The 43,487-nt window shown below is 41.3% G+C and carries 40 protein-coding genes and 3 pseudogenes; 25 read left to right on the top strand and 18 right to left on the bottom strand.

The genetic code is table 11. From position 1 onward, the window contains the following. The 7 genes and pseudogenes from CV014_RS19480 to CV014_RS19450 form a co-directional block, all read left to right on the top strand. Window positions 1-347 (top strand): annotated as a pseudogene (locus CV014_RS19480) (phycocyanobilin:ferredoxin oxidoreductase); the annotation flags it as partial. Between the two features lie 119 nt (window positions 348-466). After that, window positions 467-679, top strand: a complete 213-nt coding sequence (locus CV014_RS19475) for a hypothetical protein (RefSeq protein ID WP_236143535.1) — start codon at window positions 467-469, stop codon at window positions 677-679. 847 nt (window positions 680-1,526) lie between these two features. After that, window positions 1,527-2,045, top strand: a complete 519-nt coding sequence (locus CV014_RS19470; RefSeq protein WP_236143534.1) for a phycocyanin subunit beta — start codon at window positions 1,527-1,529, stop codon at window positions 2,043-2,045. A gap of 143 nt (window positions 2,046-2,188) precedes the next feature. After that, entirely contained in the window at window positions 2,189-2,677 is a 489-nt protein-coding gene (gene cpcA / locus CV014_RS19465) for a phycocyanin subunit alpha (RefSeq protein ID WP_236143533.1), read from the top strand. A gap of 115 nt (window positions 2,678-2,792) precedes the next feature. Continuing rightward, the gene (locus tag CV014_RS19460) at window positions 2,793-3,602 is read left to right on the top strand and encodes a phycobilisome linker polypeptide (protein WP_236143532.1); all 810 of its coding nucleotides are present in this window, start codon (window positions 2,793-2,795) and stop codon (window positions 3,600-3,602) included. Between the two features lie 138 nt (window positions 3,603-3,740). Continuing rightward, window positions 3,741-4,613, top strand: coding sequence for a phycobilisome linker polypeptide (locus tag CV014_RS19455; protein WP_236143531.1), 873 nt, complete (start codon window positions 3,741-3,743; stop codon window positions 4,611-4,613). Between the two features lie 13 nt (window positions 4,614-4,626). Continuing rightward, window positions 4,627-4,884, top strand: a complete 258-nt coding sequence (locus CV014_RS19450; RefSeq protein WP_236143530.1) for a phycobilisome linker polypeptide — start codon at window positions 4,627-4,629, stop codon at window positions 4,882-4,884. A gap of 185 nt (window positions 4,885-5,069) precedes the next feature. Here the strand turns inward: CV014_RS19450 and CV014_RS19445 are convergent. After that, window positions 5,070-5,642 (bottom strand): annotated as a pseudogene (locus CV014_RS19445) (Uma2 family endonuclease). Window positions 5,643-5,720: 78 nt separating this feature from the next. Between CV014_RS19445 and CV014_RS19440 the strand changes: the two are divergent. Next, window positions 5,721-6,398, top strand: a complete 678-nt coding sequence (locus tag CV014_RS19440) for a HEAT repeat domain-containing protein (RefSeq protein WP_236143529.1) — start codon at window positions 5,721-5,723, stop codon at window positions 6,396-6,398. Here CV014_RS19440 and CV014_RS19435 read toward each other — a convergent pair. Beyond that, on the bottom strand, window positions 6,381-6,962 hold the full coding sequence (locus tag CV014_RS19435; RefSeq protein ID WP_236143528.1) for a phycobilisome protein: 582 nt from the start codon (window positions 6,960-6,962) through the stop codon (window positions 6,381-6,383). The two genes, CV014_RS19440 and CV014_RS19435, sit on opposite strands and share 18 nt — an antisense overlap. 119 nt (window positions 6,963-7,081) lie before the next feature. Here CV014_RS19435 and CV014_RS19430 point away from each other — a divergent pair, with 119 nt between their 5' ends. The 3 genes from CV014_RS19430 (at window position 7,082) to CV014_RS19420 (ending at window position 9,241) form a co-directional block, all read left to right on the top strand. Continuing rightward, entirely contained in the window at window positions 7,082-7,873 is a 792-nt protein-coding gene (locus CV014_RS19430) for a DUF1838 family protein (protein ID WP_236143527.1), read from the top strand. A gap of 115 nt (window positions 7,874-7,988) precedes the next feature. Continuing rightward, entirely contained in the window at window positions 7,989-8,648 is a 660-nt protein-coding gene (locus tag CV014_RS19425) for a HEAT repeat domain-containing protein (protein WP_236143526.1), read from the top strand. Window positions 8,649-9,034: 386 nt separating this feature from the next. Continuing rightward, entirely contained in the window at window positions 9,035-9,241 is a 207-nt protein-coding gene (locus CV014_RS19420) for a hypothetical protein (protein ID WP_103138121.1), read from the top strand. 4 nt (window positions 9,242-9,245) lie between these two features. On the opposite strand, the gene CV014_RS19415 is transcribed toward CV014_RS19420, so the two are convergent. After that, entirely contained in the window at window positions 9,246-10,049 is an 804-nt protein-coding gene (locus tag CV014_RS19415; RefSeq protein WP_236143525.1) for a pentapeptide repeat-containing protein, read from the bottom strand. Between the two features lie 354 nt (window positions 10,050-10,403). Here CV014_RS19415 and CV014_RS19410 point away from each other — a divergent pair, with 354 nt between their 5' ends. Continuing rightward, a complete protein-coding gene (locus CV014_RS19410; RefSeq protein WP_236143524.1) occupies window positions 10,404-14,120 on the top strand; it encodes a HEAT repeat domain-containing protein in 3,717 nt (1,238 codons plus the stop codon). A 194-nt stretch (window positions 14,121-14,314) separates the two neighbouring features. Here the strand turns inward: CV014_RS19410 and CV014_RS19405 are convergent, their stop codons facing one another. The 5 genes from CV014_RS19405 to sufB all read right to left on the bottom strand — a co-directional run bounded on the left by CV014_RS19405 (window position 14,315) and on the right by sufB (window position 20,019). Beyond that, window positions 14,315-14,818, bottom strand: coding sequence for a hypothetical protein (locus CV014_RS19405; protein WP_236143523.1), 504 nt, complete (start codon window positions 14,816-14,818; stop codon window positions 14,315-14,317). A gap of 148 nt (window positions 14,819-14,966) precedes the next feature. Continuing rightward, window positions 14,967-16,229: a cysteine desulfurase gene (locus CV014_RS19400; protein ID WP_236143522.1), complete on the bottom strand. Its 1,263-nt coding sequence runs from the start codon at window positions 16,227-16,229 to the stop codon at window positions 14,967-14,969. Window positions 16,230-16,375: 146 nt separating this feature from the next. Continuing rightward, complete coding sequence (gene sufD / locus CV014_RS19395) at window positions 16,376-17,725, bottom strand: Fe-S cluster assembly protein SufD (RefSeq protein WP_236143521.1); 1,350 nt, start codon at window positions 17,723-17,725, stop codon at window positions 16,376-16,378. Beyond that, window positions 17,725-18,513 (bottom strand): Fe-S cluster assembly ATPase SufC, encoded by a 789-nt coding sequence (gene sufC, locus CV014_RS19390; RefSeq protein WP_236143520.1) that lies wholly within the window; start codon window positions 18,511-18,513, stop codon window positions 17,725-17,727. The genes sufD and sufC overlap by 1 nt, the downstream gene beginning before the upstream one ends. Window positions 18,514-18,579: 66 nt before the next feature. Beyond that, window positions 18,580-20,019 (bottom strand): Fe-S cluster assembly protein SufB, encoded by a 1,440-nt coding sequence (gene sufB / locus CV014_RS19385; protein WP_236143519.1) that lies wholly within the window; start codon window positions 20,017-20,019, stop codon window positions 18,580-18,582. A 226-nt stretch (window positions 20,020-20,245) separates the two neighbouring features. On the opposite strand from sufB, the gene sufR reads away from it, so the two are divergent. Both sufR and CV014_RS19375 read left to right on the top strand, forming a co-directional pair. After that, window positions 20,246-20,914: an iron-sulfur cluster biosynthesis transcriptional regulator SufR gene (sufR, locus tag CV014_RS19380; RefSeq protein ID WP_236143518.1), complete on the top strand. Its 669-nt coding sequence runs from the start codon at window positions 20,246-20,248 to the stop codon at window positions 20,912-20,914. A 246-nt stretch (window positions 20,915-21,160) separates the two neighbouring features. Next, window positions 21,161-21,421: a hypothetical protein gene (locus CV014_RS19375; protein ID WP_236143517.1), complete on the top strand. Its 261-nt coding sequence runs from the start codon at window positions 21,161-21,163 to the stop codon at window positions 21,419-21,421. 184 nt (window positions 21,422-21,605) lie between these two features. Here the strand turns inward: CV014_RS19375 and CV014_RS19370 are convergent. Next, a pseudogene (locus CV014_RS19370) lies at window positions 21,606-22,249 on the bottom strand (hypothetical protein). A gap of 768 nt (window positions 22,250-23,017) precedes the next feature. After that, the gene (locus CV014_RS19365; protein WP_103140736.1) at window positions 23,018-23,344 is read right to left on the bottom strand and encodes a YbjQ family protein; all 327 of its coding nucleotides are present in this window, start codon (window positions 23,342-23,344) and stop codon (window positions 23,018-23,020) included. 512 nt (window positions 23,345-23,856) lie between these two features. Between CV014_RS19365 and CV014_RS19360 the strand changes: the two genes are divergently transcribed. After that, on the top strand, window positions 23,857-24,537 hold the full coding sequence (locus CV014_RS19360; protein ID WP_236143516.1) for a tetratricopeptide repeat protein: 681 nt from the start codon (window positions 23,857-23,859) through the stop codon (window positions 24,535-24,537). 1 nt (window position 24,538) lies between these two features. On the opposite strand, the gene CV014_RS19355 is transcribed toward CV014_RS19360, so the two are convergent. Next, a complete protein-coding gene (locus CV014_RS19355; protein ID WP_236143515.1) occupies window positions 24,539-25,441 on the bottom strand; it encodes an ABC transporter ATP-binding protein in 903 nt (300 codons plus the stop codon). Between the two features lie 116 nt (window positions 25,442-25,557). Between CV014_RS19355 and CV014_RS19350 the strand changes: the two genes are divergently transcribed. Both CV014_RS19350 and CV014_RS19345 read left to right on the top strand, forming a co-directional pair. After that, window positions 25,558-26,310 carry a hypothetical protein gene (locus CV014_RS19350; protein ID WP_236143514.1) on the top strand — a complete coding sequence of 251 codons (753 nt, stop codon included), beginning with the start codon at window positions 25,558-25,560 and terminating at the stop codon, window positions 26,308-26,310. 3 nt (window positions 26,311-26,313) lie between these two features. After that, a complete protein-coding gene (locus CV014_RS19345; RefSeq protein ID WP_236143513.1) occupies window positions 26,314-26,982 on the top strand; it encodes a DUF4231 domain-containing protein in 669 nt (222 codons plus the stop codon). A 117-nt stretch (window positions 26,983-27,099) separates the two neighbouring features. Here CV014_RS19345 and CV014_RS19340 read toward each other — a convergent pair whose 3' ends face one another. After that, window positions 27,100-28,143: a DUF6709 family protein gene (locus CV014_RS19340; RefSeq protein ID WP_236143512.1), complete on the bottom strand. Its 1,044-nt coding sequence runs from the start codon at window positions 28,141-28,143 to the stop codon at window positions 27,100-27,102. A 137-nt stretch (window positions 28,144-28,280) separates the two neighbouring features. Further along, window positions 28,281-28,934: a tRNA (adenosine(37)-N6)-threonylcarbamoyltransferase complex dimerization subunit type 1 TsaB gene (tsaB, locus tag CV014_RS19335; protein ID WP_236143537.1), complete on the bottom strand. Its 654-nt coding sequence runs from the start codon at window positions 28,932-28,934 to the stop codon at window positions 28,281-28,283. A gap of 266 nt (window positions 28,935-29,200) precedes the next feature. On the opposite strand from tsaB, the gene CV014_RS30690 reads away from it, so the two are divergent. The 8 genes from CV014_RS30690 to CV014_RS19300 all read left to right on the top strand — a co-directional run bounded on the left by CV014_RS30690 (window position 29,201) and on the right by CV014_RS19300 (window position 36,382). Then, window positions 29,201-29,341, top strand: coding sequence for a protein kinase domain-containing protein (locus tag CV014_RS30690; protein WP_442946925.1), 141 nt, complete (start codon window positions 29,201-29,203; stop codon window positions 29,339-29,341). A 452-nt stretch (window positions 29,342-29,793) separates the two neighbouring features. Continuing rightward, complete coding sequence (locus tag CV014_RS19330; protein ID WP_236143511.1) at window positions 29,794-31,794, top strand: ATP-binding response regulator; 2,001 nt, start codon at window positions 29,794-29,796, stop codon at window positions 31,792-31,794. 152 nt (window positions 31,795-31,946) lie between these two features. Continuing rightward, complete coding sequence (locus tag CV014_RS19325) at window positions 31,947-32,243, top strand: hypothetical protein (RefSeq protein WP_236143510.1); 297 nt, start codon at window positions 31,947-31,949, stop codon at window positions 32,241-32,243. A 123-nt stretch (window positions 32,244-32,366) separates the two neighbouring features. Continuing rightward, complete coding sequence (locus CV014_RS19320) at window positions 32,367-33,389, top strand: S66 peptidase family protein (RefSeq protein ID WP_236143509.1); 1,023 nt, start codon at window positions 32,367-32,369, stop codon at window positions 33,387-33,389. A gap of 300 nt (window positions 33,390-33,689) precedes the next feature. Beyond that, a complete protein-coding gene (locus tag CV014_RS19315; RefSeq protein WP_236143508.1) occupies window positions 33,690-34,628 on the top strand; it encodes a M23 family metallopeptidase in 939 nt (312 codons plus the stop codon). A gap of 123 nt (window positions 34,629-34,751) precedes the next feature. Continuing rightward, complete coding sequence (locus CV014_RS19310) at window positions 34,752-35,294, top strand: late competence development ComFB family protein (RefSeq protein WP_236143507.1); 543 nt, start codon at window positions 34,752-34,754, stop codon at window positions 35,292-35,294. Window positions 35,295-35,858: 564 nt separating this feature from the next. Then, window positions 35,859-36,206, top strand: a complete 348-nt coding sequence (locus CV014_RS19305; protein ID WP_236143506.1) for a hypothetical protein — start codon at window positions 35,859-35,861, stop codon at window positions 36,204-36,206. Between the two features lie 26 nt (window positions 36,207-36,232). Beyond that, entirely contained in the window at window positions 36,233-36,382 is a 150-nt protein-coding gene (locus CV014_RS19300; RefSeq protein ID WP_236143505.1) for a hypothetical protein, read from the top strand. Window positions 36,383-36,404: 22 nt separating this feature from the next. Here the strand turns inward: CV014_RS19300 and CV014_RS19295 are convergent, their stop codons facing one another. The 5 genes from CV014_RS19295 to CV014_RS19275 form a co-directional block, all read right to left on the bottom strand. Next, window positions 36,405-36,908, bottom strand: a complete 504-nt coding sequence (locus CV014_RS19295) for an FHA domain-containing protein (protein WP_236143504.1) — start codon at window positions 36,906-36,908, stop codon at window positions 36,405-36,407. 182 nt (window positions 36,909-37,090) lie between these two features. Beyond that, window positions 37,091-39,679, bottom strand: coding sequence for a heavy metal translocating P-type ATPase (locus CV014_RS19290; RefSeq protein ID WP_236143503.1), 2,589 nt, complete (start codon window positions 39,677-39,679; stop codon window positions 37,091-37,093). 449 nt (window positions 39,680-40,128) lie between these two features. Next, complete coding sequence (locus CV014_RS19285; RefSeq protein ID WP_236143502.1) at window positions 40,129-40,461, bottom strand: hypothetical protein; 333 nt, start codon at window positions 40,459-40,461, stop codon at window positions 40,129-40,131. A 12-nt stretch (window positions 40,462-40,473) separates the two neighbouring features. Further along, entirely contained in the window at window positions 40,474-40,752 is a 279-nt protein-coding gene (locus CV014_RS19280; protein WP_103137881.1) for a TM2 domain-containing protein, read from the bottom strand. A 1,095-nt stretch (window positions 40,753-41,847) separates the two neighbouring features. Beyond that, window positions 41,848-43,479, bottom strand: coding sequence for a CPBP family intramembrane glutamic endopeptidase (locus CV014_RS19275; protein WP_236143536.1), 1,632 nt, complete (start codon window positions 43,477-43,479; stop codon window positions 41,848-41,850). Between the last annotated feature and the right edge of the window lie 8 nt (window positions 43,480-43,487).

Genomic DNA, 43,487 nt, shown 5'->3' with positions numbered 1-43,487 from the left:
TCACAATTGTCGGTTTTGTCGGAACTCCCGTTTTCCCAACGCGAGATTTACCAGCTTGGGGCGATATTTTTTCAGAATTTTGTCTGTTTGTCCGTCCAGGAACCCCTGATGAAGAAGATATGTTTCTTAATCGGGTGCGGGATTTTCTCACTATCCATTGTCAAATTGCTAGTACAGAAACACCCCTAACCTCAAATCTCGACATCTCTAAGGTGTTAGCAGGACAACGCCACTACTGTACAAAGCAGCAACAAAATGATAAAACTCGGCGCGTACTAGAGAAATCTTTTGGTACAGAGTGGGCAGATCGCTACATGACTACTATGCTTTTCGATTATGTAGCCTGAGATTATCCCCAATGAATTTTTTTCATACCAGGGTGGCTATCACGTTTGAGGATAGCTCATCGCCATCCTGGTAATTTTGCTTGGTGAGATTAATAAAATAGTTGTATATGAGTAGTAACTTGAATGACACTCTAGTAGAAAAAACAGTAACCTACACACTTGAGATGAATGGTAAATTTTACCTAATCGAAAATGTCCCTGCACGCATAAATCCAGAAACAGGGGAACAATTTTTTTCCCCATCTACGGTAGAGAGATTACAGCAGATTATTTACGACCAACAAGAACCTATCCGCATTGTGGAAACGCCAGTGTATAATTTTGCAGCTTAATATCAGGCAACAGGTCGTAACCCTATATTGAAATCAAATTACATTTAAATTAAATAGACATAACACAGCCATATACCCAAATACTCACAGCATTTTTTAATCGAGTCAGATAAAAATCATCACAAGGGTGCAAGATATTGCGTCCCTATTTGTGTATCTCATTACCACGAGAACTGCTTATTGAGCATTTCAGTCAGTCAAAACTCTGTACTTTTTAGACACAGAGTGAAATTGACATGATTTTACAAATTCATATATAAATATGACTAAATGTAACGATATTTTAAGTCTAAAAACTCCTTTAAAAATAGCAACTCTAAGCATCAAATCAAAATTGTGTCTAAATATTGCCAATTGTAACGATAATTAAAGTCTGAAGACAAAATGAAAATAAAAACAATCCTTGAAATATAAGGCTTTCAGACTTTACTTAATATTTTTTAACCTATTCTCTGGCGATACTTTAGAAATTGCACAAAATTTGCACAAATGTATTGCTTTAATCAAATTCAGGTTCAAACGACTTCTGAACTCGTTGCCCCTGATGGAAAAAGTTCAGTGTCTTGAAACTTGATGAACAACTATTTCATTATCTGGGATTGTGAGTCTTAGGGAAATAGTTGTGAAAAAGCTTCGCAATATTGATTTATAGCTGTGCTGTAAGTTAATGGGAATAGCTAAAAGTTAAATGGTGAATTCTGCCCTAATTCGCCGACTGTTTAACTTGCTAATAACTTTTGGCCTGCTGATTTTCGACGAATGACGAAGCTGAAGTACCATCAAGAACTCAGACTTTGAACCGACATGGAATAAACAGCATACTAAATAGTGATTAGGAGAAGCTGGAATGCTTGACGCTTTTACCAAGGTAGTTTCCCAAGCTGATACTAGAGGCTCATACGTTAGCGATGCAGAAATCGATGCTCTCAAAGATATGGTAGCTGCTGGTGCTAAACGCATGGACGTAGTAAACCGGATTACAGGCAATGCCTCTACAATCGTTGCCAATGCTGCACGGACATTGTTTGAAGAGCAACCCCAGTTGATTCAACCAGGTGGTAATGCTTACACAAACCGCCGTATGGCTGCTTGCTTACGCGACATGGAAATCATCTTACGCTATGTAACCTACGCTGTATTCACAGGTGATGCTAGCGTTCTAGACGATCGCTGTTTGAACGGTCTGCGGGAAACATATCAAGCATTGGGTGTTCCTGGCCCCTCTGTAGCGACCGGTGTAGTCAAGATGAAAGAAGCTGCGATCGCAATTGCAAATGACCCCAGTGGCGTTACCCGTGGTGACTGTAGCTCCTTAATGGCTGAATTGAGCAGCTACTTCGATCGCGCTGCTGCCGCAGTTGGCTAAATACCAATTCAAAATACCCTTACGGGAAGCAAGCTACAAAATTCAAAATGATTGCTGAATTTTGAAGAATTGGGAAACAACGCCGACCACTCAATCTTTTGTCTGACGCATAACTTTACATATTTGTTGAAAGGATCATCAGCATGAAAACACCTTTAACCGAAGCAGTCGCTACCGCAGATTCTCAAGGACGCTTTCTCAGCTCCACAGAACTTCAAGTTGCCTTTGGTCGTTTCCGTCAAGCATCCGCTAGCTTAGATGCCGCTAAAGCATTGAGTAGCAAAGCTAGTAGTTTGGCTTCTGGTGCTGCTAACGCAGTTTACCAAAAGTTCCCCTACACCACCCAAATGCAAGGTAAAAACTTCGCTGCTGATCAGCGTGGTAAAGACAAGTGTGTACGTGACATCGGTTACTACATTCGCATCATCACCTACTGTCTAATTGCTGGTGGTACAGGCCCATTAGATGACTACTTAATTGGTGGTTTGACAGAAATCAACCGCACCTTTGATTTGTCTCCTAGCTGGTACGTTGAAGCTCTCAAATACATCAAAGCTAATCATGGTTTGAGTGGCGACCCTGCTGTAGAAGCTAACTCCTACATTGACTACGCTATCAACGCTCTGAGCTAGATTTTTCTTTCTGCCCAGAACAACTTAAAGCTGTGAATGCTGATTTGCTAGCAAGGGCAGTTTTTTGGGGTTCTGGGTATGTTTTTTTCCTTGCAAAAATTAAGGAGATTGACTCATGACTAGTTCTACCGCAGCCAGTCAGCTAGGATTTGAGCCATTTGCCAGCACACCCCCCACAGAGTTGCGGTCAAATGAAGATGTCAAAGCAGTAATTCATGCTGCTTATCGCCAGGTGTTTGGTAATGAACACTTGATGCAAAGCGAACGTCTCACCAGTGCAGAATCGTTATTGCAGCAAGGTAATATTAGCGTTCGAGATTTTGTCCGATTGCTGGCACAGTCTGAACTGTATCGCAATAAGTTTTTTTACTCCACGCCCCAAGTTCGCTTCATTGAATTGAACTATAAGCATTTACTTGGTCGTGCGCCCTACGATGAATCAGAGATTACCTACCACGTTAATCTCTATATAGAAAAAGGGTACGAAGCCGAAATTGATTCTTATATAGATTCATTGGAATATCAAGAAAACTTTGGAGAATCAATAGTTCCCCATTATCGCGGTTTTGCTACTCAAGCAGGACAAAAGACTGTAGGCTTTAACCGGATGTTTCAGATTTATCGGGGATATGCCAACAGCGATCGCTCCCAAGGTAAAAATAAATCTGCGTGGTTAACAAAGGATTTAGCTCAGAATTTAGCTAATCCCGTGCAGACTCCTAACTTTGGTCGGGGACTGACAGGTACAATTGCAGGCGATCGCGGCCAGCTTTACCGCATCAGATTTACCCAAGCAGATAGAGGAAGAAACCCCCAAATTCGTCGCAGTATTCAAGAGTCTTTAGTCAGCTATGACCAACTCTCACCTACTCTGCAAAGACTAAATCAGAGAGGTAGTCGAGTGGTCAATATTTCTCCCGCCTGATTGAAAGAGGCAGGGGGCATAGGAGGCAGGGGGGCAGGGTGCAGGTTGCAGGGGGAGAATGATTTTGATTTAATCCCCAGTCCCCAGTCCCCAGTCCCCAGTCTCCAATAATTTTGCAACATTCAAGGAGTCCTATTCGTGCCAATTACAACCGCCGCATCTCGTTTGGGAACGACAGCTTTTGACCAAACACGCCCTGTGGAACTGCGTCCTAATTGGACAGCAGAAGATGCCAAAGCTGTTATTTGGGCTGTTTATCGTCAGGTTTTAGGTAATGACCACCTGATGCAATCAGAACGCCTCACCAGCTTAGAATCCTTGCTGACCAATGGACAAATCAGTGTCCGGGATTTTGTGCGTGGAGTAGCTAAGTCTGAACTATACAAAACCAAGTTTTTGTATCCCCATTTTCAAACTAGGGTAATCGAATTAAACTTTAAACACCTGTTGGGGCGCGCTCCCTACGATGAAGCTGAGGTGATTGAGCATCTTGATCGCTACCAAAATCAGGGCTTTGATGCAGACATCGATTCTTATATCGATTCTGTGGAATATGATAGCTATTTCGGAGATGCGATTGTTCCTTATTATCGGGACTTTGTCACCACAGGAATAGGTCAAAAAACCGTTGGCTTTACGCGGATGTTCCGTTTGTACCGTGGCTATGCAAATAGCGATCGCTCTCAGTTAGCTGGTTCAAGTTCTCGCCTAGCCACCGACTTAGCTAGAAATAGTGCTTCTGCGATCATTGCACCTTCCGGTGGGACTGACGGTTGGGCTTACCAAGCTGCGAAAAAAGGTACTGCACCCACTCGCACCTTTGGCAGATCCTCTCAAGGCTCTACTCCCCGACTTTACCGTATTGAAGTTGCCGGAATTAGTCTGCCTAGATATCCCAAAGTACGTCGCAGCAATAAAGAGTTTATCGTCCCCTACGAACAACTATCCAGCACTTTACAGCAAATCAATAAACTAGGCGGTAAGGTTGCTAGCATCACCATCGCACAATAGGAGGTCAAGCATCATGTTGGTACAGCCACGGATGAAAGCATCAACTTCCACTTCAGATAGTCGTGTTTTTATCTATGAAGTAGAAGGGTTAAAACAGAACGAGCAAACCGAAAACAATAAATATCAAGTTCGCAACAGCAGCACTGTTTTAATTCAAGTCCCCTACAGTCGCATGAATGATGAAATGCGACGCATTACCCGCTTGGGTGGCAAGATTGTCAACATTCGTCCCCTAAGTGAAAGTGAAACAGCAGCTGAATCAGAAAATTAACGGCTAAACGGCAAGATTAGCCACAAAGTTTAGCCGTATATCATGCTCCTTTGATATTTGCGATTTTTATAGGTGCCGGTGCAGAAAAGTAAAATTTTCTGCACCTTTTTTATTTGACGAAAGCAAGTATTAGAAGTCCCTTACCCATGCCCAATGCCCAATGCCCAATGCCCCATTCCCTCCCATTAAGGAATTTTTGCTTGTTGGAAGATTTGTTGAGGCGTAAGTTCTAGTCCTTCGAGGAGGGAATCTGCCAAACTATCATTACCGCGTTTAGTTTCAGGAAGTGCGTCTGGATAAAAAATAGTGATTGTTTTCGCTTTAGTATCAATAATCAACACTCGTTGAACTTGAGCCTTTAAATAATCAGTGGCTTTTTCGGTCATTTCTCCAAAAGTTTGCCCAGGAGAAATAATTTCAATGACTAATTCTGGTGCGACTGGAAAAGCTGTATCTTCCATCCAATCGGCCGGAAGACGGTCATAGGAAATATAAGTTAGATCAGCTACAGGAATCCAGTCTTGTTGATTGCGTGTGAGCTTCATAGCTCATTCAATTACGACTCTTCCCTTGGCTTGCGACCATGTAGACAGTAGTAAAAATAACGCACCTGTTACTGAGCTATGAAAAAATTTTGGCGACATTTCATCGTTTTTAAATTTAGGAATTGCTTCACCGTCAATTAATTCGTAGATGATATCTCCTTGGGGAAGTGCGAGAAATTCTTCCCAGGTAAGCGGCGTTTTTAACTGGGTCATAGTTGCTTTGGCAGCAGGGGGATAACTCTATGTTAAATTTTTAAGAATGAATAGGGCTAACACCCGATTTTTGCCGAAATGAATCAACACAGTTTAGAACAAATTGCCGCACAGTTAAATAGCTCAAATGTGAGCGATCGCATTTTAGCGATGATTGAACTGCAAAAAGAGACTATGCCAGCACAAGATGCCTATCCATTAATTAAACAGGCGATTTATGATGAGAATGTGCAGGTTCGTGGTATGGCTGCTTTCTCGTTAGGTGTGAAACAAACTCCTGAAAATCGCGCAATTTTGGTGAATGTGCTGGAATCTGACCCTGACTATAATGTGAGAGCAATGGCAGCCGGGGCTTTAGGATATTTAGAGGATCAGCAAGCTTTAGCTCCTCTAACTCATGCTTTCTATGAAGATACTAGTTGGTTAGTTCAATTTAGTGCGGCTGTGGCTTTGGGTAACTTAAAGGATATCCAAGCTCAAGCAGTTTTACTAGAAGCCCTGAATAGTAAAAATCCCCTATTGCAAGAAGCTGCAATTATGGCTCTAGGTGAGATTGGTGCTATCAGTGTGATTGATCGTCTGTTGCAATATGTAAATGCCGACGATTGGATGCTACGGAAACGGTTAGCAGAAGCTTTGGGTAATCTTCCCGTTCCCCAAAGCCAAGCCGCATTGAACGACTTACAGCAAGATAGTAATCCCTTAGTGGTCGAAGCTGCTGTGCGATCGCAGCAAAAGTTAGCGAAATTGCTTTAATTGCTCAATCAAATGCTCAAAATAAGGCGCAAGGGTTGCTTGCTGCGCTGGTTCTGTGCGCTTGAGGCTAGCGGCTTTAATTCCTTCTAATCCGACAACCATTGCATCTAAAGGTACTTGCAATTCTTTATACAGTAACTGCATATAATGTAAACCTTCGGGGCTTGTGTAGTCGGTATGTTGCCCCGTAATACCATAAGTAATACAGCGTAGAAAGTGCCAAAAATCACGCCAACAGGCATCTGCCCTAACTGCTGGGTAGAGTCCACCACCTGGTTGAGTAATATCGGGAAATTTAGCTAAGACATCATTTCTGGCTTCATCAACGATTTCCGTGACGCGATCGCGCAGATTTTGAGTAACTGTGATCAATGGTGTAGTTGCAGGTGCTAGCTGTTGTATTTGCTGCAAATCTTCATCAGTGAGGTAACGTCCCTCATTATCTGCGGTCTGAAAAAGCTCAATCGCCTCTGGTGGATGGGTAGTTGTCCAAGTAGCAAAACTGACAATCCGCGACTTCTGGATGAGTTCGCGTACTTTGTCACTCAATTGTGGCTGAGTCATAGAATATAAATCGACTTACTAAAAGTTGAAACCCCTGGCAAATTTGAGGAGTATGGAAATAGTTCTGTTGGTTTAAGTAACCTATTATTAACACTGTAGCGGTAGTTTCTTGAGAAACGATGAGCAATTCAGAAGACTACACATTTAATAATCTAGATTTTTATAGAAAAAATCATGGTCAACAACTTTACTATCGATGGGAAGGGAAAGTCTGGTGGCAACAATCGAGCCAGAGCGAATGGCAGAAGTTATTTTCTATCATCGGGATGAATGCAACCAAGGTTTTCATTCGTCCTGATTCTGAGTTTGCACAAGTAGGTTATCGGATTAATCGAGAATTGGGTTTATTTTGTCATCCACAGACACAAGAAATCCTGCACACATGGCAACCCGACGCAACCCGTCCGGCTGTACCCATCGTACATATAGCCAACCGCATAGTACAAGGTTCTGTCAAACCAAGGCTGACGGTAATTCCTCAAGGGCAAGACTATGTTACCTCTGTTGTAGAAATCCCCTTAACTTATCCTCATCCATTAGCAGGAGATCCCCAATACCGAGACTATTGTCCTGGTGAAACCTTTAATGGTACAGAATATTTCACCAGCCACATTAGTCGTCCAGAAGTCAAGGATCTTCCTCCCGCCACCTGGGCGCGAAACTGTCCTTGGCTACCGTGGATGAAACTAGGGTACGGTCATCCAGCACGCTTAAGATTTGAGACGACAACAGCTCGCGTTGACTCCTTTGAACAATTACATCCGAATTTAATACAACTAATTCGTCAAAAAGTGCCGATTTATGAATTTACTCCCGACCACAGTGATGAAGCAAATATGACAAGTACGTTATATTTTAAGCAACACTTTGACGCTTACTTACGAGGAGAAAGTTTTCCAGTTGCAGAATAGTCAATGGTCAATAGTCATTAGTCAATAGTCATTAGTCATTAGTTTTTGTCCCTTACACCCCTATACCCCTAAACCCTTACACCCCTATACCCTTACACCCCTATTTCTTACTCTTATGGATCTCAGCCAAATTGAAACTAATCTGCAAAACGCTGATTTTCAATATCGTCTCAAGGCTATCTCTGCTCTTCAAGATTATCCTACTGATGTTGCTGTACCTTTACTCAGTCGCCATGTCCAAGACCCTGAGTTTTTGGTGCGAACTTTTGTTGCTAGGGAGTTGGGTAAGCAGAAAACGTCTGAATCTTTTGCGGCTTTGTTGCAAATCATGAAGTTAGATAACACGCCTAATGTCAGGGCAGAGGCGGCTAATTCTCTCTCGTTGTTTGGGCGGATTTCTGTGTCTCATCTAGTGCAGACGTTTGCCCGTGATGACCATTGGTTGGTACGGCGCAGTATTTTGGCTGCTTTGGTAGAAATGGATTGTCCTGAAGAGGTTTTAGAGACTTGTGTGATTGGATTAGCAGGGGATGATGCAGCAGTACAAGAAGCCTCTGTGGATGCGTTAGGAGCATTAGTAAATTCCCGTCAGTCAGAGGCTGCTTTATCTCAACTCCTGATTCTCAAAAATTCTGAGTTTGAATATATTCGGGTTAGGGTTGCCTATGCTCTGAAAAATTTTGAGGACTCTACGGCTAAGGCGGCTCTTGCAGAACTGAGAAATGATCCAGACTACCGTGTAGTAGGGGCTGCAATGGAAGATTTAATCCATTAGGGGTGTAAGGGTATGAGGGTATGAGGGTATAGGGGTGGAAAATGTTGGGCGAGGATAGAAAAAGAACCCAACACGGTTGCCCCAATGGGCAAGGCTTTTAACCCTTGGATTGTTGGCTGTTCTTTCTTCCCCTACACCCTTACACCCGCCCCAACGGGCTTGGTAATAGGTTTTTCTCCTCTGCTTCCTCTGCTTCTCCCGTCACTCCGTAATTGCGCGCCATCGCAAAAAATACGCCTCTTAGTCATGTCTAGCTGAGTTAGATGTCTCTATAATGTATCTAGGCTTGACAACAAAAAACACAAAGGTCTAGATATACAGGCTGACAGAATTGGACAATACCTAATTTATACCGAGTAGTTATATTTGCTCGACAGGAGAAAAATATGGCGGAAATTCCCAGTGGTGGTCAGATGCTCTGGAAATTGGAAGGATCTGATCGGGTTCTGCACCTGCGACATGATTCGTCAGAGCCGTGGCTTCCCTATGAAGAGTTCCCACAGTATGTACTACCCGATCCTCCTGGATTTTCTAAAGGAATTGCCACTTTTCTAGCGTTGCTCAAAAAAGAGTGGACGGTAATTAAATCTTAAGCAGTTAACTTTCTAGGCTGGCTCTTGTAGTTTTGCGAGTTAAGGCGTGGGGTGTATCTAATTCTTGTGCAGGCTGACTGAGAAGACGCGATCGCATTTCATCACTCAACCCTTGAACATGACTAAAATCAGCACCAGCAACGCTTTCTAACTGCTCAAATTCCACACCAGTCATATCTGCGGCACGCAAATCTGCTCCCGCTAAGTTAGCCCCATTGATCCGCGCATGACGTAAATAAGCCCCTGTCAACCAAGCTTTCCGCAAATCTGCTTGACTGAGGCGCGCGCCTTGGAGATTTACTAAAGTTAAATCAGCACCCCCCAAATAAGCACCTAATAAACTAGCACCCTGTAAATCCGCGTGGCGTAGGTTGGCTGTATTCAACTGCGCCCCATTTAAATTGGCCTTTGGGCCAATCGCGCCCGAAGATTTATAAGCGAAGTCTTCAGGAAATAGCGTTTGACTATCGTATCTTGCCCCTAGCAACTTAATCTCAGTTAAATTAGCTCCTCGTAAATCTGCACCACTTAAATCAGCTCGATACAAACAAGCTGCTTGTAAATTAGCATTACGTAAAATAGCTTGACTCAGATCGGCTCCTCTTAAATCGGCTTGGCTCAGATCCGCTTCCGATAGATTGGCTTGACTGAGATTGGCTCGAATCAAAGTGGCTCGATGTAGTTGCGCCTTCGATAAATCAAACCCACTGAGATTGAATTGATACAAATCTTCTTGAGCCAAAGCCAGTCCCGCTTTCAGGATAGCCAAAACGTCTTGAGGTGTCTTGTAAGTCTCCTTGCTGATCATAGATTGAAATTTAGAGATTATTTTAGGGGTATTCTACCGCGACACATCTACCGAAAATTTAGGAATTAAGTAGAACTGGGTAAATAATTAAAGGTTTGTAGTAAGAACTAAAGTTCTCTCTCCGTTCGCGTAGCGTGTCGTAGACAGATGCCCCGCCAACAGAAAAGGACTAAAGTCCTTACTACGAACTGAATCCTAAGTATTTTTATTTATGAAGACTTTTCAAAATATTTACTCAGAACAATTTCTCTAATTTTTATTAATACCTAATTTCTACAAATATCTTAAAATCCACGGCAATTTTCTCAACTCTTAGATATACTCAAAATCACAACCTCAACAGACATAAACATTATGTTAGATTGGTTAGCTGTTTGGGGCATAACTCAAGCTGTCGGGTTTGCTTTTAAGTCGATTTTTGAAGACTTAGCCAAAGACGCGGCAAAAGACTGGGCAAAAGATTTATTAAAAAGTGTTCCTGGTAACATTTTACAGCAACTCCAACCAGAAGACATTGACATTGCTGCTGGCAAAGCCTTAAAAGAATTTTTGCAACTCATGCAGCAAGAATTAGAAGATGCGGAGTTAGAAGAAACGGAACTACAAACCTATAATCAGACTTTAAAACAATTTCTCAGTCATAAATCTGTTAGACAGATTTTAGGGAAACCTTTCCTACCAGACTGTCACACACTAGATTTTCAAATCTTGACCAAAATCTGGTATGAAATGAAATTACCTAATCTTCCGCAAGAATTTGATTGGGAAAGATTAGCTAAACGTTATCTCAAAAAGGTGAAAGCGATTATTCGAGAATCTGATCAACTACGACCTATTTTAGATTCTCAGCATTTAGAATCAATCAATCATAACTTACTAGAAATTCAAGGCATTACCCCTGATTTTGACTTAAAAAAATACCAAGAAGGAATACGTGAAAGATACGGAAACCTGAAATTAGATAGTCTGGATACTACGGGTTACGCCTATAATGAATTAAGACTATGGCGGATGTTTATTCCTCAACACGTCCGGGAAGTTCATCAAGTGTTAGCACAGGTGCATGAACTACCTAAAGAACATCTCAAACAGCTACGAGAAAGTCAACAGCTAGATGAAGAAATTACTCCAGAAGCTCTAGAATACTACAAACAAATTTACTTTGAACAGCCTACTATTTCTGTTTTAGATATTATTAACGATACGCAATGTCATAAATATGTAGTTATTTTAGGAGATCCAGGTTCGGGGAAATCGACTTTGCTGCAATTTTTAGCTTTAAACTGGGCAGAAACTCCCTTAAATAATGTCATCTCTTCGCAAATTCCATTATTAATTGAACTGCGGACATATATCCGGCGCAGAGAAAATAATGAATGTCATAATTTCTTAGAATTTTTTCATAAATGTAGTGGTATAGTTCATCATCTCAACCAAAATAAGCTCCATGAACAACTCAAAGCTGGCAATGCTTTAGTTATGTTTGATGGTTTGGATGAAGTGTTTGATATTGGGAAAAGAGATGATGTGATCACCGATATTCATCGTTTTACTAATGAATATCCTGATGTGAGGGTAATTGTTACCTCTCGCGTGATTGGCTATAAACCACAAAGATTGAGAGACGCAGAATTTCGCCATTTCATGCTGCAAGATTTAGAGCTAGAACAAATTCAAGACTTTGTGCATCGTTGGCATGAGTTAAACTTTAAAGAACTGGGAGATAGACTGCGGAAAAAGGAGAGATTGCAAAGAGCAATTGACACATCAAAAGCGATTTCTGAATTGGCAGGGAATCCCCTTTTATTAACCATGATGGCAATTCTCAATCGTAACCAAGAATTACCTAGAGATAGAGCAACTTTGTACGAACAAGCATCACGAGTATTGTTACATCAATGGGATGTGGAAAGGGCTTTAGTAGAAGATTATCGGCTAGATCCTAAAATTATTGACTATAAAGATAAGCAGGCGATGTTGCGACAAGTCGCTTATCATATGCAAACTAGTGATAAGGGTTTAGTAGGTAATTTAATTAGTGCCAAGGATTTAGAAAAGATTTTAACCCGTTATCTGAAAAATCTGGAGTTTGAACAACCAACTAAAGTTGCTAGGGTGATGATGAATCAACTACGGATTCGCAATTTTATGTTGTGTTTTGTAGGTGCAGATTACTATGCGTTTGTACATCGGACTTTTTTGGAATATTTTTGTGCTTGGGAATTTGTCTGGCAATTTAAAGAAATGCAGACTTTATCAATTCAGTCACTAGATTGTGAAGTTTTTGGTAAACACTGGCAAGATGAAACTTGGCATGAGGTGTTACGTTTAATTATTGGGATGATTGAGCCAAGATTTGTCTGTGAAATTCTCGATTACTTAATGAATGAAAATGGTGAATCAGAAAAATTTATTAACTTGTTTTTAGCTGCTAAATGTCTAGCAGAGGTGAGAAATCGTCTGTTAGTCGCTTCTGTATCAACTAAATTATTAGAGAAAATTAAAGCTTTAACTAAATATGACCTCTCCTATTATTACAAACCTTATTTAGATGCAGAAGAAACTCAACTAGTACAAGAAATTCGCACAAAAGCAGTCATTTGTGTGGGAACAACTTGGAAGGATGATCCTGATACTCTCCCTTGGCTACAACAACTAGCCACAGCTGATAATAGCGATTATGTGCGCCGTGCGGCTTTACAAGAGTTAGCTAGAGGGTTTAAAGATGATCCTGATACTCTCCCTTGGCTCAAGCAACGTGCTACTAGTGATAATGATTGGACTGTCAGACAAGCCGCAGTACAAGAATTAGCTAGGGGTTTTAAGGATGATTCTGACACTTTAATTATTCTCCAAAAAAGTGCGATCGCTGATCATAGTGAATATGTCAGACAAGTCGCAATTCAGGAATTAGCCAGAAGTTTTAAAGATAATCCCAATACATTGTTTTGGCTGAAAAAACGTGCCACAGTTGATCAATATGGGACTGTGCGTCAGGTAGCGATTCAAGAATTGGCCAGGGGGTTTAAAGATGACTGCAATATTTTGCAATGGTTGAAAAATTTCGCCACCAGTGAAGACTGGATGGTACGCCAAGCTGTGATTCAGGAATTAGCTAGAGGGTTTAAAGATGACTCTGATACCTTAAGTATTCTCCAACAAGCTATCACTAGCGATGAAAATGAATATGTGCGTCAAGCCGCAGTGCAGGAGTTAGCTAGAGGGTTTAAAGATGAGCCTCATACTCTCCCCATTTTAAAACAAAGTGCGATCGCTGACCCCTATTCCGATGTCCGCCAAACTGCTGTGCAAGAATTAGCTAGGGTATTCAAAGATGATCCTCATACACTTCCCTGGCTCAAACAACACGCCAGTGCTAGCGAGGATAAATATTTGCGTCGTGCTGTCGTCCAAGAATTAGCTAGAGTATTCAAAGATGATCCCGATACCCCCATCATCCTCAAACAGCGTGCTGTCATCGATACCTATTCTGATGTGCGTCGCGCAGTTATCCAAGAATTAGCCAGACATTTCCAAGATGACCCAGATACATTAAGTATTCTCAAACAAAGTGCGATCGCTGACAATAATGAATCTGTGAGACGTACAGCTTTACAAGAATTAGCTAGGGGTTTTCACAATCACCCTGATACTCTCCCTATCCTGAAAAAATGTGCTAAATCGGAAAAATATGCAGATGTCCGCCAAGCAGCGTTACAGGAATTAGCCACAGGGTTTGCTGATGATCCTGAAACTTTCACCATTTTAAAAAAACGTGCCATTTCTGATAAATATGCAGATGTCCGTCAAGTCGCACTGCAACAATTAGCACAAGGGTTTGTAGATCACCCAGAAATATTGGAAGTGTTCTACCATTGTGCAGTGCATGACCCCTTTACGCGAGAGTACAATTTTCAACAAAATCCGCGACAGGTAGCACTAGAAATTATCATCGAAAATTATCTTAATCATCCCCAAACGCTACCATTATTACGCGATAGAGCCGAACTTGATCCAGATGAGCAATTGCGTGAGTTTTTGCAGAAAAAGTTGCTAGATTTTACTTCGTGAAAAACAAGAGAGTAATGCAGGAGATTCGATTTCTGGAATAGATGCAAATATATCTATAGGAATCCGCTTTGATTCGGTGAAATTATTTGCGTAGGGAGGGAACAGGGAACAGGAAAGAAGGAATCAAAGTGTACCCAGCTTCGCAAAAATCAAATAGGAATCCTATAATTTATCGACGATGCTTAAATCGAAGTTTAAAGTAATTTATTGAGCCACATAAAAGAAGAAATTTGAACACTCTTAATAAGGCTAAATAGGATCATGATAGGAATATACAGCATTTTGTTGACTAGGATGTTCTTGACGCACATCAAGTCCCGACTTTCAAAAACACAAGATTTATTATTTACTTTCTTCAAACCAGTACCGATCTCACCAAATCGAGTTGGTTTTTTCTGTTTAAATGCTTCTTCAAGTACATTGAGAGATTGATTTTGTGTTCTTCGAGAAACGAATTTACTCCAAGTATTTCGCCAGAATGCTTCAGGAAGATATTGGGCGCGTACTAGAATTTCTTTGCACTCTTTTCTAGGATAATTCTGTTCTCGTCTTGTGGGACGTAGAGAAAATTCTGCTGAGGTTTGGGATGTTCTCCTGAACTTAACAATGTGATATTCCCAACTTGCACCTCCTGCGATCGCAGCATGAGGCATAAACACCCAAAGCCAGCATAGCAGAGTGAAAGTAACCTTTTTCATAAAACCGTTTTAAATAATTAAAAAAGTAAAGCACTAGAATCAGGACTTTTGAATAAAGTCTATTGTTCCCCTTTTCAAGTACCTGGAAACTCCTTTATGGCTGCGTATAAAAAATAAAAATCAAAAGGTGGGCAATGCCCACCCTAAATTAACCGAAGATACCAGCAAAAAAGTCGATGGTTTCCTTAAGTGCTTTGATGAACACATCAATTTCCTCACGGGTATTGTAGAAAGATAAACTGACTCGTGCGGTGGCTGGTAAACCTAAATGACGGTGTAATGGTTGTGTACAATGGTGTCCAGAACGAATAGCTACGCCTTCTTGATCTAATAATGTAGATAAGTCGTTGGCGTGGATACCTTCAACGGTAAATGCTGCTAAAGCGGCTCTACCTTCACCTTTCGCATCAGGTTTTGTCCCGTAGATTCTAACTTGGGGAATTTTAGCTAATTCTTGGAACAAATAAGCGGTTAATTCTGCTTCATAGGCGTGGATTTTATCCATACCTATGTTAGTAAGATAATCTATGGCTGCACCGAGAGCGATCGCTTCTCCAATTGCAGGCGTTCCTGCTTCAAATTTATGGGGTAATTCGGCATAGGTGGAATGATCTAAATAGACTTCCGCAATCATTTCACCACCACCGAAAAACGGTGGCATTGCTTCTAGTAATTCCAACTTACCATACAAGAAACCTATGCCTGTGGTAGCACACATTTTATGCCCAGATGCTACCAACCAATCACAGTCGATTTCTTGGACATCGACAGGCATATGGGGAACACTTTGACAAGCATCAACTAAGAATTTCGCGCCGTATCTGTGAGCAATTTTCGCAATCTCTGCCACTGGGTTTATACAACCCAATGTATTAGAAACATGAACTATAGAAACTAATTTAGTTTTTTCGGAAATCAGTTGTTTAAACTGTTCTAAATCAAAGGTTTCTTCTGGTGTTAATTCTACAAATTTGAGAACTGCACCAGTTTTTTGCGCCACAAATTGCCAAGGCACAATGTTACTGTGGTGTTCCATTACCGACAGAATAATTTCGTCCCCAGCTTGTAAATTGTTCATTCCCCAGCTATAAGCTACCAAGTTAATGGCTTCGCTGGCGTTGCGGGTGTAGACAATTTCTTGACGGGAAGCTGCATTAATAAATTTCGCTATTTTATCCCGTGCGCCTTCATAAGCATCGGTAGCTTTTGCACTGAGGGTATGCGCTCCCCGATGCACGTTGGCGTTATATTGTTCGTAATAATCCCTGAGTGCATTTAAAACGAACAAGGGTTTTTGCGATGTCGCCGCATTGTCTAAATAAACCAGGGGTTTATCGTTGATTTCCTGATGCAATATCGGGAAATCAGCGCGGACTTTATCAGCTAGGGTTTTGGTAGGAGTATAAGTCATTGGTTGTTAGTCAATAGTCATTAGTCAATAGTCATTAGTCAACAGTCATTAGTCATTAGTCATTAGTCATTAGTCATTAGCTAAGAACTCATTACTTTCTCTTCTCACTCAGCACTCAGCACTCAGCACTCAGCACTCATCACTCATCACTCAGCACTACTTCTGACTGTGTTTAACAATGAGTCTCTTAAGGAGGCGACTGGAATTTGATTGATGATTTCGGCGGCGAAGGCGTTAACTAATAACTTGCGCGAGTCGTTGGCATCAATACCCCGACTTTGCAGATAGAATATTTCATCATCTTCTAGTTGGCTAACTGTTGCACCGTGGGCGCATTTGACGTTATCGGCGGTGATTTCTAGTTGGGGTTTGGTGTCAACTCTAGCTTTCGATGATAGCAGCAAGTTGCGGTTTAACTGGGCTGCGTCGGTTAGCTGTGCTGGTTTGGGTACGAAAACTTTACCGTTGAAGACTGCGTGAGCGCGATCGCCGACAATACATTTATGTAATTGTTTACTTGTACCATAGGGATGATTGAGTGCGATCGCGCTGTGGGTATCCGCTACTTGATTGCCTGCTATCATGGTCAAACCGTTGAGAGTAGTTTCGGTTTGCTCACCAGTTTGCAAAATTTCTAAATTATGTCGGGATAACTTTGCACCTAAACTAATGGCGTGACAAGTATAACGGCTATAACGGGCTTGAGTCACAGCAGTTTTCCCGATGTGGAAAGCCTGTTGACTATCTCTTTCTACTCTAGTGTGAGTTACATGAGCGTTATCTGCAATGACAATTTCCGTAACAGCGTTGGTGAGGTAAACCCCAGTTTCCCCTGTGGTATTCACAAAATCTTCAATGAAGTTCACCTGTGAACCACTTTCGGCTACTACCAAACATCGGGGTTGAGCAATAGTTGCTGTTTCCCCAGCCACGGAGACAAATAATAGATGTATTGGCGTTTCCACGATGACGTTTTTCGCCACCAACACAACGGCGACATCAGATATACCCGCAGTATTGAGTGCAGTAAATACCTCTAACGCGCCCTCAGCTTGGGCTAAATGTTTTTGTACCCGTTCCTGTTCAGTTACAGGTAACGCATTTAAATTACCAACCACTACACCAGTCGGTAAATCTATAACTGCTGATAACTCTGGTGCGTAAATACCATTGACAAACACCAAGCGGCTATTGCTAGATTCTGATAGCGTGAATGCGCTGATGTCAGGAGAGGTTGCTTGCAATGTTTGGAATTTGACTCGGCGTAACTCCGACAAATCAGTAAACCGCCATTCTTCCTCACGGGTAGTAGGAATAGTAGAATGACGTACCCAATTTGCAGCACGTTCTCTGATTTCCTGTAACCACCCTGTAGAAGCTGGTACAGTCACCTGATTTAACAAAGCCACTAACTCAGCGTCTCTATCCAACAAAGTAGATGTCAAACTCGCCACATCCGAGTTAGGAACTGCACTAGGAGAAACTTGATTTGTCATTACACACCCACCCCAACCGCAGTTTCTTCCAATAGCCAATCATAACCACGGGATTCTAATTCCAGGGCTAATTCCTTACCGCCACTGGTGATAATTTGTCCCCGCGCCATCACATGGACAAAGTCAGGCACAATATAATCAAGTAATCTTTGGTAGTGGGTAATCATAATCGTGGCATTTTCTGGGCTAGTGAGTTGATTCACCCCATGTGCCACAATTTTCAGCGCGTCAATATCTAAACCCGAATCTGTCTCATCCAAAATCGCCAATTTCGGCTCTAACAAAGCCATCTGCAAAATTTCGTTACGCTTTTTCTCCCCACCAGAGAAACCTTCATTCACACTACGTTCGAGGAAAGCGGGATTCATCTTCACCACTTCCAACTTTTCCTCAATCAAATCATCAAAATCGAAAGCGTCTAACTCTTCCAAACCTTGAGCCTTGCGCCGAGAGTTATAAGCTACCCGCAAGAAATCCAAATTACTTACACCAGGAATTTCCAAAGGATATTGGAACGCCAAAAATACACCAGCCCTCGCCCGTTCCTCTGGCTCTAACTCCAGCAAATTCTGTCCTTGGAAAATCACCTCACCACCAGTCACGGTATAAGCCGGATGTCCCGACAACACCTTAGAGAAGGTACTCTTACCAGAACCATTCGGCCCCATAATCGCGTGAATTTCGCCAGCGCGCACTTCCAAATTCACACCCTTGAGGATCGGCGTACCATCAACCTCAGCCGTTAAATCCTTAACCGACAAAATCACATCACTATTTTCAACAATCATGTTCTCTCTCTCTTAATTTTTTGGTTCGTAGTAGGTGCGTCAGCACCTTTTGGTATACTACAAGCCTTAACCCACGCTACCTTCTAGTTTCAGGCTCAACAACTTATCAGCTTCTACCGCAAATTCCATAGGTAGCTGATTAAACACATCCTTACAGAAGCCGCTAATCATCATCGAAATCGCGTCTTCTGCCGAAATTCCCCGTTGAGCAAAGTAAAATAACTGATCTTCCCCAATTTTGGAAGTAGAAGCTTCATGCTCCACCTTGCCAGTATTATTCAGCACTTGAATATAAGGGAAAGTATTCGCGTGAGCATTATCCCCAATCAGCATCGAGTCGCACTGAGAATAATTCCGCGCCCCTTCAGCTTTGGGATTAATTTTCACCAAACCCCGGTAACTATTACTAGACTTACCTGCGGAAATACCCTTAGAAATAATGGTGCTGCGGGTATTTTTGCCGATGTGAATCATCTTTGTGCCGGTGTCGGCTTGCTGCATATTGTTAGTTAACGCCACCGAGTAGAATTCACCGACAGAGTTATCCCCAACTAATACACAGCTAGGATACTTCCAAGTAATCGCTGAACCAGTTTCTACCTGTGTCCAGGAAATTTTGGAGTTGACACCTTGACACAAACCGCGTTTGGTAACGAAGTTGTAAATTCCGCCTTTACCGTTAGCATCACCGGCGTACCAGTTTTGGACGGTAGAGTATTTAATTTCCGCGTTATCCAGGGCGACAAGTTCCACTACAGCCGCGTGTAATTGGTTGCTGTCATACATCGGCGCGGTGCAACCTTCCAAATAGGAAACATAGCTACCTTCTTCAGCCACAATCAAAGTCCGTTCAAATTGCCCTGTATCACCGGAGTTGATGCGGAAGTAGGTAGACAGTTCCATTGGGCATTTTACGCCTTTAGGAATATAGACAAAAGAACCGTCACTAAATACTGCCGCATTCAGGGCGGCAAAATAGTTATCAGCAATGGGGACAACGCTACCCAGATATTTTTTGATCAGTTCTGGGTGTTCCCGCAATGCTTCAGAAATTGAGCAGAAAATTACGCCGTCTTTAGCGAGTTTTTCTTTGAAGGTGGTAGCCACGGAAACGCTGTCAAAAATCGCGTCTACAGCGACGTTTGCCAATCGCTTCTGCTCAGATAGGGGAATACCCAATTTCTCGAAAGTTTCTAAGAGGGTGGGATCTACTTCCTCTAAGCTGTTGAGTTTTTCTTTCTTTTGCTTAGGTGCGGAATAATAGATGATATCTTGATAATCGATAGGTGGATAGGTGACGCTTGGCCATGTCGGCTCGGTCATTTTTAGCCACTGGCGGTAAGCTCTGAGACGAAATTCCAACATGAACTCCGGTTCATTCTTCTTTGCGGAGATCAGGCGAATTACGTCCTCGTTTAGTCCACGCGGAATCGTGTCGGTTTCAATGTCAGTGACGAAACCGTACTTGTAGGGCTGGTTGACTAAGGTTTTGACAGTAGCACTCATCGCTAGTGGTCTCTTATGTTCAGGAAGTAGTGGTTCTCTTTAAGGATGGAGACGGGTGAAGCTGGGTTGCTTCCCATCTTGTCTAACTGAGTAGTTAAACGGCTGTTACAATATAGATATAGACTAAAACAACAATCCTGTTGTTTAATGTAATTTCATTTTACGCTAGATTAACAACAACAATGTTGTCAAAGTCAAATTTTCTCAAAAAATTTTTTGGACTAAGATGGCGACTACTCAACAGTCCTCAACTAAGCAAGAGATCCTAGAGTATCTCCTGAAGCATTCCCAAGCCACAGCCCTTGACTTGGCGGAAATTTTGGATGTCAGCCCCCAAGCGATTCGTCGTCATCTCAAAGATTTGGAGATGGAGGAGTTGATTGTCTATTCAAATACGGTACAAGCCGGGATGGGGCGACCGCAACACGTTTATGAGTTAAGTCGCCAGGGAAGGGAACGCCTGCATAAATCAGCTAGCGATCGCCACGGTGATTTTGCCGTTTCGCTCCTTGATACTTTAGCGGAAACGGTGGGACAAGACCAATTTAAGACCATCTTACAAAAACAATGGGAACGCAAAGCCCAAGAATATCGCGATCGCGTCGGTAACGGTTCACTCGCAGAACGGGTGGCGAATTTAGTTGAACTGCGAAAAGCTGAAGGTTTCATGGCAGAATATCACCCTGTAAATTCTCCTCACCCCAGAGAGGAGCAAAGGTTTATTTTCATGGAACACAATTGTGCAATTTCTAATGTGGCGGAGTCATTCCCCAGTGTGTGTGGCCATGAACTAGAAATGTTTGCGGCTGTTCTCCCAGACTGTACAGTTGAGCGTACTCATTGGTTAATCAACGGCGAACATCGTTGCGGCTATCTAGTGCAAGCCCGTAAATAAGCAGGGGAGAAGAGGAGACAGTTTTTAGCTTGTGTTGACAATGACAATAATGTAACTTTTAGGTGGAGAAGCTAAAAAATCAAATATGCAAATCAGTTTTCACAGCTAGTTTAGGTCATCCATCCCAACTTATTGGTAAAGCGTTTTACCAATTACTGGCTAATATCACCCAAAATGAACTTTTAAGCTCTTACACCTACTACGGTTTGGTTTCTTAATTTTGAATTTTGAATTTTGAATTGTTCTATGGATTTACCATCACAACAACCATCAACTCAATTTCTCAGCTTAGAAGAGTCCGAGAAAGTAGACGCAGCCCTGCTATCATCGCCAGAAAAATTTTTAACTCGCCTGACAATTTCTTCTTTGAAACTCTTAAAACACATTGCTCAAGAATATGGTGTGGCGATTGAAGATTTAACCACACAACAAGTAATTGCTTGGTTTGAAAAAGATGGGAAGGTAAGAAGGGAAGAAGGTTTAGAATCTGCTTATTTAAAGTGGTAATATTTCGAGCCATGACTTTAAAGAAGTAAGCTAATCGTCATTCATTTTTCCACACTGATTCGCTTGTAGTAAGGGCTTTAGCCCTGGTTTTATACAGCTTAAATGCTGATTAGCCTATAACAAAAACTCGTTATTAGCTATCACTAAGTAACGAGTATAGATATAGGTTGTTTGTATTGAATTATTAAGTGTGATGATAGCCATTGGTTCGCGGACTACGAACTCCCAAAGCTGCACCCATCAAAGCTGCGGCTAAACCTAACAAAGAACCAAGAACAAACCACCACAAAGCTTTAGAAGTAGCAGAAGCAATATCGCGAGCTTGTTCAGGGGTTAATTGAGGAACGTTTTGGGGTAAAGATGCACCTCCAGGCTGTTGTACCTGATTGATAACTGCTCCAGCATTGCTCGCCGCAACACCAAAAGCACCAGATACGCCACTTGCTAGTAGCCAAGAACTCAAAGCCAAAGTAGTCGCCCACAAAATTGCGCCGTTGAGGAGGGCTGTATTACGGTTCATGGGGCCACAAGCGCGACTTGTCACCCAACCCCCACAAATAGAGAAATTAATAAAGCAATAGTTGACCAAATCCCTATATTGTTAGCAACTCCGGGGGTGATGCTTCTTGGCGCACCCGAACCTGCAATTGTACCGGCTCCAATAGCTGCAAATAAAGAACTCAATATTAACTGTGTAGCTAAAGCCACCAACACACCTGAAATAATCGGCCCCCAGCGCACACGATCATGATATTCACCGACTCTACTGGCTATGACTCCAGGCTCAGGCTGAACAACATCATCACCTACGCGATTTATGTATGACATAATCTACATTCTCCCTTGCTGTTTTATTGAGCAAAGTATTTTCAAGTTAGTTATTTTTATTGCTTACGTTTAAAATTAAATGGTGAATCTTTATTTTTAATATCTATCAGCAGAAAGAGTTATTAGCTCTATCGCCAGTAGTAACAAACAATTATGTTTATTTCCATAAATAAGGTTTATTATTGATAATTTTTAATTGCTCTAGTGCTTGCCTACTATTTTCATGATCATTTTTGTTTTTTGCTTGTCAGTAGAACAACGAGAAGAAACCCAAATATATTAAGCAATGTAAAATACTAGGATTTAGTTCGTAGTAAGGACTTTAGTCCTTTTCTAAGAACTAAAGTTCTTACTACAAACCTTTAATTATTTACCCTGTTGTACTTAATCTAATGCAGATTGTTTGGCAGGTATCTTATTCATGATTGGGTAAAAAATGCTAGTATATGGGTAACAGCACAAGAAAATTAAAAGTATAACTTCAGAGATAAATATTTAAAATATCCTATTTTAAAGTTGGCGTTATTCACACATAATTTACTGCTTGGTTAGCAAATGTATGGGGGTAAATGCAGCTGTGTTAACTAATATAAGCAAATTTAAATCTCTTTAGTAGTCAGGAATTACTACTCCAAACAATTGCTTCTGACAGGTTGCTGATCGTTCAAATCCCCGACTTTTTTAGCCGGGAATTTTGGCTATGATAATTTGTGTAGCAGACGAATACGAGCAACTCTACTAAAAGCAATTCAGACAAAAAGGCCTCAACTAACGTAATTTTACCGCCGTGCCTGTGGCAGTAATCAGTAATAAAACTCCTGATTGATCAACATTAATCGTACCTGTGTCAATTTCAATGCCAATAACAGCATTAGCACCTAAACGCGAGGCTCGTTGTCCTAATTCTTCTATGGCTTTTTTTTGTCCTTGCTCAAATAGGCGTTCATAACTACCAGTGCGTCCACCAATAACATCTCGAATACTAGCTAAAAAATCCCGCAGAAAATTACTGCCATAAACTACTTCTGCCGTCACAATACCTAAGTATGCGTCAATTACTCCGCCTTGAATCACATCAGTGGTAGTTAGAATCATCATTAAATCCTCATATATGGGATATTGGTTTGCATCTATGTATTATTACCATCAGTGTTTTCTATAACACACACTGTTATTTTCGTTACTGTCTACTGTAGGGGTGGATTTTAACTAAAAAATAGCAACAAAATTATGAGAAATTTGGAAACGATCGCCAGAGAAATTTGATATATCCTTGAGTAATCCCCCGATGCTAGTATAGCAGTTGATTTTGCTAGAACAGTGGTGTGACAAACTTGATAGCTGATTTCGCTTTTATTTATCCCCAATAAAATATAACTGATTAAAGCAGATTTAATTTGAGCTTTGAATTGATTTATACAGTATATTTCATCGTCAAATATTTATGATTGAGCTACGTATAATTTCTAGACTTTGACAGATGTAATTGCTAAGTAATATACTGATTATTAATATTTTATGAAGGTAGACAAATACAGTTTTCAAAAAGTAAAATTTTTGTTTTAATGAACAAGAAAAAAGTTCACCATAATTTAGGGGATTTTACTGTGTACAAACGCATATCACTTATAGTGGGAATTTTATTGTTAGGATGTAGTGCTTGGAGTATGCCATCTGTAGCACAGGCGCAAACTTTGGTTGTGCAAGCTAATAGAGCAGAATTAAAGCAGCTTTTAGAGGAAGGAAAGCGGCTGGTGGATTCTGGGGATTACAATGGCGCGATCGCAGTTTATCAACGAGCCGCCGCCATAGATAATCGCAATGCTAAAATCCACTCTGGTATAGGTTATCTCTACGCTCAACAAGGAAATTTTCAAGCAGCATTAGGAGCATACCGTCGTGCGATCGCCATCGACTCCAACAACAGCGATTTTTACTACGCTGTCGGTTACATCAAAGGCAATATGGGTGATACTGCTGGAGCTAAGGAAGCCTACCGCCGCGCCATCCAACTCAACCGCAATCATATCAACGCTTACATAGGCTTAGGTGTGACCCAATCCCGCATGGGAGACTTTACAGCCGCTAATTGGGCTTTTGAGCAAGCACTTAGTATAGATAAAAACTATGCTCAAACCTATGAATTTATGGCTCTCATGTACAAACAACGCCGACAAACCAAACAAGCCAGCAGTGTATTGCAAAAAGCGCGTGACTTGTATCGGCGACGCAATGACGCTGATGGAGTAGCCAGAGTGGAAGCGATGTTACAAGAATTAGGCGGTTAAATCACTCTAATTGTCGTCCTGTGAGTTCAACAAAAATATCTTCTAAATTAGAAGGACGCACCATCATTCCCGTCTTATTTGTCTGTTGATTTAAATAAGTATTGGCTTCTGCAAGAGAAGGGAAAAATAAATATTCCCAACGCCGCGCACTATCTGCTCCAGATGCGCTAACATCCAATTGCTTCATCACCAAACCTTCACCGTGAACCGAACGCAACTGTTGTAACGTGCCTAAAGAAATCAGTTTACCTCCATCCATAATGCCGATACGTCCGGGTTGATTAGAGCCAAAAGCATCACAGAGAAACTCGACCTCATCCATATAATGAGTTGTCAGTAATATTGTCATCCCCTGCTTATTTAAATCTCGAATCATCTCCCACAGTCGCCGCCTAGTTTGGGGGTCGAGTCCTACTGTGGGTTCATCTAAAAATAAAATTTGTGGTTGATGTAACAAAGCTCTCGCTATCTGTAATCTTCGTTTCATTCCTCCAGACAGGGTTTTTACCAAACTATCCCGTCTATTTGCTAGTTCTACATACTCCAACCATTGATTAATTAATCGCTGTCTTTGGGGATTAGCAATATGGCGTAATCTAGCGTACAACTCCAGATTTTCCCAGACAGTTAACTGTCCATCCACACTGATTGACTGTAATACTACACCAATATTTTGTTTAGCTTGCATGGGTTGACGCACCACATCATACCCAGCCACCTCTACCCGGCCTTGGGACGGTTTTGTTAATGTCGTCAACATCCTAATTGTGGTGGATTTTCCGGCACCGTTGGGGCCGAGGAGCGCGAAGATTTCTCCTGGTTTGATGGTGAAAGATAAATCATTAACTACAGGAACTTGATTGTAAAATTTGTAGACGTTTTCTAACAGAACAGCAGCAGTCATGAACCAATTGATGACACAGTTTCAATACATACACTACCATTCATTAGGGAATAGTAACTGGGGTTCAAGCTGGCACTCAGGAATTAATTCCTGATGTTTCTTGACAAACAAGGGCTATGGAAAAACCTTTACAATTAAGCTTTAAAAATGGGCAAATAGCATCTGCTATTTATGTACAACAAATCACAGATTTACCCCAAGCTGTCGCCGCAATGGGTTTGCCGATGGCTCGTCCTTCGCTAGTAGTTGTAGGGGGTGCAAGCAGGATGAGTGAAGCAGATTTCCTGCAAATCCAACGGTTGTTTCGGGAAATTTTAGCTCCTATTGCCGAAAATTTGGGTGTTTATGTTGTCGATGGGGGTACTGATGCGGGAGTCATGCGCCTCATGGGTAAAGCACGTACCCAAATCGGAGGAAAATTTGCTTTAGTGGGTGTTGCACCTGCAAGTAAAGTTGCTTTACCCGATTGTTTAGAACCATCTGCTGATGCTACGCCTCTAGAACCAAACCACAATTATTTTGTGTTGGTTCCTGGTGATAATTGGGGGGATGAATCTCCCTGGTTAGCTCAATTGGCAACTGTTTTGGCTAATGACGCACCTTCTCTCACTATATTGATCAATGGTGGTGAGATTACTTTTGAGGATGCTTACCAGAATGTGAAGGCAAAAAGATTAGTGATTGTGGTGGGTGGTAGTGGTAGAACCGCAGATATGATCATCCGTGCCTTACATGGAGAAAAGACAGATTCTAGAGCTACGGAACTAGCTAAATCTGGTATGATACACTACGTTAATTTATTTGATTCCACAACAGGATTTGAGAGTTTAGCCGCAATAATGAAGAGTGTGCTGTCTACCTCAAAATGAAAAATGGCGAAGCAAAAGGATACTTACCAGGAATTTTTAAAGCAAGATTTTAATCAGTTATTTGAAATTATTAAACTGCGTGATGAGCAGAGACATTTTTTGCGATCGCGCTGGTTAGATCAAATCCTCTGGATGGAAGGTAAAGCTAATCAAGCACGCGATCGCTACTATAAATTAAGAATCACCACCATTATTGGCGGCATAATTCTTCCTGCTTTGGTGAGTATCAATAGTATTAATAATCCCTCTCTAGGAAATAATAAAAATTTTCCCCTCAAAGAAATTATCGTTTGGTCAACTTTTGGTTTAAGTCAAGTAGTCGCAATTAGTGCGGCTGTGGAAGAATTCTTTCATTACGGAGAACGTTGGCGGCATTATCGTCGCACAGTTGAATCTTTAAAAACCCAAGGCTGGCAATTTTCTCAACTAGCAGGAATTTATCATCAATATCCCAACCATGAGCAGGCATTTAACACTTTTGCCAGTCAAGTAGAAGATATCATTCAACGAGATGTAGAAATATATTCTACTCAAGTTGTTCAAGAAAAAACAGACGAAAAACAGCAACAAATGCCAGAAAATATCCAGATACCGCAGACAAACAAGATTAATTCAGCAACACAAGAAGAGGAAACAGTCAATCCAGAAAATGATAGTAATGCTAACATTTAATAGCAGTCTAATTAGAACAACTTGACTCTAGTTCGTAGTAAGGACTTTAGTCCTGATTTGTTCGCAGAGAGTCTCGTAAAGAGAACTAAAGTTCCCACTACAAACCCTAAATTATAGCTAATTACTAATTTCTTGCCGCTTCATATCAACAAACTCAATCATTTGAGAGAAATTTTTCTGCCACACATCTTTTAACTCCTGACTATATCCCGCTACAACCCACGGTACATAGGTAATAACTTGTTCAATAATACTATTGACTTCTTGCTCTTTACAGGGAATTTCCAATAGTCTTCCTTGACGATTATAGATAACGACGGAATAAGTTTTACCGACGGGAATAAAGTATTTATAATGAGTAGTCACGCTTTTATATATCCAAACAATCTCATTTAAATTGAGTATTTCTAACCCAAAGAAATGAGACCTTAGTATCCAAGAAGGTGTAATTTGAGCAGGCCCAATAGTAGATTTATCACCTGCTATCTGTAATTCAGAATCTATTTTAAATGCTACATCATTAGGAGAACCAAACCTTTTTAAATCATTCATGATCGGATGATTCTCTATGTTCTCTTTCCTTTTAACTACGTTAAATAAATTCCACACTCCCAACAGGAAAAGAGGAATTCCTACACCTAGTCCTATATATCCAGAGTTCCGAAAATTCGTAGCATCCAGCATTAAAGGTAGAAAAACGCCACGCAAAGCCGGAAATTCGGCTTCGGCTTCATTGACAATTTTTTCACGAGCATCATTTGGTAAAGTTATCAATGCACCAGTAAATTCCTTAGAATCGTTAGCATTAGGTGTTTTAACTAGGAGTAATTTTTGTTCAATCACTAAAGCCAAATAATGTGCTTTGACTGTCTCGCTTTTAGTCTGTCCTGTAGATTTACTCACCTCTCTTTCTACTTCCTGAACACCAGTATTTAAAGATTCACTACCACGAATTTTGAAGAAATACTGTAATCTACCGTCTGGTGTGGTGTTGGATAAAAGTGTCTGATTATCTATAGGAAAAGGCCCAAAGAAGAAGTTGTATAAATATCGCCTATTCATCCCAGCTATAGCAATCACAGATAAGACTAAACAGACGTTGACAGCCAAAAGATTGCGATTGCTGCGCTGAATGTGTTTATAAATTCCTGTATTTTGCATAGTTGTCAATTATGGAACATCTTGATTTTGAACTGACGTAGGAATTTATAAACTAACCTAAAATAAATTACGATGGCATATAATTATACAAAAATTTGCTAAATTTAGTATAATTACTGATAAAATATCTGGCTACGTTAAACTACTGGATGCTGACCGTAGTAAGGTAAAGTTTCTGACCAATGAGGACGCTGTCCTAGTTGCCAATCAAAATGAGCTAGTTGTAAAATACTCGTCACCGTGGCTGCTAACCCAGATTTAGCTGTAACAAGCTGATAGTCAGTTTCCCAGTTAGCAAGGGTTTCTTGCCATGCTTCTGGTGTCAACACCGTATCAGGTAATAAATTGATTAAGCCGGAATTCTGGGAAGCAACTTGATAAATCGCGCCAAAAACCTGTCCCCGTTGGGCTGGCATTTCTACGGCGATCGCTCTACCTTCCTGATGTTTGCTACCATAAGACCAAGCCACTGCTGCTAAAGTAGACACCCCCAACACCGGAATATCTAATTGTTGCCCCAATGTGCGAGCCAGAACCAACCCAATTCGAGTTCCCGTAAAGCCTCCAGGCCCCTTAGCCACCGCCACAAATGCCAAATCTTGCCATGTTTGTGGTTTGATGAATTCTATTAAATATTGATGTACATAACTAGATAAATCACGCCCTAAATCCCAAATCTGAAAACGAGTATTGCCAGCGAAATTACTAATGGCTAAACCTAGTTGGGGTGTAGTTGTGTGCAGTGATAAACCGTACTTCGCCAATGTTAAGTTTTCTAATTGTGTAATCAAAGCCAATTAATCTACTATTTGTTCTAAAGTTGACAAGACATACTTATTGAACTACATCATATTTGCCTACACATCTTGTTTGCAAGCATTAAGGTAGTATTGCCAATAAAAATAGCTATTTTGAAACAAAATTATACTTTAGCGTAAAGTATACACTCACAAAAATATTAACTTTAGTTAAATTATATGTTCACGGAAGAATAATTTAGCAAATACTCAAAATCTATCTACAAAATTAACCATAATATAATACATAATCAAGTCAGATAGTCATCAACATAGCTCTGCAATTAGCCAGAAGTTTAGCTCTATTACATCAAAATCATATCATTCATCAAGATATTCAGCCTCACAACATCTTGATTAATTACCAAACATATCAAGTTAAAATTCTGGTTTTAGTCTAGGGACTTCCAAAAAATAAATTATCCAATTTCCAAGAGAGAATATTGTGATTTCCCCCTGCTCCCGTTCGGCTGACGCTCACGGCAGCAGCCTGTCCCCCTGCTTACCACAGCAATTGTATATTTTTTTAGTTAGAAGTCCCCTAATATCTCATCTAGCAAAACAAAATGATTATGTTTATAACTCTCATTTATTATTAGGGGTATACCCCTGGGTAAAAACTGGCGACTACAAACTCCATCGTCTGATGAATTAACAGTTTTGCTAGATTTAGCAATGTAGGGTACTCTAAGAGCTATTGCTCAAAGAGTTGAACAACTAGAGGAATTAGACAAAAAACTAATTCTATTTGCTATTATTTACGTCAACTTGTCAAAGCTTTTAAAGGCAAGCAAAGTGTAGATTTTTTTAAACAATTTTAAACTTTTTTTAAAAAATTAAACATACCAAATATATGCCTAGTGATTCACTTGATCAAGGTGTCATCCTCATAGTTGATGACACTCCCATCAATTTAGAAATACTGTTTGATGTTCTAGCCAATGCTGGATATACAGTATTAGTTGCAGAAGACGGTGAAAGTGCTTTAGCAAGAGCTGAATATGCTTCCCCCGATTTAATCCTTTTAGATATTCTTATGCCCGGAATAGATGGCTTTGAAACTTGTCACCGCTTGAAGAACAATGAATTAACTAAAGATATTCCGGTTATTTTTATGACTGCCCTTTCAGAAATAGGAGAAAAAGTTAAAGGCTTAAATCTAGGTGCAGTAGACTACATCACCAAACCATTACAACACGAAGAAGTATTAGCCCGTGTAAAAATTCACCTCAAACTATGTAATCTGACAAAACAACTAAAAGGACAAAATCAACTTTTAGCCGATGAAATTCAAGAGCGAATCCAAGCAGAAAACAAATTAAGAGAACAAGCAGCTTTATTAGATAAAATCACCGATGCTGTGCTGGTAATAGACTTAAATCAGCATATATGTTTCTGGAATCAGGGGGCAGAAAATTTATATGGCTGGCAAGCTCAAGAAGTAATTGGTAAAAATGTTAGTCAATTAATATATGCACAAGAAAATTTTCCTCAATTGCAGCATATCATTGATAGTTTAGCCACGGATGATTCTTGGCAAGGTGAACTGCATCAAGTAACTCAACAAGGCAAAAAAATTATTGTTGCTAGTCGTTGGAATGTGATGCGTGATCCAAATGGAACCCCGCAATCAATTCTGACAGTTTACACTGATATTACAGAGAAAAAGCAATTGGAAAGTCAGTTTCTCCGCGCTCAAAGATTAGAGAGTATTGGCACATTAGCAGGTGGTATTGCTCACGACTTAAATAATATCCTGACCCCGATTTTAACAGCTGCCCAACTATTACAAATCAAACTTCCCGATGTTGACGATCGCTCTCAACGAATGTTTCAAACTATCGAGTCTAACGCTAAACGTGGTGCAGCCTTAGTTAAGCAAGTATTGCAGTTTACCCGTGGCGTTGAAGGGAAGCGCACAATTGTTCAAATTAACTACTTGTTTTCCGAAATTAACCAAATTGTCCAAGAAACATTTCCCAAATCGATTAAATTTTCGACAAAAATTCAACCAGAACTTTGGACAGTCATTGGTGATGCTACTAACTTACATCAGGTACTCATGAATTTAGTAGTTAATGCCCGTGATGCCATGCCAAAAGGTGGTAATTTAAGTCTGTGTGCAGATAATTTATTTATTGATGAACACTATGCCCGCATGAATCTTGATGCTAATGTTGGCTCTTACATCGTCATTTCTATCACAGATACAGGTATAGGCATAGAACCAGAAATTCTCGATAGAATATTTGAGCCATTTTTCACCACTAAAGATGTAGGTAAAGGTACAGGACTAGGATTATCAACTGTACAAGGTATTATCAAAAGTCATCATGGTTTTATTAAAGTTAATAGCGAACAGGGGAAAGGTACACAATTTCAAATATTTCTACCAGCAGTAGAAGCGGCAGTTAGCTCATTAACAGAAGACTTAGAACTATTTAAAGGTAACGGTGAATTAATTTTAGTTGTTGATGACGAAACCCAAATTCTCGAAACAACAGCCATCTCACTGGAAGCTTACAACTATCAAGTCTTGACTGCTAGTGATGGAGTAGAGGCGATCGCACTCTATGCCCAACACCAAGATAAAATCAACTTAGTCCTCATAGACATGATGATGCCCGCTATGGATGGTAACGCCACAATTCAAGCTTTACAAAAAATCAATCCCCACGTCAAAATTGTGGCTGTCAGTGGTTTAGTAAACAGTCATCAACTAGCGCAAAATTTACAAGTTAAAAAATTACTTGCCAAACCATATACACAAAAAGAATTGTTAACAACGTTACACAGTATACTTAAGCAGGAATCAAAAAATACTGCTAAGAATTTGTTAAATAAGAGAGGTTAGGGATTGGGGATTGGGGATTGGGGAATTGTTTATTCTTCTCAGCTTCCTCGTCTCCCTTGTCTCTCTTGTCTCCCTGCCCCCTGCCCCCTGCCCCTCTGCCTCCGGTACTCTGCCTACAAAGCGATTGATTATTTTTTAGTTATAAGTCCCTAATGAGAGCCAAAATTGACAATCAAGTATTGTTTTTATACCATGAAGACCTACCAGAATTCAAAAAAGGCGGTTCTGTAGTCAGAAATTCCTATTTTTGGGCATTGCGTTCAATTGCTGGTCGTTCTACTCGTTACCGTGATTGGGAATATGAACCAGAAGTCTGGCTAGCATTAGTGAGAATGCTATCATCATTTGCCGAATCTGGATACTTAGGTTATCGAGAAACTATCTTAGAATTTCCCCTCTCCCAAGGAGAAATTCCTGGTGTCTTGCGTGATGTTTCAACGTGGGAATAGGGATTGGGAATTGGGGAGACAAGGTAGAAGTAATGAGTAATGAGTAATGAGTAATGAGTAATGAGTAATGAGTAATGAGTAATGACTAATGACTAATGACTAATGACTAATGACTAATGACTAATGACTAAAATTAAACGCCGTCAATTTTTGCAAACTTTTAGTTTAGCTACCTTGGCTACCCAAATTCCTCAACTTACTGTTTATGGACAATTGTCACCCAACGATATTATTAAACCACAACGCCTAAAGGTGGGTGATACAGTGGGATTAGTCGCTCCGGCGGGGATTTTTGACCATAAATATATTGCAAAAGTACAGCAATATTTAACCCAATTAGGATTAAAAACCAAGCAAGGTAAACATATTTTTGATCGCTACGGCTATTTAGCTGGGAAAGATAGCGATCGCGCCCAAGATTTAAATGATATGTTTGCAGATAATTCAGTCGCAGCTATTCTCGCTATCCGTGGCGGTTGGGGTTGTAATCGAATTTTACCTTTACTCAACTATCCCTTAATTCGCTCCCACGCAAAAATTCTCATGGGCTATAGCGATATCACTGCTTTATTATTAGCTATTAATGCCCGTAGTCGAATTATGACTTTTCACGGCCCAGTTGCTACATCAACTTGGACTCCCTTTATGTTGGACTATCTCCAGCGCATTTTCTTTGATGCTCAAGCCGTCACACTCAAAAATACTAACTCGCCAGAAGGACAAGTACAAACAATCACACCAGGAAAAGCCAAAGGTAAGCTTGTCGGTGGTAACTTATCAGTCTTGTGTGCAATGGTAGGTTCACCCTACCTACCCTCTTGGTACAACAGTATTTTGTTCGTAGAAGATACTAACGAAGACATCTACCGGGTAGACCGGATGTTAACACAACTCAAAAACGCTGGTATACTCAACCAAATCGCCGGCTTTATTTTTGGTCAATGTAGTGATTGTAGCCTGGGTGATGAACCATCACTGACATTAATGCAGGTATTGCAAGACCACATCCTCCCTTTAGGAATTCCAGCTTGGTACGGGTCAATGATAGGTCATATTCAGGACAAATTTATTTTACCAGTGGGAACACCAGTAGAAATTGATGCCTCCTTGGGAACAATTGAGCTATTAGAAGCTGCCGTCTCATAAATTACAAAAACTATTTCTTCTGTTTCCCGTTCCCGATTCCCGATTCCCTGTTAAGAGTTCCCTTCCTACACAAAGAATTTCGCAAATCAAAGCGGATTGCTATAGTTAAATCAGAATATGTCAAGTTAATATAAGCATCGTTTGCAATTTCTAATATAGCGGTTAGTATAGTTGAGACACTAAGCAATTACTGAAAAAATATATTTTTTGAGCAAAAAAGATTGGCTTTTGTTTAAGAAACACTAACTATCGCTAGCGAGTCTGTTCTTTCACAGAAGTGAAGTATGGTTATTAATTGCTATGACTATTGCAGATTATCCCCGAACTTCTCAAAAAAATTTACTGTCTAGCAACATCAAAGGAGATACATCAAACAATCATCAACTGATCAATCTATTTATTGGCTTGTGTGCGGTTTTCCCTGTGAGTTTTTCCTTACCTGTCGCAGCTTTAGAAGTACAGATAAGTCCCGCTAAACCTCGCTTGGGAGATACTATATCTATATTAATCAATGTAGATAATGCAGAAAATTCAACTACTCCAGAAGTAGTTGTGGGACAAAAAACTTATCCAGCTTACCCAATTGCAGCCAACCAATACCGTTCTTTTATCCCCACGACTCCCTTAGAAAAACCAGGTACTAGAACAGTCAAAGTTGTGGGTGATGGACAAGTCAAAAACCTGGCTATCTGGGTAAGTAATCGGAAGTTTAATGTACAGCGTATTACCTTACCTCCTGGGAAATCTGCTGGCGGGGCTACTGAATATGAACTCAATCGTGTAGCTGCCTTTAAAGCCCTACAAACACCGCAAAAGTTTTGGAATGGTAAATTTATTGCCCCAAACAAAGGACGACTCAGCACTCCTTATGGTGTACGTCGTTACTATAACGGTGAATTCGCCAATGATTACTACCATCGAGGTTTAGACTACGCTGGTGCAGCAGGTTCTCCTGTCATCGCCCCCGCCGCAGGTAAAGTGGCGTTAGTTGGTACAGTATCTCAGGGATTTCGGGTGCATGGAAATGTAGTTGGGGTGGATCACGGACAAGGAGTTGTCAGTATTTTTATGCACCTTAGTCGTATCAATGTCAAAGAGGGTGATATAGTCAAGGCTGGACAGTTAATTGGTGCAGTTGGCTCAACAGGTGCGTCTACCGGGCCTCATTTACATTGGGGTTTGTATGTCAATGGACAGTCTGTTGATCCGACATCTTGGCGGACTCAAACTAAGGAATAGTAACAGCGTAACTCATCACTGTTGCTGTTAATTTAGTATATTTTTTGTCGATAATATAGGCAGCATAAGTTTGTTTAGTATCGTCCTTACCTTGCTTGGGTGGATTAAATTAAGATGAGCCTTATGAGTATTGAAAAAATTGTAGAACAAGCTCTCCAGGATGGTTATCTCACGCCAGCAATGGAAGCAGAAGTTGGACGTATCTGTGATAACGCCTCAGAACTCTCAATTGAAGAGTATATGGCGTTAGATAAATTGATGGGAGCATTATTAACTGGTGAGGTAGTGGCTGTACCTCGCAAACAATTTATCAACGTCATGGAAGAGTTGGTGTTAACGGAAGCGATCGCTCGTGTGGCGGAAATTGAAGCTACTAGCGAAAGTTCCATCGATGTAGGTGATATCGCCGCCTACGCCCTCAACCGTCTCCCACCCCTATACGCCACCACTGAAGAAGGTGCTAATTACCAGCGTCAACGCGCTAGGGCTGAACTGCAAGAGTTAATCTCTCAGCAAGTCCATGAAGCTATTAACCGTAACCTTGTTCAGCCTAACGACAACAGAACCCCCATTCCCTCTAAAACTACTGGTAATGAGGTTTTACGCCAAGTTAGTAGTTTACTGCAAGTCTATGCACCTAGCTTTGAGCAGAAGTCTTCACTGTAGTCATTAGTCATTGGATTGGACAAATTGCCAAGTTCAATCTCCACATTTCCCTTTGCTTGGAGGGACGATACCACATAGCTTGCTTCTCTTTACATATCCCGATTTTGGATTTTAGATTTTGTGGAAAGTCTGTAGTTTACTTCCCGCATAGTGCGGGAATACTACCTATCCCAATTCGGTATCAGTCCTGATTCACAGGATATTCCAGGGGCTTGAGACAACACTACTCATCCCGATTTGGTATGACTCTTTTAGGGAAGCAAGCGACTCCTGTCAAAAGTTGACATTCAACTTTCAACATCATCTACTTGATCAATAAAACCAATTCGCAATTCGCAATTCGCAATTAAACTAAGCCACCCACAAGGGGTGGGGTTTTTACCTACCTTGCGATACGAGGACTGTTTCGCCCACTAGGGGCGTTAGCGTAGCGGGACGCAAGTCTGGTTTTGAACCTTCACTTTTTGATAAACAGTATTTTTCTTTAATTAATCTATAAGTAGTTGCCGTTTCGTCACCTCAGTATTATACGATGGACGGAGTGTTGCAAGGTGTGGGGCTATTATGGCTCGCTATACGTGTTCATTTATTCTTGCTATTAACTTAGAAAATCTTCAGCCCTTGATGCTCGACCTATTACAAAACTGTGATTTGGAGATTCAGTATTACTCGTCCGATTACATCTTGGCGCGTGAGATTCCTGGGAATGTTTCGGTTTCCCAATTAGTGAAAGCAGAAGTGCTAATTGATAAGTCAACGGCGACAGAGACGGAAACTCGTATGACAATTGTTGTCAAAAATGAAGAACTACCTCTGCGCCTAGAGAACCACTGCCGAAAAGTTTTTGATTTTCTTAAGAAAGAAATCGAGATTAGTCGCTACTGGCACTTAATTGAAAGTCTAGCAGGTTGAAAACTCCTTGCCTGGGAACGGCAAAGATGCTTCCTGTACCCAACCCAGGAAGAACAGCCCAAATATTCCCCGACGCGATCGCGAAACGTGTCACAAACAAGCGTCTTGTTGGCGTAGCTTCTCGTAGAGAAGGAAAGCACTCCGGCGGACATAGAGGTATAGGGAAAGACACCTGAAAATTATTGTATGAGGAATGGTTTAAATTTCCTCCATATCCTCAGCCATACTGGGGTTAATCAGTGTAATATCATACTCACTAGCATCCGTTTGTCCAGAACGCTGAGTGTTTTTTAACAAATAATAGATGGCACGGACTTTAGGCCCAAACACAATTTCATCTTCATTTTGCAAATCATGGGCTGGCATTTTCCGCCCATTAATCATGAAGCCATTAGCACTAGGTCTCCCTTTGCCATCACCATCTACAATCCGGTAATAGTAGCTTTGAGAGTTATGCTGTCTGGGCAGTCTCACCAATGTGGCATGACGACGAGAGACAAATTGAGACACCAAACGGATATTTGAATCACGGTCTCTACCAATAGAGTAGATAGTATTTTCTAGGGTAAATTCTTTACGACCTTGATCATCTTCCAAAATTAGTAGATGACTTTCCTGGATTTCTGCTGCCATTGATAAACTGTTACCAAAATCGTGGAAATTTTGATTAGTTCTAATTTTGTGAGTATCGTTACCTATCATTCTCGCCCACTACAGACTGTGATGTTGGATGTTTAGCATGACAACATAGCTGTACTGGCTAACACAAAGTAGAATACATAGATTTTACTCTGTGTTTACAGTTAGAATGAGACGCTTAACATCTACTTATCGCTTTAGTTTAACCTGAGATGATGAAAACTACATTGATGTCGTAATGTTACCTAATAATGGGTAAAACGTCGTAATAATACGGAATTAGTGACCACGCTCACAGAACTAAAAGCCATAAGAGCCGCAGCACCAGAGGGACTGAGAACAAAACCCCAGTGTGGTAATAATACCCCGGCTGCCAAAGGAATACCGATGGTATTGTAAGCAAATGCCCAAAATAAATTCTGGCGAATTTTATTGAAAGTGGCACGGCTCAGGGAAATTGCTTGTACTACATCACTTAAGCGATCGCTCATCAAGACAATTTGGGCAGTTTCCATTGCGACATCTGTACCGGAATGCAAAGCGATGCCGACATCGGCTTGGGATAATGCAGGTGCATCATTAATACCATCACCAATCATAGCAATGGGATGCTGAGATTGACTTTGCAGTTCTTGAATAACGGCAGCTTTTTTACTAGGGGGAACACCAGCGATCGCGTCATTTTGTTCTATACCTAATTTTTGGGCGATCGCACTGGCGGCTTCTGGGCGATCGCCACTCAAAAGCATCACCCGCAAACCCATGTGGCGTAACTGTTTGACGGTGCTATGAGCATCGGCTCTCAGGCTATCTTGCACCCCAATCACACCAGCCAAACTCCCAGCCACAGCCACGCCCACAACGGTTTTACCTGCTGTTGCTAGCTGATTAGCTGTCTGTTGTGCAGCTTCATCAATGACAACTCCATGCCAACTCAACCATTCCCAGTTGCCCAACAGGACAGTTTCATCATTTACCAGTGCCGATACACCCAACCCTGGCTCAGTGTGGAAATCTTTAGCCTCTGGAATCTCTAAATTTAAACGCTGTGCTTCCTGCTGAATAGCTTTAGCTAAGGGATGGTAAGTGCCACTTTCCACGGCTGCTGCTAGTTGTATCAGGGAATGGGGCATGGGGCATGGGGGAGGCAGTGCGGTCTTGGGGTCTCCCCAAGAGGAGCAACTGCCGTCATGGGGGAGGCAGTGCGGTCTTGGGGTCTCCCCAAGAGGAGCAACTGCCGTCATGGAAGTAAGGTTTCTCTTGTCTACCTTGTCCACCTTGTCTTCCATTCCCAATTCCCCATTCCCAATTCCCCATTCCCAATTCCCCAAAACAATACAATCGGTAACTTGGGGATTCCCTGTGGTGAGTGTACCGGTTTTATCAAAGACTACGGTGTTGAGTTTGTGGACTTTTTCTAAAACGTCGCCACCTTTGATTAATAAACCTTTTTCTGCACCTATGCCTGTACCAACTAAAATGGCTGTGGGTGTGGCGAGTCCTAAAGCACAGGGACAGGCGACAACCATAACGGCGATCGCGAGTTTTAAACTAATCAGCAGTGGAGAATAGGGGGTAGGGAGTGGAGAATGGTGGGCGGTATGGGTGGCGTGACTCATAATTTCTATGCCACTGCTGATAGTGACATCAGGCCAAATATGAGTACCGAAGCAGTACCAAAAAACAAAAGTCAAGGCTGAGGCGGTTAATACGCCGTAGGTAAAGTAGCCTGCTACGGTGTCGGCTAATTTCTGGACTGGAGCTTTGCGGGTTTGGGCTGCTTCTACCAGGGCAACGATGTGGGCTAAAGTAGTGTCAGCACCAGTACGGGTGGCTTGGATAGCGATCGCGCCTGATTGGTTAATTGTGCCTGCGGTGACTGTATCTCCTGGTTGTTTGATCACCGGCACAGATTCCCCAGTCAGCATCGCCTCATCTATGGTTGTCTGTCCAAAACGTATTTCCCCATCGACGGGGATTTTATCTCCTGGTAAAACTTGTATCCATTCCCCAACTTTGACTTGTTCGGCGGGAATTTCAACGGTGTTTGTTCCCAGACTGAGATTTTCTGGATCTGGGTTGGGGATCAATCTGGCTGTTTGGGGTTGGAGTGCTAGCAGTTGTCTAAAGGCGGCGGCGGCTTTACCTCTGGCTTGCTGTTCTAAGGTTCTTCCCAAGAGGATAAAGCCCAGCATCATCACTGGTTCATCAAAAAAGCACTCCCAACCTAATTGGGGAAAAAACAACGCCACTACACTGGCTGTATAGGCGGTAAGCGTTCCCAACCCTACTAAAGTATTCATGTTGGGTGCATTGCGCCGCCAACCCAACCAGCCATCAATGAAAATCGGGCGGCCCGGAATTAATAATGCGAGGGTAGCCAAACCAAAGTGCCACCAAATGTTATTCAGTGCGATTAATATAGGGCTACCGAAATTACCCAAATGTCCGATACCTGAAAACAACAATAACACCGCCGCGATCGCTAACTGTCCCCAAGCCGAACGCATTTGTTGGCGGTGTCGTTCTGTGGAATCTTGTAATGTGGATTTGCCTGCTACTTTGTCGCCAGCGTTGCGGGGTTGAGTAGGGAATCCGCTTGCAGTCAGTTTCTCGGCCAGTTTTTCTGGATCTACAACACCAGTTTCCGACTCTACAACAGCTACCTCTGTAGCCAGATTCACACAAGCACTCACGACTCCTGGGTATTGAGTGAGTTGTTTTTCTACTGCACTCACACAACCAGCACACTTCATACCCCCAACATCTAACAGAATTTTTTCTCTGGTTGGGGGTGTTTCTGGGTTAAGCTGAGTTTTCGGGACAAGTTGCATGGCAAGTGTTGAGATTCGCTATGGGAATTCTGAGGTTTATATAAAAGCATCTCTAATTTGAGGGTAGCGAAATCTGTAACTTTGACTCAATAGCCAAGACATTAAATTTTAGCCAGTAGAGGCGGTTTCTGTGAGATATTCACGCTCTCAGACAAATATTGTGGTTAAATCCGCCTGTACATTAGTCAGCAGTTACCGAGTTTCTCCCTCTATTCCTCCCACCAATCCCCCAAATTTTAGCAGTTGCATAAATTAAAGCTACAAGCTGAATCGGGAGAAAAATAATCAAACTCTTCCAGAAATAGTGGATATCAATATTAGACATAACACTAACGTAGCTCATGCCCACTATTAAACATAGTATCCAAGTTAAATACTTACTTTTGTAATTCAACATACTGCTCATCCATAATTGCAAACATCAAGATAACTATAGAAATCCGACTTAATTAGTAATGAGTGCTGAGTGCTGAGTAATGAGTGCTGAGTAATGAGTGCTGAGTGCTGAGTGCTGAGTGCTGAGTAATGAGTAATGAGTAATGAGTGCTGAGTAATGAGTGCTGAGTAATGAGTAATGAGTAATGAGTAATGAGTAATGAGTAATGAGTAATGAGTGCTGAGTAATGAGTGCTGAGTAATGAGTAATGAGTTGAGAAATAAATTCTACCTTGTCCCCAGTCCCCAGCGATGCACTGAGCTTGTCGAAGTGTCCCCAGTCCCCAGTCCCCAGTCCCCAGCGAAGCACTGAGCTTGTCGAAGTGTCCCCAATCCCCAATCCCCAATCCCCAACTTTCCTAAAACCAACCCTGCTTATTAATTATGTAAGTTTTCACAAACTGTTCAGGGGTTTTGTTTAAGTAAATCATCCCTTCAATTAACCCAATTATTTGCATAATCAATAAAGTCATGCCGTAGGAGAACGTACCACCTACCAAAGAAATCACTAACATAATAAAACCTTCGGGAGCATAACCTAAAATGAATTTATGCACTCCGAAACCACCGAAAATGATCCCGCAATAGCTAGCTAATAATTGTTTGTTAGTTTGTTCAGTAGGATGAAGATTCGCCATAGGGTTTATGCTCCTTGAAATTATTATTGTCCGAAATTTGAATAAATATATTTTTGCTGAATTGATATGATCAGCTTTCCCACATGAACACTCATGTGGGTGGTACTATTGGCTAATAAGCATGGCAAGATAAGCTACTAAAATTTAGATGAAATATTTCATCTGATTGTGCCTAGAATTATTTTGTTTCTTTATGGCTAATTAGTCACATCTGATTGGCAACAGTGGCAAAACTTTTTAGAGTTTGCCGCGCTCACAAATAATTCAGGAGCTTGATGCTAACCATGTTTACACAATCAACGAGTACAACAGGACATAAATACTGCACAAATTCAAAATAGCAAGAATTCAAAGAAATCAGCTTTCTTTTGCCTTTTGCATGAGTGCTTTTTACCTGAGATTTTTGTACTAGGTGTGTATTATTACAGATTTTTTCAGAATTTTCCTCTTTCACAAGAATTAATTCCAAATTATCTGCTCAAGTGGCTTTAACATACCACTTTTTACTCTTACATCAGTGTTATCTCCGGATTTTTATAGGAGATGGTCACAATCTTCAAGATATCTTTAATAGAAATTACCTGTGTCAATTGAACAGGTTAGTAGTTCTTCTACTCAAATATTCTTAACTTACCTGAAGTAGAAAAGAATATTGGCAGTTGAATTTATGTGAATTTACTTGTGTTTGTGACCAATCATCACACCGGAACTCATGAATTAATTATTCCGGCTTGGAGTGCTAGAGGATGACAATCAACACAGTAGCAAAGAATTTGCATACTCAGATGATAATAAAAATTAGCCTAGAAGTTTTGTAATCTATTTAACAATATTAATAGTTACATATTTATAAATGCTATGCCAGTTATGGAATTGGCGATAGATTGGGGACTGGGGACTAGGGACTGGGGATTGGGGACTGGGGACTGGGGACACTTCGACAAGCTCAGTGCTTCGCTGGGGACTGGGGATTGGGGACTGGGGATTGGGAATTTAGATCATATCTTTTCTCCCTTCCCTGCCCCCTGCCCCTGCTCCCTGCCCCCTGCCCCCTGCCTCCCCTGCCTCCCCTGCCCCCCTGCCCCCCTGCCCTCATTAATTCCCGCTACCTAAGAGAAACAGACTAATGAGTGTGCCGCTATTCCACAGGCTGTGTAGCAGCATGGGTGCAAGCAGGTTGCGCGATCGCGTGTAGACTACTCCTAAGACGATGCCTAAAGCGGTCAATGGTAGCACTTCTGATAAACTCAAGTGAGCGATCGCAAATAATAAACCACTGGCGAGAATTGCTCCCCAGACTGGTAAGTATTTAGTTAAAGAGGGTAAGAGAAAACCACGAAATAACACTTCTTCAAATAGGGGAGCTGCGATCGCGGCTGTAACGTAAAATATCCCCAGTGCTACAAAGTCTTGGCTTTCTAGTGCTAGTTGTAAAAGTGGGTTACTCCCACCTTGTCCTTGCCATAGTTGTTGATTAATCAAGGAAACCACAATCACTATCGGTAAAGCCGCACAATATCCGCCAAATCCCCACAAAAACCAGTTATCCCGTAGTTGCAATTTAAACCACAGTCTGGGTAAAGGGAAAAACTGTTTCAGGGAGAAATACATTACCAATAACGCACCCCCCGCTACCAACAGGTAACTAACTAACACAGAAGCAGCTTGCAGACGGATATCTACGATAGGACGGGGAATTGGAAGTAGCATCAGTAAAAAGGGGACAAACAACTGTCCCATGAAGAAAAAACCGACGACAAACACCTGTAAGATAATTTCCCCATCCCAAGGAGTCGCCCAAGCTAAATCTTCGTTTTGCGCTAGTAATGACTCTTTTCCCTTGAATAAGCGTTGAGCAATTAAGAAAATCAGTATAATCACTCCCAATAAAGCTGTAAGTGCAGGGACGGTACCAATAACTGCTAACTTAAATACCGCTTGAGCCGCAATTTCTTGTTGTGCAGTCTGCACTTCAGATAACGCAGTTTCTCGTTGTTGGAGTTGGTATAACTGAATCAAGGCGGTAGAACGAAACCAACCCGATAAATTATTTTGAATTACCTGTTGAGCCTTGGGTAACAGACGCGGGGGATCACTCCATAGTCCACTTAAAACAGCCGCAGTTTCTTGACTATTGACTGTTGACTGTTGACTATTGGCTATTGACTGTTGACTATTGACTATTGACTGTTGACTATTGACTGTTGACTGTTGCAATTCACCCCAAATTTTGATTGCTGTGTCAGTCTTTCCTTGTTTAGCTTGTAAAATTCCCAACTGCAAGTCTAATTCATCAAGGAATTTTTGCATTTTTTGTTGGGATTGTTCTAACTGTTGTTGCTTTTGTGAAATCGAAATATTGGCGGTGGGTGGGGTTTCTGGTAGTGGTTTGGGTGGTGTGGAAACTTGATTGGAAGATTGCAGTTGTGCAAGTTGCTGCTGTACTTTGGCTAAGTTAGTCTGCACAGACTGACGTGTTTGTTGATATTTCTCCGTCGCACTTTCTAGGGGTTGTTCCCCAAGGATTGCGTCTCGAATTGCCCCAGAGCTATCATCTTGACTATCGCCTGGTTGCCAAGCTTGAGCTTGGAGAACAATATTTGTCTGATAGAGTTCCAAGCGACTCTGGAATTGCGGTTCTTGTAAAGTACCCAGTAAAGACGAAGCTGCAATTATAGCTGCGATGGGTGTCAGTATAAAGAATAAAAATAACCGTTTAAACGTCATCAGTCCCC

Origin of the sequence: Nostoc sp. CMAA1605 (genome assembly GCF_021596505.1) — a bacterium.
Classification (GTDB): Bacteria; Cyanobacteriota; Cyanobacteriia; order Cyanobacteriales; family Nostocaceae; genus Trichormus.
Note: the sequence above shows the minus strand (reverse complement) of the source record. Positions and strands in the feature narration are given on the sequence as shown.

Coding starts and splice junctions, on each gene's coding strand:
- CV014_RS19345 (WP_236143513.1), top strand. CDS start 26,314: ATGGCGAAGCAAAAGGATACTTACCAGGAATTTTTAAAGCAAGATTTT.
- CV014_RS19320 (WP_236143509.1), top strand. CDS start 32,367: ATGACTAAAATTAAACGCCGTCAATTTTTGCAAACTTTTAGTTTAGCT.
- CV014_RS19450 (WP_236143530.1), top strand. CDS start 4,627: ATGTTGGTACAGCCACGGATGAAAGCATCAACTTCCACTTCAGATAGT.
- CV014_RS19440 (WP_236143529.1), top strand. CDS start 5,721: ATGAATCAACACAGTTTAGAACAAATTGCCGCACAGTTAAATAGCTCA.
- sufR (WP_236143518.1), top strand. CDS start 20,246: ATGGCGACTACTCAACAGTCCTCAACTAAGCAAGAGATCCTAGAGTAT.
- CV014_RS19310 (WP_236143507.1), top strand. CDS start 34,752: ATGAGTATTGAAAAAATTGTAGAACAAGCTCTCCAGGATGGTTATCTC.
- CV014_RS19290 (WP_236143503.1), bottom strand. CDS start 39,679: ATGCAACTTGTCCCGAAAACTCAGCTTAACCCAGAAACACCCCCAACC.
- CV014_RS19470 (WP_236143534.1), top strand. CDS start 1,527: ATGCTTGACGCTTTTACCAAGGTAGTTTCCCAAGCTGATACTAGAGGC.
- cpcA (WP_236143533.1), top strand. CDS start 2,189: ATGAAAACACCTTTAACCGAAGCAGTCGCTACCGCAGATTCTCAAGGA.
- CV014_RS19375 (WP_236143517.1), top strand. CDS start 21,161: ATGGATTTACCATCACAACAACCATCAACTCAATTTCTCAGCTTAGAA.
- CV014_RS19415 (WP_236143525.1), bottom strand. CDS start 10,049: ATGATCAGCAAGGAGACTTACAAGACACCTCAAGACGTTTTGGCTATC.
- CV014_RS19435 (WP_236143528.1), bottom strand. CDS start 6,962: ATGACTCAGCCACAATTGAGTGACAAAGTACGCGAACTCATCCAGAAG.
- CV014_RS19405 (WP_236143523.1), bottom strand. CDS start 14,818: ATGAAAAAGGTTACTTTCACTCTGCTATGCTGGCTTTGGGTGTTTATG.
- CV014_RS19430 (WP_236143527.1), top strand. CDS start 7,082: ATGAGCAATTCAGAAGACTACACATTTAATAATCTAGATTTTTATAGA.
- CV014_RS19340 (WP_236143512.1), bottom strand. CDS start 28,143: ATGCAAAATACAGGAATTTATAAACACATTCAGCGCAGCAATCGCAAT.
- CV014_RS19305 (WP_236143506.1), top strand. CDS start 35,859: ATGGCTCGCTATACGTGTTCATTTATTCTTGCTATTAACTTAGAAAAT.
- CV014_RS19420 (WP_103138121.1), top strand. CDS start 9,035: ATGGCGGAAATTCCCAGTGGTGGTCAGATGCTCTGGAAATTGGAAGGA.
- CV014_RS19350 (WP_236143514.1), top strand. CDS start 25,558: ATGGAAAAACCTTTACAATTAAGCTTTAAAAATGGGCAAATAGCATCT.
- CV014_RS19365 (WP_103140736.1), bottom strand. CDS start 23,344: ATGATTCTAACTACCACTGATGTGATTCAAGGCGGAGTAATTGACGCA.
- sufB (WP_236143519.1), bottom strand. CDS start 20,019: ATGAGTGCTACTGTCAAAACCTTAGTCAACCAGCCCTACAAGTACGGT.
- CV014_RS19295 (WP_236143504.1), bottom strand. CDS start 36,908: ATGATAGGTAACGATACTCACAAAATTAGAACTAATCAAAATTTCCAC.
- CV014_RS19425 (WP_236143526.1), top strand. CDS start 7,989: ATGGATCTCAGCCAAATTGAAACTAATCTGCAAAACGCTGATTTTCAA.
- CV014_RS19410 (WP_236143524.1), top strand. CDS start 10,404: ATGTTAGATTGGTTAGCTGTTTGGGGCATAACTCAAGCTGTCGGGTTT.
- CV014_RS19400 (WP_236143522.1), bottom strand. CDS start 16,229: ATGACTTATACTCCTACCAAAACCCTAGCTGATAAAGTCCGCGCTGAT.
- sufD (WP_236143521.1), bottom strand. CDS start 17,725: ATGACAAATCAAGTTTCTCCTAGTGCAGTTCCTAACTCGGATGTGGCG.
- CV014_RS19300 (WP_236143505.1), top strand. CDS start 36,233: ATGCTTCCTGTACCCAACCCAGGAAGAACAGCCCAAATATTCCCCGAC.
- CV014_RS19315 (WP_236143508.1), top strand. CDS start 33,690: ATGACTATTGCAGATTATCCCCGAACTTCTCAAAAAAATTTACTGTCT.
- CV014_RS19325 (WP_236143510.1), top strand. CDS start 31,947: ATGAGAGCCAAAATTGACAATCAAGTATTGTTTTTATACCATGAAGAC.
- CV014_RS19355 (WP_236143515.1), bottom strand. CDS start 25,441: ATGACTGCTGCTGTTCTGTTAGAAAACGTCTACAAATTTTACAATCAA.
- sufC (WP_236143520.1), bottom strand. CDS start 18,513: ATGATTGTTGAAAATAGTGATGTGATTTTGTCGGTTAAGGATTTAACG.
- CV014_RS19280 (WP_103137881.1), bottom strand. CDS start 40,752: ATGGCGAATCTTCATCCTACTGAACAAACTAACAAACAATTATTAGCT.
- CV014_RS19275 (WP_236143536.1), bottom strand. CDS start 43,479: ATGACGTTTAAACGGTTATTTTTATTCTTTATACTGACACCCATCGCA.
- CV014_RS19460 (WP_236143532.1), top strand. CDS start 2,793: ATGACTAGTTCTACCGCAGCCAGTCAGCTAGGATTTGAGCCATTTGCC.
- CV014_RS19330 (WP_236143511.1), top strand. CDS start 29,794: ATGCCTAGTGATTCACTTGATCAAGGTGTCATCCTCATAGTTGATGAC.